Origin of the sequence: Bradyrhizobium sp. JYMT SZCCT0180 (assembly GCF_018130165.1) — a bacterium.
In the GTDB taxonomy this organism is placed as follows: domain Bacteria; phylum Pseudomonadota; class Alphaproteobacteria; order Rhizobiales; family Xanthobacteraceae; genus Bradyrhizobium.
Genome location: NZ_JAFCLZ010000013.1, coordinates 113714 through 170647, shown reverse-complemented (window position 1 = coordinate 170647; position 56934 = coordinate 113714). Strand labels below are relative to the sequence as shown.

The window sequence follows — 56934 nt, the reverse complement described above, 5'->3', positions numbered from 1 at the left end:
ATTTGTCGATCTTCTCGTCGAGCATCACCATGGCTTCCAGCATGTAGGGCGTCAGCGCACGGTTGACGAGGAAGCCCGGCGAAGACTTGACCGGCAGCGGCAGACGGTCGATGGCGCCGACGAACGCCAGCGCCTCCTTCAGGAGTTGCGCGTCGGTGCCGTCGTGACTGACCACTTCGACGAGCTGCAGCCGCGACACCGGGTTGAAGAAATGCAGGCCGAGCAGCCGCTCCGGCTTTTGCAGACTGGTGCGCAAATCCTGCAGCGGAATGCTCGACGTGTTGGTGGCGAGTATCGCGCCGGGCTTCATGATGGGCTCAAGCCCGGCATAGACCTTCTGCTTCAGAGCAAGCTTTTCCGGCACCGCCTCGATGATAAGATCGGCGCTGCGGACACCCTCGCCGCCCATGTCGGGTATCAATCGATCCAGCGCATCGCGCACGCTAGTGCGCTTGCGCAGGATCTTGCCGAACAAGTCAGACGCGCGCTTGATCGCGCCGGCGATCGGCTCGGGCTTCATGTCGGCCAGAGTCACCCGCATGTCCTGACCTGCACACCAGGCCGCGATATCGCCGCCCATCGCGCCGGCGCCGATGACGTGAACGTGGTTGATCTTGTTGCCGCTGCCGGCGAGCTTCTTCATCTGCTCGCGCAGGAAGAATACCCGGATCAGGTTCTGCGCCGTCGGCGTCACCATCAATTTGGCGAACGAGGCTTGTTCGGCGCGCAGCATGCCGTACCTGTCACCGCCGTAGCTTTCCCAGAGATCGATCAGCGCATAGGGCGCGGGGTAATGTTCCTGCGGCGCCGCCTTGGCCGCCTCGCTGCGCATCCGCGAGGCGAGGAGTTTGCGCGCCGGCTCCCAGTTCAGGACCGAGGTGAGCAGGCCGGGTGCAGCGCGCTTCAGCCGTCCGAACACGGCATCCTTCACCGCGCTGCGAACGTGCCGCTCCTGCGTCACCGCGTCGACCAGACCCAGCGATTTGGCCTTGCGGGCATCGATGGTCTTGCCGGTCAGCATCAACGGCATCGACTGCATCGGATTGACCAGCTGCGTGAAACGCACGGTGCCGCCGAGACCGGGATGCAGACCGAGCATCACCTCGGGAAAGCCAAAGCGCGCATCATCGATCGCGATCCGCATCTGGCAGGCCAGCGCAACCTCCAAGCCACCACCGAGACAGAAGCCGTGGATCACGGCGACCGTGGGGATCCGCAGCGCTTCGAGCCGGTCGATCACCTTATGCGCGCGGCCGATTTCGGTCTCGACTTCAAGCACATCGCTCGCGCCGCGAAACGCGTTGACATCGGCGCCGGCGATGAAGCCGGATTCCTTCGCGGAACGGATCACGAGGCCGCCGGGCCGCGCGCTTTCCAGCTCAGCAATCACCTTGTTGAGTTCTTCGATCAGATCCGCCGACAGCGTATTGGCGCTGGCGCCTTCGCGGTCGAACAGCAGCCAGGCGATCCCGTCGGAATCGCGGGTCAGTTTGAAATTCCTGTACGGCCCGCTTGCGTCGGGCTTCGGCCCGAGTTCGAGCACGCGATCGCCGAGAACGTCCATGATCCTTGATTCCATGATCACACCGTCTCTATCAGCATCGCGCCGCCCTGCCCGCCGCCGATACATTCGGTGGCGATGCCGCGCCGCGTGCCGAGCCGCTTCATGGCGTTGACGAGATGCAGCACGATGCGGTTGCCACTGCAGCCGACGGGATGGCCGAGGCTGATCGCGCCGCCATCGACATTCATTTTGGTCTGGTCGATGGCGCCGGCCGCACCGTCGAGGCCCAGAATCTCCTTGCAGAACTCTTCGTCGTTCCAGGCTGCGAGACAGCCCAGCACCTGCGTCGCAAAGGCTTCGTTCAATTCCCAGGTCTCGATATCGCCGAGCGTCAACTCGTTGCGCTTCAACAGTTCAGTTGCCGACAGCACCGGCCCGAGGCCCATGATCGAGGGATCGAGCGCCGACCATTGGCTGTCGAGGATGACGGCCTTCGGCGTCAGGCCATGCCTGGCAACGGCTTTCTCGGAAGCGAGGATCACCCAGGACGCACCGTCGGTGATCTGCGAGGAATTGCCGGCGGTGACCTTGCCCCAGGGCCGTTCGAACACCGGCTTCAGTTTTGCCAGTGTCTCGGCCGTGGAATCCGGCCGCACGCCGTCGTCATGGTCATAGAATTTGCCGTCGCGGGCAAAAGCGGTTTCGACCTCGCCCTTCAGCCAGCCCTGGCTCTGGGCATTGGCGAGCCGCTTGTGGCTCTCGGCGGCATAGGCATCGGACTGCGCGCGGGTGATGCCGAAGAGATGCCCGACCACCTCGGCGGTCTGGCCCATGTTGAGGTCGGTGATGGGATCCGTCAGCCCGCGTTCGAGGCCGATGATCGGCTTGAAATAAGACGGCCGCACCTTGAGCGCGGCCATGATCTTGGCGCCGATACCCCGGGCACCGGCAAGGCCGGCGAACCAGCGCACGCCCTGCTGCGGCCACACCAGCGGCGCGTGGCTCAGCGCCTCGGCGCCGCCGGCCAGGATCAGGTCGGAGACGCCTTCGCGGATGTAGCGGTAGCCCGTGTCGATCGACTGCATGCCAGAGCCGCAATTGATCTGCACGGTGAAGGCGACCATTTTTTCGCCCATGCCGAGCCGCAGCGCTGCGACCCGCGCCGGGTTCATCTCGTCGGCAATGACGTTGACGCAGCCCAAGATCACCTGATCGAAGGCGGTGGGCGCAAAGGGCTGCTGGGCCAATAGCGGCCGGCCGCATTGCACGGCGAGATCGACCGGGGTGAAGGGTCCGGGACCGGAACGCGTTTTCAGGAACGGCGTCCGGCTGCCGTCGACAATAAAAACCGGTCGCGCCATCAGCTCGCCGCCCTTTGCTCACCCAATTCCTGGAAGAATTGATGCACGTCGGCGGCTTTCCTGTAAATCGGCGACAGCGCCTCCGGCGCAAAATCGTCGACCTCGATCACTTTTGCGACAGCTTCATGCGCCGCGGCGAGCCTTTCGCCCTCGGACTGGGTGATGACGCCCTTCTGCACCGCCTCTTTCCAGTCATGCAATCGCGCGGCGTGCAGTTGCTTCGCGGGGCCCTCTGCGGCGGTCACCAGCAGGAACGCCTTTTCCAGCCGGGCGACGCCGCGATCGTCATCGACGTGTGACAAATCCGCCGTCAGCCGGTCACGCGCCGCCGACGGCGACAGCACCAGCTGCGCGCAGAGATGGACGACCCGGTCGGACGGACCGACCACCCGCGCCCCGAACGGCTGGATCAGGAATTTCAGGATGATTGCGACGAAGCGATTGGGCAGATTGCCGAGGATTTCGGCAAAGCGGTTCTCGATGGTTTTGAAGCCGCTCGCCATGCACCATTCCAGTGCGGCGAAATCGGCTTGCTGGCGGCCTTCGTCCTGCCAGCGCTTCAGCGCGGCCGAAAGCAGATAGAGTTCGGAGAGGATATCGCCGAACCGGGCCGAGAGCATTTCCTTGCGCTTGAGCGCACCGCCCAGGGTCAGCAGTGCCATGTCGGCGCAGAGCGCGAACGCCGAGGAATAGCGCGAGAGCTGGCGATAGAATTTGGTCGCATCCCCCGCATCCGGCGCCGGCGCGAACATGCCGAAGCTCCAGCTACGGCCCCAGGCACGGAACATGGTCTTGAAGCTGTGGCCGACATGGCTCCAGAACGCCTTGTCGAAGGCATGCAGCCCCTTGATGCGGTCTTGCTCGCCAAGTGCGTTCATCTCGTCGAGCAGATAGGGATGGGCGCGGATCGCGCCCTGCCCGAACACGATCAGATTGCGGGTCAGAATGTTGGCGCCTTCGACGGTGATGCCGACCGGCACCGAACGGTAGAGATGGCCCAAATAATTCTGCGGGCCGTCGATGACCGCCTTGCCGCCATGGATGTCCATGGCGTCGTCGATCGCGATCCGCATCCGCTCGGTGGCGTGCAGCTTCATGATGCCGGAAATGACCGCGGGATGATGGCCCTGGTTGAGTGCCGCACAGGTCAGCCGCCGCGCGGCGTCGAGCAAATAGGCCGTGCCGGCAATGCGCGCCAGCGGCTCCTCGATGCCTTCGAATTTCGAGATCGAGATGCCGAACTGTTCGCGGATGCGGGCATAGGCGCCAGAGGTGCGCGCGGCATAGGCCGCACCGGCGGCCGACAATGACGGCAGCGAGATGCCGCGGCCGGCGGCGAGCGCCGTCATCAGCATCTTCCAGCCCTGACCGAGGCGCTCCTGGCCACCGATGATGTAATCCATCGGGATAAAGACATCGTGGCCCCAGTTCGGGCCGTTCTGGAACACCTGCATCGCCGGCAGATGGCGCTTGCCGATTTCGACGCCCGGAAGATGCGTCGGGATCAGCGCCACGGTGATGCCGAGCTCTTCCTGCGAGCCCACCAGATGATCGGGGTCGTAGGCCTTGAAGGCGAGGCCGAGCAACGTCGCGACCGGGCCGAGCGTGATGTAGCGCTTGTGCCAGTTGAGGCGCAGCCCCAAGACTTCGCGGCCTTCAAATGTACCCTTGCAGATGATGCCGGTGTCGATCATCGAGGCGGCGTCGGAGCCTGCTTCCGGACTGGTCAGCCCGAAGCAGGGAATGTCGCGGCCGTCGGCCAGCCGCGGCAGCCATTGCTGCTGCTGTTCCTTGGTGCCGAAGCGCATCAGGAGTTCGCCGGGCCCGAGCGAGTTCGGCACCATCACCGTGACGGCGGCGGTGAGCGAACGCGACGACAGTTTTCGCACCACCTCGGAATGCGCGTAAGGCGAGAAGCCGAGGCCGCCATACTCTTTGGGAATGATCATGCCGAAGAATTTGTGGCGCTTGATGAAGGCCCACGCCTCCGGCGGCAGGTCGCGCCACTCCCAATTGATCTTCCAGTCGTCGAGCATCGCGCAGAGTTCATCGACCGGGCCATGCAGGAAGGCTTCTTCTTCCGCCGTCAGCGTCGCCGGCGCGTAGCCAAGCAATTTCGACCAGTCGGGATTGCCGGTGAAGAGATCGGCGTCCCACCAGACGTCGCCCGCCTCCAGCGCCTCGCGCTCGGTGTCGGACATCGACGGCAACACGCCGCGGGCCCAGGAGAAGATCGGTTTGGTGATGAAATCGCGGCGGAAGCTCATGGCGGTCCTCATGGATCGGCGGCGCGGAAGGCTATTTTAGCTGATGATGCGGGGTTTGGGTGAACACTTCGCCTTGAAAATAGGGCGAAATTGACGCGGCCGGGCGGCGGGAGATAACCGCCGTGAGGCGTGTCGGTTCCGGCTATGCGATGGCGCTGCCCACCCATCGCTGTCGTCCTCCGCGAAAGCGGGGGACCCAGTACGCCGCGGCCTATCGACTCAATCACTGCTGTCTCTGGGATACTGGGTCACCCGCCCCCCGTGCGCAATTGCGCACTCGGGCGGGTGACGACACCTGAAAATGCCGCCGCATTCTCGCGACGCATTGCGCCCGAAGTTTTGCAAATCGTTTCGCCCTTCAATTCAGAGGGCGCAGGGAATGCCGGATGCGCGCTGCACCCGCGGTCTCGTGTGCGAATAGTGCAAACAAAGCTGCACACGAGCATACAGGGCAGCGGAGAGCATCCGACATTCCCTGCGCAATGGCTTTACGACTTATAGCGCGCTCTCCCCGGTGAGACGGCCTCTATTGCCACCGTCGCCCCTCGGAAGCGTTAGCTCCCGAAAGACTTGACGCCGTTACGGGCGCCAGGACCACACGCTTTCGCCGTACGCCTCAGCCGCGACCGTCAATCGCAACTGTTGCGTCCACCGCGACCCGCCCCTCGTTGTGACGATGGCCAACGCCCCTCTGAGTGGGACGGGATGGCGTTAGATGCGCACTGATTTGGGCCGGACGACAACAGAAATATTTTTGATTTACGGAAATTTTCTACTTGACATTATTTCGCTAAATCGGAAGTGCTTTGCCCCGGCTTCGCCAAGGCTACGCCGGGCGCAGCCGTCGGGTCAATTTGTCGCGGGAAAGCGCAAGACCATGCGGACCGCCGATGAAGCAGCGACGAGGCGCGCAAGTGGTCAATCATAAACCTAAGTATCATCGTCCCAAACGAATGTAAGGCACTGATGAACGTCCGTGCAATGGCCCGATCCGTCCCTCTGCGAGAGGTTGTCGTTCGACGGCGTTACGCCGTTCGAACTGAGCGCTGGGCGGAGTAACGACCACAAAACTTGCAAGCCGGAAGGGAAACACTGTCATGGACGTCATCATCGAGAAGATCAACGGCTTGTGGCACCTCATCGTCGGGTCGTGTCAGATCCGGACTCCGTTCCTCGAGACGCAGCACCGCTCGCTGGTCGTTGCCTACGCCCGCCAGGTCTACCCCGGCGCCAAGATCCTCGAACGCGACTGAGCACCCACGCAGATCAAGTGCGCTGCGCCGGCGCTCGGACCCGCTGATCTGCTAGCTGAAACCTGCATCCAGAGCGTTGCCGTTGTGCTCGGCCAATGTCTCAGTTGGGTCATTCGCGTCGATGCTGGCGTGCCCGTCGATGTCCGCTCACCGGGGCAACTCGAACATGCCGGGCGGATCGCACCATGGCCGACGAGTGCCATGAGCGGAAGTTAGCGCCACTCTGCGACGAAGTCCGGCGTGTCGCGGACCTTGAATTTCGGATCATCGCCCTGGCGTTCGACCGGATCGTCGGCAGCCAGCGCGCCACGCGCGGCCTCGTACATCATCGTGAGGCTTTCGTTCGTGAACGCCTGATAGTCCACCGGATTACCTCACGAAAAAGCCGCCGCTGGGTTCGCTGAGCGACGGCCTTAACTCAAGCGTGACCACCAGAAGGTCACGAGGATCGTGATGGATCTTGGTTAACAAAACAGCAAGGCTGCTGTCCTAAGATGTAACTACTCGCTTATGGGGGCCGGAATGACCGAATACGTCATCACGGAAGTTGGCCATCATCAATGGCTCGTGTTTGCGAATAGGCAGAGCATTGCTTTTTGCGCCGACGAAAACGAGGCGGTGAAAGCAATGACCGAACATAGCGCACGCAGCCGTCAATCACGTGGGTCTGCGCAAACTTCGCCAGAACAAAGCCCGCCGTCGTGAACCAGCGGGCCTGATTCACCCGACTCTTAGATTTTCCGCGGACGTTTTGCCCCGGTTGCTCATTTCTTCATAGCTCACCTTGGCACCCTCATTGAGGCTGCTCAGGCCGGCTTTCTCAACAGCTGAAATGTGGACGAAAACATCCTTGCCGCCGCCGTCGGGTTGGATAAACCCGTACCCTTTGGTTGCATTAAACCACTTCACTGTCCCTATCGCCACTTCAGTATCTCCCGCTAATGAAAAGGTGGGATTCAAACACGCGCGATTCGTTGGCCAAGCTGGTGGCACGTTGGTGGCAAAAAGCGGGCGCTATGACGATTTTGCGACGGCCTTGCCCTAGGCGTTACGAGATCATTACCGTCTGAGCCTTCGCGCGTGCGAGGCCAGCCGCCGCCGGTTGCGCTTCCTGATCGATCGGCGCCGGCGCTTCATGACGGCTGCCTCTCGTCGTGCCAGCGCTTGTAGTAGAGGACCTTGAAGTCCCGCAGCATCTTGGCCTGCTGCGTGACGGCAAAGGTGGAGAGTTCCAGCGCGCGAAAGCCAGCCCGAGCTTACAGGCGTGCTCAAACATCTGGCCGATCACGTCCATTGTGGTGCCATACAAATGGGCAGCTTGAGATTAGCCAACGCTAATCTACCCTAGAAATTGGAGCACCCGGTGGCGCGTGTGCTGGCTTACGGCCAGCCTAAGGGTAGGCATGGAAAATGGCCTTAGACCCGGAAGAGCTTGTTGCCCTGGCCAATCACGGCATCATGAAACTTCGTTCCGCAGTGGCGCGAGGGATGATGTTGCCCCCCGAAGAGCGCGATGCGGCGGCGATAATCGTCCGAAAAGGCGCCTCCCTGGCACAGTCGACCCTCGATTTCGAGCAGATCAAGCAGCTTGCGGCGCGGTGGAAGCAGGAGGAGCAGCCCGCACCTTCCAGCCAGACCACCCCGTGCCATCGATGAAGAAGGATTATGTCCGAAAGCTTTTGGCCGTCTTGCTGATCAGCGGATTGGACCAGTCATAGTCGGTGTCGCGGGTCGTGGAGATAAACGGGCCACTTTAGAGCGTGCTATGGAGCGTTACCTCCTAAGAAGGGGCGTTTTAGCCGGGACTTGGATGGTGTGGGACCGGCTGAAGCGCGGTCCCGCGACTAGGGATGATCGTGAGCTCATTCGGCTGTCGCGAGAAGAAGCTGACGCTGAGTTTGCGAGATTGATTGGGCGGGGTGACCGCGATGCCCCCGAGCCATCGGCTACACCTAAGCCATCGGCTAAGTGGGTAATAAGCTATGGCGGGCTGACGATTGAATGCCGTGACGAGCACGATGCTAAGAAGGTGGCGGGCGATCTCTACAGGAAGGGGCATCGCGTTTCTGCCAGGAGATGCAAACCCGAGCGGTCTATCGAGCCAAGTCAAATGCGCGGTTGGCTCTCGGAAAAGCTCCCGACAAAGGTTAAGCATAAGCTCCACTAGCCTAACCCCTGGACATTTTCCAAAATCCGCCGAAAATCGGGGCCCGGGGCACGGCACATGTGTCGCAGATTAGATGCCACCCACTCCGCTATTTGACATGGGTCAAGATCAATCTGAGAGTGATCATCGTCAGGCTCGACTTCGCCTAAGGTGTTGCGAGGTCCGGTATGGGTCAATCGCGTCGGTCTGACGGTCGGCCAGCGACTTCCGGTCTACCCCCCGTTAACGGACATCGCCACCACCGCAGCCATTGTGTTCCTACTCAATCACCTCGTCGGCGCGGGCAAACAGCGTTGGCGGAATGGCGAGGCCGAGTGCTTTGGCAGTCTTGAGGTTGATGGCCAGTTCGAACGTCGTCGGCTGCTGAACTGGAAGATCGACAGGCTTGAGACCTTTGAGAATTTTGTCGACGTAACTGGCGGCGCGCCGACTCAAATCACGCAGGTTTGCCCCATAGGAAATGAGGGCACCGGCTTTCACATCTTCGATAATTCCGTGAAGCGACGGCAATCGCTCAGTAACCGCAAAGTCTGCAATGCGCTTTCGATAAGTAAAGGTGAGAGGGTCTTCGACAGTAATCAACGCGTCGGGACGGTGCTGTCTTGCCGCCGCGAATGCGCCATCGAAGTCGTCCGGCCCCCGCACGTCTAAGGATCGAACGTCTATTCCCAGAGCCCGTCCTGCGGCCTGTGTCTCTTTGAAGACGATGGCGGGATACGGATTAGCCGCATTCCAAAGCACAGCCACGTTAGAGACTCGAGGAAGCAGCTCTCTGAGCAATTCCAGGCGCTTCCCACCGAGGTCCGGCGCCATGAGGCTCATGCCCGTTACGTTGCCGCCCGGTTGCGCCAGACTGGCGACGAGCCCGCTCCCCAACGGGTCGCCGGCGGCTGTCATGACGATTGGAATCGTCGAGGTGGCCCGCTTGGCCGCTAACGGCCCAGGTGTTCCGGTCGCCACGATGACGTCAACGTTGAGGCGAACCAGCTCTGCTGCGAACTCAGCCAGCCGTTCAAGCCGATTCTCCGCGAAACGGCGTTCGAAGACCACGTTTTTTCCTTTGAGCCATCCCAAATCTCGCAAATCATCCTGGAGCCAATTTCCTAAGCGCGCTGACTCATCAGAACCTGGGCTGAGCACGCCGATGCGCCGCATACGCTCGGGCTGCTGCGCACTTCCCGCGAGCGGCCACGTAGCCGCCGCACCGCCAAATATCGTGATGAAGTCGCGTCGCTTCATATCTGCCCCAAGTCGCAGCAGAGAGCATCCTAACGGCTCAAACAAGCACTTTGAAAGAGGCTGACCCTGCATTCAAGCCATTGCCGCAGTGCACAGCCAACGTCTCAGTTGGGTCATTCGCGTCGATGCTGAAGGACCCGTCGATGTCCACTCACCGGGGCAACTCGGACATGCCGGGTGGATCGCACCATGTCCGACAAGTGCCATGAGCGGACAATAAGTCGCCCGTCACTGATGTTTGCTAGACGGGGTAGCGCCACCGCAGAGCGCGGCGGACGACAACCAGCCAGTACATTTGCAGGGAGGCTAAACCAAAGGATGGCCGGGACCGATAACGCGATGGATGCGTGGATCAGGTAAATGACCTGCCCGATCAGGCCCGCAAGCAGCCCGACTCTGGTCCAGCCCAATAGTGTTCGCGGTATCCAATCATCGGACTCGCCGACCAGGTATGCTGCGATCCATGCCGACAAGGACTCCATGGCCTGCTGTAACACCTGCTCCTTCACGGGCACTTAACAACTCGCACTGCCGGGCAGCGACGAAGCTTACCCGTGTCTTCGCACGTAGAGCGCGATAAACCGGTCGATCATCGGGTTGATCTGCTCCGGCACTTCCAGCGACAGGAAATGCCCGGAGCCGACGGCCTTGGCCGTGACCAGTTGCGGGCACAGCTCCGCAAAACGATCCAGATCCGCGAGCCGATGGGCCGCTTCGATGTAGAGCACCGGGGCCTGGCACGCCTGGGCGCACTCACGCGCCCGATGCACATCCCAGGGGAACAGACTTGTAAACGTGGACACCAGCACGTGCTGTGGCGTCGCCAGAAAGGTCTGTTCAACATGAGCGCGGCATCTGTCGGTCGGCAGACAGGAGTCCGCCACAATTTTCCGCACTTCGCTCGCAAAATCGGCGCCCCTTAAGCCCTCCAGATATCCGGCGAACACCGTCCCTGCCGAGGCAGGGAAGAGAACCCCTGAATCGAGCAACACCAGGCCTGCAGGAAAGTCCGGATAGCGGGCGGCGATTTCGAGCGCCATGTTGCCACCCATGCTTTGACCCACGATGACCGGATTTGAGATCTGCTGCTGGTTGCACAGCCAGACGAGATCATCGGCGAAGCCTTCGATCGAATACGCCTGTTGTGGCTTGTCGCTCTCACCATGCCCCCGCAGTTCGGCATTCAACGCCCGACCTTGACGGGCGAAATACTCCACCTGCGGTGCAAAATGCGTGCGATCCCCGCCCAAGCCATGGACGAACAGGAATTGAAGCGGTCCCGCCCCGGCGATGTCAAAGGACAGCTGCACGCCATCATGCGCGAGTTTCATGGGGCATCTCCAAATCACTATCCCGTCGAACAGTACCTTGCCAATGTCCACTGCTAGCCGCAGCAGCGGATACCCAGGACGAGGAGTAGCAGAACCAGCATTAGACGTATCTTATCTTCTTCGACATGAGAGGCCATAGCATTCGCACCGAGCGCCATGGATCGAACAAAAGGCCATGGTGACAACTGGACACCTTCGGCGCTTCCGCACTTTCTCAACGGGGCGTCCGCTCTACCATTAAAGACGGACGTCGCCGATCCGGTTGCCATGTCGGCTAAGGGTCATCCGCGTCGATGCTGGCGTGCCCATCGATGTCCGCCCACCGGGGCAGTTCGGACCAGGCCGGGCGGATCGCACCATGGCCGACAAGTGCAGCAGCGGATTCATGCACTCCAACAAGCTCACTCAATCACTTCGTCGGCGCGGCCAAGCAGCGAAGTTGGTACACCAAGGCCCAGCGCCTTTGCTGTCTTCATGTTGATGACGAGTTCGAATTTTGTGACTTGCTGGACCGGCAGGTTTTCCGGATTTTCGCCGTTCAGAACCCGGCCAAGATAAGCGCCCACCTGTCGGCGGGCCTCGGCGTAGTTTGGTCCGTAACTTACCAATCCGCCATCAGCAGCGAATTCACGAATTGGATAGAGTGCCGGTATGCGGTGTTGAGCTGTCAGACCAACAAGGCTTTCGCGGTTTCGAAGCATCAATGCGTCAGCCGAAATCAACAATGCATCCGGCCGCACGCCAGCCATCCTTGCGAAAGCCTCCTTGAAATCATCGGGGCCTCCTGTCTCGACACGGAGCAGCTTCACTCCCAAGGTATCAGCCGCCAGTTCCAATCTCCTCAGAGTGTCCTCGTACGCTGATACGAGGCTTGTTGGATTATAGAAGAACCCAATGGACTTCGCCGTCGGCACCAGTTCACAAAGCATCTGCAGCCGTTTGGCCATTACCTCTACATTGAGAACTGAAACCCCCGTCGCGTTGCCGCCCGGTCTGTTCAGGCTTACGACGAAACCGCTCGCGACAGGGTCAAAACCGGTCAGAAAAATGATCGGAATTGACGTGGTGGCGGCCTTGGCGGCCATGATTGACGGCCCAGCAAAAACAGCAATGGCATTTACTCGATGCCGAGCCAGATCACGGGCCAACTCACCCAGTCGGTCCTCGTGACTATCGGCGCAACGGTATTCAAGCGCGAGATTTCGGCCCTCGACATAGCCCATTTCGGCCAAGCGTTCCTGGACCGAACCAAAATTTCTCCGTGCCCCCTCGAGCGATCCAACGTCAAGGACGCCCAGAGTCCGCGAAGCCGCCTGTTGTCCCAGAGCAGGAAGCGACCACGCGGCCGCGCTCCCAATTGCAGCGATGAACTCGCGCCGCCTCATCGATTTTTCCTCGGCCCACGACCGGCATTGTAGTCACTCCGACCGGCCATCTGGAAGTAGGCAGATTGAAGTCCAACAACGTCGGCTAAGGGTCATTCGCGTCAATGCTGGCGTGCCCATCGATGTCCGCCCACCGGGGTAGTTCGGACCAGGCCGGGCGGATCGCGCCATGACCGACAAGTGCCAGCAGCGAAATCATGCACTGCAAAAAATTGCATCCCTATTCAAGCACCTCATCAGCGCGGGCTAGCAGCGCTGGAGGCATAATAATGCCAAGCGCTTTCGCGGTCCTCAAATTGATCACCAGCTCGAACCTGGTCGGTTGTTCGACCGGCAGGTCGGCAGGCTTTGCACCCTTGAAAATCTTGTCGACGAAGGCGGCGGATCGACGAAATCCATCTCGTAAGTCAATCCCGTACGTCAGAAGAAAATCCGTCTCAGCATATTCTCTTGCGGCAGCGATTGCCGGCAGCCGATCTCTGACGGCCATGACGCCAATCTGTCCACGAAAATTGAAGAGCACGCCATCGCTCAGTACGACGAGCGCCTGCGCGCGCTCCCTCACCATCGTCGCGAACGCTTGTTCGAGTGCGTCCAGCCCGCGTGCTTCGGCCGGGACAAGGGTCAAGCCGAGCGCCGGGGCAGCCTCCCGCATCGACGACAGCCGGGCGGGATTGGGCGCAAATTCCGGATTCCACAGAACGCCCACGCGCGAGACGTTCGGCAATGTGTCCTTCACCAACTCGAGCCGCTTGACATGTTGCTCACCGCCCGTGTCCTGAGCGATCCCGGTCACGTTCCCGCCGGGGCGCGCCAGACTGGCGACAAGCCCCGCACTAACTGGATCGGCACTGCTGGCCACGACGATCGGGATCGTCGTGGTCACCTTCATGGCGGCAACCGTATTTGTATTGTTCCCGGCAACGATGACGTCGACACCGAGCCGGACCAGGTCTGTGGCGAGCGCGGATAGCCGTCCCATCTCGCCATCGGCAAAGCGGTACTCGATAGCGACATTCTCGCCAACGCGGTAGCCGAGGCTCCGCAGGCCCTCTTCGAACGCCTTCATGAGATGGAGCGATCGTTCCCGCGAGCTGGTTGCGAGGTAACCCACCCGGTAGACCCGCCCTGCGGGCTGCTGCGCGCGCGCGGCCAGCGGCCAAGCTGCCGCCGCAGCTCCCAGCAACGTTATGAACTCGCGTCGCCGCATGCATCCCCCAAGAACACGTCTCTTCCCGGGCCTAAAGCCTAGCACTTTGCGAATGCGCTGCGGTGAGAAATGGCGCCCGAACGGCCTCAGATACTGGTCAGGCTCGGATGTCTCGGTTGGGTCATTTGCGGAAGTCATCGCCTGCATCGGCGGGGGCCGTTCGGCTCCCATAAACGGACGTGATCGGTTCGGTTGCGCAAGTCTGACAAGCGCCGCAACCCGTCCTTCTTCCTCCTTCGGATTCGCACGAAGTTGGTGTAGCTTGCCGCGAGATGCCAGCCAGGGCACGCCGAAGTCCCGTTGGTTCACTGGTGCCGATGGCGGCCGAAGAATTTTTGGTCAGTGGCAGGCGGCGAATGCCGCTGCCGTTCGCGTGTCGGCGTGCGCCCGCCACTGCGTTGCGATTTCGCAATCCTCATTTGGGAGGATAAAATGCGACGGCGCGATTTTGTTTTCGGTTCTTCGGGCGCGGCTCTTGCGATGCTGGACAGCGCGCGCGCCCAACCCGTTGGGCGGGTATGGCGCGTGGGCACTGTCGGGCCGGAGCCGCGTGACAGGGGGCAATATCTGTTCGACGCCTTCTCACAAAAATTGGCCGAGTACGGCTACCAGCAAGGGCGCAATGTTGATCTGACCGCACACTTCACTGAAGCTCGCATCGAAAAATTCGCGGAACTTCTTGGCCCCTTGGTGGCCAATCTCGACCTTTTGGTTGTTTGGACCACGATCGGCCTGATCGCCGCCAAGAAAGTTGTTCCTCCCGCTTTGCCAGCCATTTTTCTTGGTGTGGGCGATCCGGTGCGCATAGGCGCGGTTCAGAGCCTTTCGCACCCCGGAGGAAACATGACCGGGGTGACGTATGAGTCGGCGACCGAGACATGGGCAAAGCGAATTGAGCTCCTCAAGGAGATCGTGCCCCATCTCGACAGAGTCGGCGTTCTGAAAGCGGGAAATGATCCAAATTCAGTATACGCCATGGCTTCGCTGGAGCCGTGGCTGCCGGCACTCGGCGTCACATTGGTGCCGGTGGATTTTACGTCGACCGACGAGCTGGACGCTGCATTCTCTGAAATGATGCGAAACAACGTCAAAGGCGTGTTGGTGATTTCCGGAGCTCTTACGTTCGTCAACGGCAAGCGGATTTCGGAGCTCGCATTGGAGCATGGATTGCCGTCCGTTCACGGATTCAGGGAGACCGTTGCACTGGGAGGATTGGTGAGCCTCGGACCGGAGCTTGTCGCAATCGCCCGGCAGGGCGCGCGGCTCGCAGACAAGATCATGAAAGGGGAGAAACCGGCCAATATCCCCGTCGAAGAGCCTACTGTTTATGAAGTATGGCTCAATTTGCGCACCGCGCGCGTACTCAACATCACGATACCGGCGTCCGTTACCGCCCGCGCCGACCGTGTGATCGAATGAGCCACCAAGTACGTCGCCCCCATGCGGGCCCTCATCGTGCCGAACGGATGCTCGACTGGCGGTGCGTGCAAGCGCCCGCTGGACGGCCGGGTTTTGGCTATTAGTATAGGCGCTGGGAAAACGAGGGGAAGCCAATGCTTTTCAAGCGATTTCGTCGGGCCGTTGAGCCTAGTCCCAGCAAATGGAAGCGAATAGAGGAAACACCGATACCGTTGAGCCTCGGCCGGATTTGGCTCGTTGATCTTGATGGCAGTATCACGCGGGCGATGGCATTTACCTGGCCGATCCTCAAACGCCGCGAGCCGCGCAAATATCGGTTATGGATGTCTCGTGAGCCTCACGCACGAGAGCCTTCCGCTGAAGCTATTGCGGCTCTCAGAGTGCTCAAAGCCAAATAGACCGGCGCCGAGCCTCGGTCACGGAAAGCGCGAAGCCATTTCAATCGCCAACCGCGCGCTCTGCATCGCCAGACGTGACATTTTCTCAAGCAGGCTTCGCTGCTCGTTGGCGAGCTTGTAGAGACGAGCGGATTCGGGCCCCGCGGAGAACTCCGAAAAGCGCCGACAGCGGAGGCTCAGGTCTTTGGGAGCCACCACCCGAATATCGCAACAACGACGCACGCAGCCAGGGTGATCAAATTCCAGCCCATTGAGATCCAGTAACGGACCGGCGCTTCGTCTTTTTGAAAAATCCAGGTCTCGTAGTCCAGAATATCCTCACCGGTGACCTCGATTTTTCTTTCGACGAGGCCATTCCAGAACCTGCGGCTGCAATCGAAGCAAAAATAGATCGCGACGAGGCGAGCGACGATCTCACAAAGGAAAAACTGCATTCGACACCCGTCATCAAGCGCTGCTTCGATGACCAGGCCGCAATCGGCCGGGTCACGGCAGTCGTTGCATCCGCGCTACACGGCTTGGGTGTAGCCGGACGAGGTGTTGGTTCAATTGCAGGAACGATTTGTGGACCCCGCGAAGCGCCGGGCGTGAGGCGATCAATCCGGACGGATCATCTCGAACATGTTTTCCGGCTTGATCTCGAAATAATCGCCGCTGCGGCCGGCGCGGACGATCGGGCGGGCCAGCGCAGTCTGGTAGACGCCGTCCTTGATCATGGCCTTGTCGATGTGGACGGCGACGACTTCGCCGAGCGTCAGCCAGGCCTGCGCCTTGTCGCCGTTGGCGCCCTGCAGCTGGATGATCTGCGTCAGCCTGCACTCGAACGCCACCGGGCTTTCGGCGACGCGCGGCACGTTGACGAGCTTGCCGGGTACCGCCGTGAGGCCGGCGATATTGAACTCGCTGACGTCGCGGGCGACGTGGGCCGCGGTGGCGTTCATCTGCTGCGCCAGATCCTTGGTGGCGAGATTCCAGACGAACTCCTTGGTCTCCTGGATGTTGGCGGCGCTGTCCTTCCAGTTGGTGGAGGAGAAGCCGATGATCGGCGGCTTGTAGCAGAACGCGTTGAAGAAGCTGTAGGGCGCCAGGTTGACGTTGCCCTCGGTATCGCGCGACGAAATCCACCCGATCGGGCGCGGCGCGATGATGGCGTTGAAGGGGTCGTGCTTGAGGCCGTGGCCCTTGGCGGGTTCGTAAAAATGCAGGTCTTTGGGGCTCTTGGCGTCCATTTTCCGGTGTTTCCTTCAATCGCAGGGTCGGCAAAGCGTAGCCTTCCCGCCGACTTTATTGAAGTAACAATGGTGGGCACGGCGCATGCGCCTTTGCCCACCCTACGTCGGAAATCCGGCTATTTCGCCTGCCGCGGCTCCAGCGCGCGGAACAGGAAATCGATCATCTGGTCGATTGTGGCGGTAGGCTTGTTGACGGCCTGCGCGATCATCTGCGGGTGGAAAAAGCGGATCATGCCGGTGCAGGTGCAGAGCGCGGTCAGTGGCAGGTCAGGGGCCTCGAACTCGCCGGACGCCACGCCCTGCCCGATCACCTCGCCGATCATGCCGGTGACGCACTCGATATGGGCGACGCAGACGTCCCAGTCCTCCTCCATCGCGATCGCGACCATCTCATGCAGCTTGTTATCGCCGACATAGCGCTCCGAGTTCATGCGATTGATGGTCGTGAGCAGATCGCGCAGACGCTGCTTGGCCGGACCGGGTGCAGCCACAATCCGCCGCGCCTCGACCTCGACCTCGCCCATCAGGGTGCGCGCCACGCCTTCGTGGATCGACTTCTTCGAATCGAAGAAGCGATAGACGTTGGCCGGACTCATGCGCAGTTCTTTGGCGATGTCGGCGACCGTCGTCTTCTGGTAGCCGAGCTGTCTGAACAGACGCTCCGCCACGACGAGAATACGCTCCCGCGTGTCGGTTTCCACATTTTCAGCAATCAGCGTCATGTCAGAACCAATGTTCAATTATTCCGCCGCGTCGGCAAGCGGAAATGCGAGTGGAGACGTGCTCAGCTCCTTGGCGGCATGTTGCGGCGCAAGATCGGGCTGCTTGGCTTGGCCGCTTTCTTCCAGGCTCTTGCGGAACCAGAGCGCGTAGAGGCCCGGCAGGTACAGCAAGGTCAGGAAGGTTGCAACGAACAAACCGCCCATGATGGTGATCGCCATCGGGCCCCAGAAGGCCGAACGCGACAGCGGGATCATGGCCAGGATGGCGGCCAGCGCCGTCAGGATCACCGGCCGGGCACGCCGCACGGTGGCTTCGACGATGGCCTCCTTGCGCGTCATGCCATGGGAAACGTCGGTCTCGATCTGGTCGACCAGAATCACCGCGTTGCGCATGATCATGCCGGCCAGCGCGATCAGCCCGAGCAGCGCCACGAAGCCGAACGGCTGGCCCGCGATGTTGAGGCCGAGCGAGGCGCCGACGATGCCGAGCGGCGCCGTCAAGAACACCAGGATCAGGCGCGAGAAGCTCTGCAGCTGGATCATCAGCAGCGTCAGCATCACCAGCGCCATCAGGGGAAACAGCACGGCGATCGAGGCGTTGCCCTTGGCGGATTCCTCGAACGCGCCGCCCGGCTCGATCCGGTAGGCCGGCTCGAGGCTGTCGCGGATCTGCTGCAGTTTCGGCCAGATCTGGTTGGTGACATCGGGCGCCTGCACGCCGTCGGCGACGTCGGTACGCACGGTGATCGCCATGTCGCGGTTACGCCGCCACAGGATCGGCTCCTCATGGGCGTATTCGATTTTTGCAATTTGCTGCAGCGGCACGGCGACGCCATTGCGCGAGGTGACCGTGAGGTCGCCGACATGGCCGAGATCGAGCCGCTCGGACGGCACGGCGCGGGCGACCACGCCGACCTTCTCGATGCCGTCGCGGATGGTCGTCACCGGCGCACCCGAGATCAGCATGCTGAGCGCCTGCGAGACGTCCTGCGGGGTAAGACCCAGCGCGCGGGCACGGTCCTGATCGACCACGAGCTTGAGGTAGGGCGACTGCTCGTTCCAGTCGAGCTGCGGCTCGAGCGCATTGGGATTCTGCCGCATCACGTCACGCACCTGATAGGCGATGTCGCGGACCTTGTTGGGGTCGGGGCCGATCACGCGGAACTGGACCGGGAAGCCGACCGGCGGGCCGAAATTGAAGCGGTCGATGCGCACGCGCGCCTCGGAGAGGTCGCCGCCGGCGACCGCCTTCTCCAGCCGCGCCTTGATGCGCTCGCGGGCGTCGACGTCCTTCGACACGATCACGATTTCGGCGAAGGCCTCGTTCGGCAGTTGCGGGTTGAGGCCGAGCCAGAAACGCGGCGAACCCTGGCCGACATAGGAGGTGTAGGTCGCGATGTCCTTGTCGTCCTTGAGCAGCGCCTCGGCCTTCTTCACCGACTTCTCGGTGACGTTGAAGGCGGTGCCTTCGGGCAGGCGCAGCTGCAGGAACAGTTCGGGACGTTCCGACAGCGGGAAGAACTGCTGCTGGACGTTACCGAAGCCGACGATCGAGAGCGCGAACACGCCGACGGTTGCCACCACCACCTTGATGCGGTGGTCGACGCACCACTGCACCATGCTGCGCAGGATGCGGTAGACGCGGGTCTCATAGACCGCGTGCGGATCGTGGTTGTGGTGGACCTTGATGTTCGGCAGCAGCTTGACGCCGATATAGGGCGTGAAGATCACCGCGACGAACCAGGACGCCACCAGCGAAATCGCCACGATCCAGAAAATGCCGCCGGCATATTCGCCGACCGCGGAATTGGCAAAGCCGATGGGGAGGAAGCCAGCGGCCGTGACCAGCGTACCCGTGAGCATCGGAAACGCAGTAGATTCCCAGGCAAAGGACGCCGCGCGAACGCGGTCCCAGCCCTGCTCCATCTTCACCACCATCATCTCAACCGCGATGATGGCGTCATCGACGAGCAGGCCGAGCGCGATGATCAGCGCGCCCAATGTAATACGGTGCAGATCGATCGACATCGCGTTCATGACGATAAAGACGATCGCCAGCACCAGCGGCACCGACATGGCCACCACGATGCCGGTTCGCCAGCCGAGCGCCAAAAACGAGACGAACAGCACGATCGCCAGCGCCTCGAGGAAGGAGTGCACGAACTCGCCGACGGCGCGTTCGACCACCTTCGGCTGGTCGGCGATCTGCTCGACATTGATGCCCTGCGGCACCGCCTTCATGAAGTCATTGGTCGCGTTCTCGACTTCCTTGCCGAGCTCGAGGATGTTGGCGCCCTTGGCGGTAACCACGCCGATACCGAGCGCGGGCTTGCCTTCCTGGCGCGCCTTGAAGGTCGGCGGATCGACGAAGCCGTGGGTGACGGTGGCGATATCGCCGAGGCGGAAGATCCGGCCGTTGCTCTCGACCGGTGTCTCGGCAACCGCCTTGGCGCCGTCGAGCGCGCCGGTGACGCGCAGCGGCACGCGCTGCGAGGAGGTTTCGACCGTGCCGGCCGGCGTGACGTTGTTCTGCTTGGCCAGCGAATCGAACAGCGCCTGCGGCGTGATGCCAAGCGTCGCCAGCTTGGCGTGCGAGAATTCGACGAAGATGCGCTCGTCCTGGGTGCCGTAGAGGTTGACCTTGGTGACGCCATTCACCTTCAGCAGCCGCTGGCGCATGCCTTCGGCGGCCTTCTTCAGCTGCGCGTAATCGGCGCCCTCGCCGGTCATCATATAAAGGATGGAGTCGACGTCGCTGAACTCGTCGTTGACGACGGGACCGAGCAGGCCTGCTGGCAACTGGCCCTGCACGTCGACCAGCTTCTTGCGCAGCATGTAAAACAGATACGGCACGTCCTTGGGCGGCGTCGAATCCTTGAACGTGACCTGCATCGCGGTGAACGCGGGCTTGGAATAGGTCTGCACCTTCTCGAAGTAAGGCAGTTCCTGCAGCTTCTTCTCGATGGGATCGGCGACCTGGGTCTGCATCTCCTGCGCCGTGGCGCCCGGCCAGATCGCGGAGACGTTGACCACCTTCACGGTGAAGAACGGATCCTCGGCGCGGCCAAGCCGCTCGTAGGAGAAGTAGCCGGCCACACCCAGTGCGATCATCAGGAACAGGATCAGCGTCGGATGGCTTACCGCCCAGCCCGACAGATTGAAGCGCTTCATGTCACTCTCCAACGTATTCCGTTGTTACCGACCGCGGATCAGAACGACAGCGACGAGACGACCCGAACCTTCTGGGCCGGATCGAGCTTCTGCACACCGAGCGCGACAACCTTGGCGCCTTCAGGCACGCCGCCGGTGATGACGACGGAATTGCTCTCGTAGGATTTCACGACGACCGGCTTCAGCGTCACGGCGCCGGCATCGTCCACGATGTAGAGCGAGGGATTGCCGCCCTGGCTGTACAGCGCCGACAGCGGCAGCTTCGCGACGTTCTCGGTGGCGGGATCGGACAGCGTCAGCGTTGCGGTCATGCCGAGCGAAACGCTGTCGCCGGCGCCGGGCAGCGAGAACTTTGCCAAATAGGTGCGCGTTGCCGGATCCGCCGTCGGCGCGATCTCGCGCAGTTTTGCGACATACTTCTTGTTGGCGTCCGACCACAGCGTGACGGAGGCGGCACCATCCTTGGCGCGGCCCACCAGAGTTTCCGGGATCGCGACCACGGCCTCCTTTTCGGCAAAGCGCGCGACACGGACCGCGGTCTGGCCGGAGGCGACCACCTGGCCGGCATCGATCAGGGTCGCGGTGACGACGCCGCGGGTATCGGCGACCAGCGTCGCATAAGAGAGCGAGTTCTTGGTCAGTTCGACCGAACGTTCGGCACGATAGAAGCGCGCGCGGGCCTCATCGGCGGCCGCGCGGCTCTGATCCATTTGCGCGTCCGTGGTCCAGCCCTTGGCGCGCAGATCCTTGGCGCGCTGCTCGGATGCAGAGGCCTGCGCCAGCACGCCGGTCGCGGCGCGGTATTCCGCTTCGGACTGCTCGGCCTGTAGCTTCAGATCGACTTCATCGAGGGTGGCGAGCGGCTGGCCGACATCAACGGTCTGGCCGACTTCCACGAGGCGCTTTGCGACCTTGCCCGGGACCCGGAAACCCATGTCGGTCTCGATCCGGGGCCTGATGGTGCCAACAAAGCTGCGTTCCGGCGTTTCCGCCTCATAATGCACGGTGGCGACCAGAACCGGGCGCCCGGGAGCGGCCTTTTCGGCTGCCTTTTCATTGCAGCCGGTCAGCGAAAACACCGCCAACGCCAGCGCCGCTCCGGTCAAGAGCTTGTAATAGCTGGAAAAAATGGATCGGGCGAACATCGGTTTCTCCATCGGCTACATGCTGATGAAGATTATTGAATGTTCACTGACGAATGTCAATATTCGTCAGTGAACACCAATTCGTGAGTTAACGGGTGTTAAGGAACCCAACTTTCCCGTCGCCCCTGCGAACGCAGGGGCCCATAGCCACAAATGCCGATGAGGCGGAAGACCACTGGCCGCGTGCCCTTCCCCGGGGCCGCGGCGTATGGGCCCCTGCGTTCGCAGGGGCGACGGGTAAAGCTATTTCCCCTGCCCTGCTCCACCGAACTCGGTCTTGGTGTCGTGCCCGGCCAGAAACACCAGCAGCCCCGCCGCCAGCGGCAGCAGCGAGAGCACCAGCAAACCGGTCGACGTGCTCCCGGTGGCTTCCTTGACCCAGCCGACCAGATACGGCCCGCCAAAGCCCGCAAGGTTGCCGATCGAGTTGATCAGCGCGATCGCGCCCGCTGCGGCGGTACCCGACAGCCACGCGGTCGGCAATGTCCAGAACACCGCAAACGTGCAGAACACGCCGATCGCGGCGATCGTCAGCAGCACCATCGTCGTGACGGGATCGGAGATGTAGCTGGAGGCGCCGAGTGCTACGGCGGTGAGCAGCAGCGGCCCACCGACATGGGCGACGCGCTCGCGCGTGGCGTCGGAGTGCCGCGCCCACAGGATCATCGCGATGGTGCCGAACAGGAACGGGATCGCGGTGACGAAACCGGTCTGCGCATTGCTGAGGCCGAATGCTTTGACGATTTGCGGCAGCCAGAACTGCATGCCGTAGAGCGCGCCGACGAAGCCGAAATAAACGATGCTCAACATGAGCACCTTCGGCGATGACAGCGCCTGCCCGAGCGTCAGGTGCTTTGCCGCCTGCTTGGTCGCGATCTCCGCCTGCAGCTTTGCCGCCAGCCACGCCTTCTGTTCAGACGTCAGCCAGTCCGCCTTGTCAGGTCTGTCGGTGAGATAGAACCAGGTGACGATGCCGAGCAGCACCGAGGGAATGCCCTCGAGAATGAACAGCCACTGCCAGCCCTTCAGCCCCATCATGCCGTCGAGCCCGAGCAGCAGGCCCGAGATCGGCGCGCCGATCACGGTGGAGACGGGAACGGCGATCGCAAACGCGGCGAGGAACCGCGCGCGATATTCCGCCGGATACCAATAGGTCAGATAGAGAATGATGCCAGGAAAGAAGCCGGCTTCGGCGACGCCAAGCAGAAAGCGCAGCACGTAAAAACTCAGTTCGCCGCTCACCAGCGCCATCGCCGCCGAGATGATGCCCCAGGTCACCATGATGCGGGCGATCCAGCGGCTGGCGCCGAATTTTTCCAGCGCGAGGTTACTCGGCACCTCAAAGATGAAATAACCGATGAAGAAGATGCCGGCGCCCCAGGCGAAGATCAGCGGCGTGAAGTTCAGTTCCGCGTTCATGGTGAGCGCGGCGAAGCCGAGATTGACGCGGTCGAGATAGGAGAAGAAATAGGCCAGGATCAGGAATGGAATGAGCCGCCATGAGATCGTGCGGATGGTCGAGGTTTCGATGTCGCTGCTGGCGCCGCCGGCGGCGACTGACGTGGTGGCAAGACTCATAAGTTTGTTCCCGGGCCGTTTGTTGCTGTTGCCGGGGTTTTGAGCATTGGCAAAACGGTGTCAATCCGATTTGCGGGAGCAGCGCATCCGCAATCGGATGGGGGCAATGCGCGGGACGCAATGGCTGGGCTTCACTCCGCCAGCTGAAACCGCTCGAAGCGATGCAGCTCTTCCTCGATGCGGCGCTTGAGCTCCTTGCGCGGAGCCTTCGCGGCGCCCTTGCCGACCCAGTTCCATTTCTGCATCAGCAATTTCTTTTCCTTGCGGTCGGTCTTCAGATCGATCGCGGCAACGATGTCTTCGCCGACCAGCACCGGCAGCGCGAAATAACCGAACAGGCGCTTTTGCTTCGGCACATAGGCCTCGAAACGATGGCCGTAGTCGAAGAACAATTCGGTGCGCTTGCGCTGGATGATCAGGGGATCGAACGGCGAAAGGATGTGCACCAGGCCGCCATCGCCCTCGCCCGTGGGTTGCTCCAGCGTCTCTGCCCGCGCCCAATGTTCCTGCTTGCCCGCGCCTTCGAGGGCGATCGCCACCATCTCCTTGCGGCGGACGCGCGCCTCGATCAGGCGGCGGACGGCGGCCTTGCTCGGCGCATCGAGATGGCAGATCGAATCGAGGCTGACGAGCCCCTGCGCGCGCAAGGCACGATCGAGCAGATAGGTGGTCGTCTCGAGGTTCGATGCCGGCTTCGGCGGCTTGTCCCAGCCGAAATGCCGCGTCATCAGCTCATACGTCTTCAGCATGCCGGTGCGTTCGGAGATCGTGACCGCGCCGGTATAGAACGCCAGCTGCAGCGCGCGCTTGGACGGCTTGCGGCTCGCCCACAGGTGCTCCTTCTCGGTCAGCACGTCGTCCTCGATGTCGCGGATGGTCAGCGCGCCGTCCCGCTTGAGCAGCCGCATCACCTTGCGGGTGTCGGCGGGGCTGACGGACGCGAACCATCTATGGCCCTCGCGCTTGTGCAGCTTCATGCCCGGCACGAAGAAGCGAAAGTCTTTCGACGGCACATAGGACAGCGCATGGGTCCAGTATTCGAACACGCTCTTGTCGATGCTCTGGGCCTGCCGCAGGTCCGCGCGGCGATAGTTGGGGATGCGGCTGAAGAGAATGTGGTGGTGGCAGCGCTCGATCACGTTGATGGTGTCGATCTGCACATAGCCGAGATGCTCCACCGCGGCGGCAGTGGCTGCTGGCCCCTCGCCGAACGGGTCAGGCGTATCGAGCCGCTGGGCACGCAGCCAGATTCGCCGGGCCTCGGTCTTGGTCAGGGGGTGGGGTTTTGTCGCGCGGGGCATTGTCCCGCAATGTAATCGGATTCGCTGATTGGAGAAGTCCCGGAATCGGGATGGGGAACGGACTCTTTGTTTGACGCGTTTCTTAAACGCGAACCGGTACCCACCCCGGATCAAGTCCGGGGCAGGCGTCGCTCGAAAACGCTATCTCTTCGGCCGGTCCGGGACGCTGCCGGTTGCGATATCCGCCTCGCAGGACGCCTTGCCATGGTCCGGGGCGCGGCATTTGTAGACGCTGCCAGTCAGGCGATCGACCAGCCACGCGCTCTCTTCGCTCGGACCTTCGACGGCGGTATAGCGGGTGCCGAGCGCGTTGATGAACGTCGACAGCAGGATCGCCGCCGCGATCATCGCCGCGCCGATCAAGGTCGGCATCGAACTTGCCGAGCCCGTGAGCTCCGGTGGAACGTTACGATAATTTTGATACTCACGTTGACGCTTTACCGACTGAAACACCCGCCCGCCTGCTCTTGCTTGCCCAAACCTTTTCTTCTGATTTTCTTTTGGGATTCTCTTCGTGGAGAATCTTGCTAGGTGTCCATCATGCCGATTTGTTGTTCGCAGATCGGCGCTGACGCGACGGCTTTGCGACCAGCAAACAGCAACGAAGAGGCCGGGAAGCGGCACGGGTTCGCTGATACCTGCAACACGAGGCCATTGCGCTTTGGATCATTGCAGGCGGATCGCAAGCGTCCTTTACTGAAGCCGCAGGGAACGCAGTGATCTAGATCACACAGAGTAACGCAGCGACCCCATATCAAGGAAAACCGGCTGCTTCCAACGTGACCTAGATCACATTAGTCGGTTTGAACCTGTCTTATCGTCGCAGCATCAAACCGCCAACCAGCCAATCTGGCAGGCGTAACAATGAGGAAGACGACAATGACCCGCATTAAAGGATTTTCCATCCTGACATTCGGCGCCGTGCTGTCGATGACAGCGGGCGTTGCGTTTGCCGGCGAGACCGTCTCGGCAGACAAGATCATCCGCGCGTTGAAGCCGACATCGGCAACCCGCAGCCTCTCGATGACCCCGCAGGTAGACACCGCCAAGCAGGCAAAAGAAGCCAGCTTCGTTAATTCGCTGCGCAACCGGAAGACCCGGTCGCTCTCATTCGACGAGCGCCAGGAAATGGCCGAGCTCGCCGCGACCAAACCCAAGATCGATCTCGAAATCCGGTTCGATTACAACTCGGCCGCAATCAGCAAGAGTTCCGAGCAGGCGGTGGGAGAACTCGGCAAGGCGCTCTCGGACCCCGCCCTGAAGGGCTCGACCTTCATGGTCGCCGGTCATACCGATGCGGTCGGCGGCGAGGCCTACAACCAGGACCTCTCCGAGCGCCGCGCCGATACGATCAAGAGGGTGCTGACCGAGGAGTTCGGCATCAACGGCTCTGATCTCGTGACCGTCGGCTACGGCAAGACCAAGCCGAAGGATGCGAACGCGCCGCTGGACCCGGCCAACCGCCGCGTCCAGGTCGTCAACATGGATACCAAGACCGCCGCGAAGTAAGTTCGCGCGCTTCGATCCGCCTGCCGGAAACGGCAGGCGGATTTTGCGTTTATATCCAGTTCTGGAAAATCATCAGGCGGTTGAACGTCGCCATCGATGTTTCCACGAACGCGGCCGAGATCGGCAGCATCACGGCGAAGCCCGCCGCTCCGACAGCGACAAAGCCCCATAGCAGCCAGCCCGGCGTGTTGCCGCGGCGGAGCGCATAGACCAGCACGAAACTCGCGGTGGTCGCGGCCGGCAGATAGTAATAGATGAAGCCGAGCGTTCGCGGCAGCAACGCCCAGGCGAGATACGGGCCGAGAAAAAACGCCAGCACCAGAAACGCATCAGCTCGCCGCGTTACGATCCAGTCGCGCAGGCAAACCAATAGCGCAATCAGCGCCGGCCACAGGATCAGGGGATTGCCGAGAAAGACCACGGCCGAGATCCTGTCGTCTCCGACCTTGTCGAACAGATACCAGACCGGGCGCACCAGGAACGGCCAGGACGGCCACGAGCTCATATAGGTGTGGCCCGCGATCGCGGTCGTGGTGTTGTCGCTGAAAATCCGCCGTTGCGCCTCGATGATGTCAGGGACCGACAAGCCGTAGAGCGGGACGAAGGTCGAGAGATAGGCCAGCGCCGGGATCAGCAGGAAGCACGCCGCGAAATGCCAGGCCTTGAAACCGGGCCACAGGTCGGGCCGATACCAGTCGTCGGCATTGCCGTCGGCAAATTGCGTACGCCAGCTTTGCAACAGGCGGATCACCGCCACGATGACGACGCAGACCGCGAGCACGAACAGCCCGCTCCATTTGCAGCCGATCGCAAAACCGCAAAACAGCCCGGTCAGCGCGAACCACAGATGCGGCCGCTGCTGCCGGAAGCCGTGCATGAACGCGGCGATGGCGAACAGACTGAAAGTCAGCGCGAAAATATCCAGCATCGCGATCCGCGATTGCACGAACAGCATCTGGTTGAAAAAGGCGAGCAGGCTCGCGGCGATGGCCGGCCCCTGTGCCGCGAACAATGCGAGGCCGCACAGATACACCGCGACGATGGCGAGCGCGCCTGCCAGCACCGCAGGATAACGCCAGCCCAGCGGCACGTCGCCGAAGGTGTGGATCGACAGCGCGATGAATTGCTTGGCCAGCGGCGGGTGCATCGGGTTGAGCATCGGCTGCGGCATCACGGGCAGAAGCATCTGCCGCGCCGCCGGCACGTAATGCACCTCGTCGAAGTAGAACTTTTCGGGCGTGGTGATGCCGATCAGCATCGCGAAATGCGCGAAGAAAAACAGGGTACCCGCGATGATAGCGGTGCGCGCAATCGTCTGATTGGGAATAGAAGTTGGTGATTCTGGCACTGTCTTCACGAACTGAATGAAATTGCGGCAGAATTGAGTGTGGTCGGTACAGATTTTTATGTCCATCGCATTGAACGCAATTCGAATCCGACGGCACTAACCGACGGGCTAGTAAGGCGCCGCTTGTGATAATTCTGCCACATCGCTTGCGCGCGTGATCCGGTACGATGTCGGGATAATCGATCGGCTTTGAAATGAAATCGCGTAACTACTCTTTTTTTCTTTTTGTGCTTGGCGCAATCGCGGTGCTGGCGGCAAGTCCGCTCTCAGCGCAAACGCGCGTCGGTGAAGCCGCCGTCGTCAAGAATCAGGTTCTCCGAGTTGCCGGATCGGCAACCAGCCAGCTCAATGTCGGCGACGGATTGCTGCGCGACGAAATCGTGCGCACCGGCCTCGACAGCGCCGCGCGGCTGGTGATGTCCGACAGCACCAACCTTTCGCTCGGGCCGAGCGCGTCGCTCAAGCTCGACCGCACCGTGTTCGACGACGAGACCCATTATCGCGACGTTGCGATCCGCCTGACCTCCGGCGCGTTCCGATTCGTCACCGGTAATTCGGAAAAAGCCGCCTACAAGATCACGACGCCGCTTGCGACCATCGGCGTCCGCGGCACCACGCTCGACATCCTGTCGCAGCGCGGCCAGACCGTCGTCAACTTGCGGGAAGGCCAGGCCTCGGTCTGTACCGTCAGCTTCGAATGCGTCCAGCTCACCAATCCCGGCGATACCGCCGTCATCACCCTGAGCGGCGGCAAGACCACCATCAAGAAGACCAACAACCCGCCATGGACCTTCGCCAAGACCTGCAGCGCCGCGGCGGGGCTTTGCAGCGCGACGCAATATGCCAACGCCTCGCCGACGGTGACGCCGCCGGTCGATGACGGCGGCATGCTGTGCGGACGCTGATGATGTCAAACCGCATCAAGGGCTTCATTGTATCGGCCGCGCTGACCGCGGGGGTTTTGTTGACGCCGATGCTGATCGCGCCCGCGTCGGCGCAATCGCCGTCACCAACGTATTCGCCGTCACCAACACCAACCCCCACATATTCACCCACACCGACGCCCTCGCCGTCGCCGACCCCCATTGCGGCGCCAACGCCGACGCCAACGCCGAGTCCAGGCCCAACCGGCGCGGATTCCAGCGCGGGATCGATCAACGATCTGGCCAAGCAGCGCTTCAACCAGATGATCACCAACCGCGTGCTCGGCACCGTGCTGCTCGGCGTCAACGAGCAGGTCAATTGCGGCGATTGCGTCAGCGCGTTCGGTTCGGCGGGATCGTTCTCGGCCGGCATTCACGGCCGCAAGAACCTGACCGCCAATCTGTCGCTGCTGGCGGGCATCGCCTACACCCATTACAGCGAAGGCGGCTACAGCGTCACGGCAGCCCCGATCGGCGCGTTCGCACTGCGTTACGATTTCGCCGACTGGGGATCGTCACGGCCGTTCTTCGACATCGGCGCCATCCTGACGCCCTATGAGAAGATACGCTATCGCCGCACCTATGCGACGAGCCTGGGGGCGGTATCGCTGGACAGCCACACGACCGGCGACAATTACGGCGTCTATGGCCGCGCAGGCTGGATCAGCCGGCTGTCGCCGCGCGACGAGGTCGCCGCTTCCGTCGAGGTCTGGCAATTGTGGCAGCGCGTGAAGGGCTATACCGATCCCGCCGCCGCGTTCAATCCGTTCGACGCCTCGATATCAGGCGGCACCGACAAGACCAATCTGGTCAAGATCGGCGGACAGTGGACGCATCTGTTCAGCAACAATGTCGAGGCCAATATCAATGGCGGGTACGTGCAATCGTTCGGCACGCAATCCGGCATCGTCGCCACCGTGACCGGCAACGGCACCGTGGTGCCGACGATCGGCAACCAGGGCTGGTTCGAATATGGCGGCCGCCTCGGCTTCCGGATCAGCAAGGGCTGGGTCGCCGACCTCTTCGTCAACGGCACCGCCGGCCCGCAGCCGGTGGGCAACACGCTGCATGGCGGCCTCGGCTTGCGGATTACGTATTAGGCCGTGGACTCGTAAGCGCCTCGGGCAGGTCCCGCCATGGTGCGCCCGAACGCTTGGCCGCTCCGATGAAGCGAGCACTACAATCCCGGTGATCTCGCCGCCCAAGCCTTGGTGGCCTGGCAGCTTTCCATCGCTCGGGCGTAGGCAGGGCGTGCCGTCGTGCGGGCGAGATAGTCCCGCTCGGTAGAACCGGGGACGTAGTTGCCGGTTCGCAGGCCGAGCAGGAGGGCGTAGCTCACCGAGATATCGGCAGCAGTGAATCGGTCGCCGGCGAGATAGGGGCAAGCCGCGAGGCGGCGGATAACCAACCCCAGCCGGCTCTCGAAGGTCTCGAGTGCCCAGCAGGTAACCCGGGCATTTCGCTCGGCTTCGGGCGCCAGTTGGCGACCGACCAAGACGGCGTTCATCGGCCCGGCGAGCCCGGCTTCGCCTAAGTGGAGAAATTGCAGATAGGAAGCGAAGGTGGGATCGTCCGGGGCGACGGCAAGCGAAGCTGAGCCGTGGCGGGCGAGCAGGTACTCAAGAATCGCGATCGATTCGACCATGATCGTCTCGCCGTCCTGCAGTGCGGGAATGAAGCCGGCGGGGTTGATCGCGAGGAAATCGCGATCAACCTCGGCTGCCAGCAGATCGACCGGGCGCAGCCGATAAGCCAATCCTAATTCCTCAAGCAGCCAAACAACACGGAAGCCACGACCTTCGCCATAGACGGTGAGCATAGTTAAGCGTTCCTGGATTGGGCTAGATATACACCCGGGATAGATGGTGGGCACGGCGCGAAGCACGCCTTTGCCCACCCTGCGCCCCTCGCCTTACGCCGCCGCGATGACAGTGAGATCAGGCGCTGGCCGCAGCCGGTTGCGCCGCATTCGCGGCCGCGACGTCCATCCACATCACTTCCCAGATATGGCCGTCGGGATCCTCAAAGCTGCGGCCGTACATGAAGCCGTAATCCTGCTTCGGGCAGGGATCGACGCCGCCGCCCGCCCTCTCGGCCTTGCCGACGAGATCGTCGACTTCCGCCCGGCTGTCGGCCGAAACACAGATCAGCACCTCGCAGGATGTCTTCGTGTCCGCGATCTTCCTCGGCGAGAACTGCATGAACTTCTCGTGAGTCAGCAGCATCGCGTAAATGGTCTCGGAAAACACCATGCAGGACGCGGTGTCGTCGCAGAACTGGTCGTTCTTCACGGCGCCGATCGCCTGGTAGAACGCGGTGGCGCGGGCAAGGTCGCTGACCGGCAGGTTGACGAAGATCATTTTGGCCATGAATGGGCTCCTTTCGAGGGGTTCGGATCGAGGACGAACCAGCCGGGACCGATCCGACATCGGCTTTGGAGATTTTTCTCGGGCTGATTTTCCGTACCGCGACGGGGCTTTAGCAAGACTTCGGCAAACAACGAAAATGCCCGGCGCGAGGCCGGGCATGACAAATTTAACCGTCATCGCGAAGGGCGACGAGAAGCTACGATTTCTTCTCCGCGGGATCCCGGTGCACGGGATCGACCCACAGCACGGTCTCCGGCTTTTCGATCGGCTCGATGTCGAGGTTGATCGCGACCGCTTCGCCGTCGCTGCGCACCAGCACGCATTCCAGCACCTCGTCACGGCTGGCGTTGATCTCCTGGTGCGGCACATAGGGCGGCACAAAGATGAAATCGCCGGGACCGGCTTCGGCGGTGAACTGCAGCTGCTCGCCCCAGCGCATCCGCGCCTTGCCCTTCACGACATAGATGATGCTTTCGAGATGGCCGTGATGATGCGCGCCGGTCTTGGCGTCGGGGCGGATCGTCACGGTGCCCGCCCATAATTTCTGCGCGCCGACGCGGGCGAAATTGATCGCGGCCTTGCGGTCCATGCCCGCGGTCGACGGCACGTTGGGATCGAGCTGATTGCCGGGAATGACGCGGACGCCATCATGCTTCCAGCGATCGGCGTCGTGGCTGTGCGAGTGATCGCCATGAGAATGATCATGAGAATGATCGTGCGAGTGATCGTGTGTGTGGTCGTGAGGGCCTGACATCGCGCTGCTTTCCGTAAAATCGTTCGGTGGCCGAGCGTACATAAAAACGTGAACAGAAACCAGCGTTTAGAGGAACCGCCGGCGCATTGGTGCGTTGTCCTATCGAAGTACAGACATCAAAAGGAATGTTCCATGGGTAGCACGGCAGACAAGATCAAAGGCGCCACCAACGAAGCGATCGGCAAGGCCAAGCAGGGCATCGGCGAAGCCACCGGTTCTGAGCAACTGCAGGGCGAAGGCGTGATCCAGGAAGTCAAAGGCAAGGGCCAGAAGGCCATGGGCGACGCCAAGGAAGCCACCAAGGAGGCCCTCGACAAGGCCGCCAACGCGGCGAACAAGAACCTCTGATCGCGCTGATTGCGTGAAACTGAAAGACCGGTCCTTTGGGACCGGTCTTTTTTGTTTGCACCATAGGGGCGCAGCAAGCGAGAAGCGGCGGTTACTTCACCGCCAGCAATTCGACATCGAACATCAGCGTGGCGTTGGGCGGAATGACGCCGCCGGCGCCGCGCGCGCCATAGCCCAGCGCGGGCGGAATGATCAGCGTGCGCTTGCCGCCGACCTTCATCGAGGCGACGCCCTCGTCCCAACCCTTGATGACGCGGCCCTGGCCGATCGGAAAATCGAACGGCTCGTTGCGGTCGACCGAAGAGTCGAACTTCTTGCCCTTCTGGCCATTTTCATAGAGCCAGCCGGTGTAGTGCATGACGCAGGTCTGGCCGGGTTTCGGCGAAGCGCCGGTGCCGACCGTGCTGTCAATGATCTGCAAACCTGAAGCTGTGGTCATGGGTTTTCCTGCGGTCTGGGCCGATGCCGGGGCCGGAATAAGGGTTGAAGTAGCAGCCGCCGCCACGGCGGCAAAAGCGCTCTGAATGATCGTGCGTCTGGAAGATCGCATCTCGTTACCTTTCTCGATAAGCCGGAACGTGTCTAGCGCAACGGAGCTGACGTTGTCACCCCGTCGGCGCAGCCAAATACGCATGGAATCGGCGCGCATCCGGCGTGGTCAATCGACATCCTTATTCACTTCTTTATCCCGATGCCGCTCAATCTCTTCAGGCTCCTGCTCGTCGAGGTGAGTAAGCTCCGACCTCGCATCGCAATCCACGCGCAAAAGCTCATCCAGCTTGGCATGAAGTGCGAGATTATCGCGCCGGTTGGTGCGCTGGATGAACAGCGTCATCATAAAAACCGCCAGGGTGCCGACGGCCTCCCAACCGAAGGTATCCCCAGCAAAGGCGAACCACAGCGCACCGTAGGTGACGACCCCGAGGAAGGCGGCGGGGTGTCCCGCCGCTTGCCCGATGTGGGTTGTCCAGTGCTGCTCAGGTACCTTCGCCATCGCTGCTGCTATTTCATCTTGACGCTGGGCTCCCGGCCCCAAACCCGCAATTGACCGAGCTTGCCGACAAAGTCTGCCGCGTCCTTTGGCGATGCCAGCGAAATGAAGCCTTCGTCGATATCGGCCTCGGCGATCCCGGCCTTCGCAAACAGCGGTGTTGCCGCTTCCACGTGGCCGATGAACTTGCAATGGGCGAACGCGTCGGCGACGAAATCGCGCGCGGTGGATTCCTGCAGCAGATCGTCCATTGCCGCAGCCGCCGGCAGCAGCGCAACCGCGTCGTACAATACCGACGGAGCGCCGTCGATCATCTGATCGGCCTCGATCCAGGTGCCGTCGCCGGCCTTGGCTCCCCCGACCTTCGGGGCGATGATTTCGAAAGTGGCGCCTTCCTTGGTGAGCACCTTCTGCAAAGCTTTCAGCAGTGCCGCATCGGTACCGTCGGTGACGAGAATACCGAGCTTGCGGCCTTCGAAGCGTTCCGGCCCGTTTTCGACGATGCTCAGTTTTGGGGACGGATCGAGGTCCTGCCGCGTCGGCATGGCCGCAGCGGCCGGCTTGGGCATCGCTTTGAGCCCGAGCCCTGCTCCGACCTTGCCCGCCAGCGACTCGTCGATGTTGAGCAAATGCGACACCATCCGCTCGCGAATGACAGGGGTTTTCACCTTGCTGAGTTCGAAGGTCAGCGCCGCCGCGATATGATGCTGCTCGCCGCGGGTTTGGCTGATCAAGAACTGCCGCGCCTGGCTGTAGTGATCGGCAAAGCTCTCCGCGCGCAGGCGGCGTTTGGCGCCCTGCTCCACGTCCGCAAATGGCACGAAGCCGCGCTGCGGGGACTCGCGTGGGCCTTCGCCGAATGAATTCGGCTGATAGTTGACGCGCCCGACCGGGTTGCGCACCGCCATATGACCATCCTGCTGGAAATGAGCGAACGGACATTTCGGTGCGTTGATCGGAATATGGGTAAAGTTCGGGCCGCCCAGCCGCTTCAACTGGGTGTCGAGATAGGAAAAATTGCGTCCCTGCAGCAGCGGATCGTTGGAGAAGTCGATGCCGGGCGGCACGTTCTGGGTCATGAACGCGACCTGTTCGGTCTCGGCGAAGAAATTATCCGGCATCCGGTCCAGCACCAGACGGCCGACCGGGATCGGCGGCAGCATCTCTTCCGGAATGATCTTGGTGGGATCGAGGACATCAAACTCGAAACGGTCCGCGAAGGCCTGATCGAACAGCTGAAACTGCAGTTCCCATTCCGGAAAGTTTCCGGTCTGTATGGCCGTCCAGAGGTCGCGGCGATGGAAATCCGGATCGGCGCCGTTGATCTTCACGGCCTCGTTCCACAACACCGACTGCAGTCCGAGTTTGGGCTTCCAGTGGAATTTGACGAACGTCGACTCGTTCTTCGCATTGACGAGGCGGAATGTATGAACGCCGAACCCTTCCATGAAGCGGAACGAGCGCGGGATGGCACGGTCCGACATCACCCACATGATCATGTGCATGCTTTCGGGGGTCAGGCTGATGAAATCCCAGAAATTGTCGTGGGCGGATTGGGCCTGGGGAAACGCGCAGTCCGGCTCTTCCTTCACCGCATGAACGAGGTCCGGAAACTTGATCGCGTCCTGGATGAAGAACACCGGAATGTTGTTGCCGACGATGTCCCAGTTGCCTTCCTGCGTATAAAGCTTGACGGCAAACCCGCGCACATCGCGCGCCAGATCGGACGAGCCCTTGGCGCCCGCTACCGTCGAGAACCGCACAAAGGCCGGCGTTCGCTCGCCTGCGCGCTGAAACAGGTCGGCACGGGTGTATTTCGAAAGCGGCTTGTAGGTCTCGAAGAAGCCGTGTGCGCCGTAGCCGCGGGCGTGAACGACCCGCTCCGGAATGCGCTCGTGGTCGAAGTGGAAGATCTTTTCGCGGAAATGGAAATCTTCGAGCAGGGTTGGTCCGCGGGGGCCGATCCTCAGCGAGTTCTGATCGTCCGACACCGGACCGCCCTGGGCGGTGGTCAGCACCGGAACATCAGCCGTCGCAACCTGATGCAGTTCGCCACCCTCGCCGCGACCGAGTTTCTGATCGTGAATCGTTACTGATCGGGCGGATATTGCTTTGCCGTTGACGGCGGACTTGGAAGATTTGGCCATGAATTTTCCTGGTAGAAACAATGGCACCAAGCGTCGGTCCATCGGAATGACGGGAAGGCAAAAATCCCCCGCGACCGCGGGGGATTTTCAGCTCTGGTTTCAACTGCCTATCGCAGCAGCAGGATCAGGATGATCAGCGGAATCGGAATTCCGACGAGCCAAAGAAGAATGGGCATGGGACGTTCCTTTCATTTTGCAAAATTAGCGGTGAGCGGCGCGTCGCCATGTACCGTCGCGAAGGGCACCGCCTTCGGTCGCAGCAAGGCTTGCGCAGAACGCTCCGATCAGAAGTGACGCCACGAGCCAGAACGCGAGTTGCGCGGTGGCCTTGCGGGCCGCATCAGCATCGGCCTTGATCTGCGTGACGACATCATTGACGCGCTTTTCGGCATCGGCCTGGCTCAGGCCCGTTCGCGCAGCAATGACCTTGGCAACGTAAGTCTTGTCGGGCGCTTTCAGTTCACCGCCGTTGCGGAAGCTTGAAGTGAACAAGCGAGTCACTTCACCACGCGGATCCTGCGCATTGCCGGTGCTGGCCGGCGCCGGGGTGTCCGCACGCAGCAGCGTGTCGACGTAACCGTCCATCGGGCCGGACTGGCTGGCCGCTGATGTCGCCGCCTGGCTTACGCCGGACGCCGCGCCGCCAATCAAGCTGCTCGCCGGCGAGGCCAGAAGGATCGCGCCGAGCACGGAAGCGAACGCCCAGGCGATGAAGCCATGGGCGGTGTCACGAAAATAGACCTCATCGGTGTGAACGCCGGTCCATCGCGTCCGCAGGCGACCGGCGATATAGCCCCCGATCGAGGACGCGAGCATGGCAATGACGATGAGATAAAGGCCAGTTCCGATTTTGAAGGTCGTTGCCGACACGCCCGAGCCGCTCCAGGGCGACACGACGGAGAGACCAAGACCGATGCCGAACGCCAGCAATACCAGCGTGAGCGCACAACTGACGACGGCACCAGCGGTAACCGCGGGCCATGAAACGCCGGAGACGGACGGCTCGGCCGTATCGACTCCCGGTTGAATAACGACTGCATCCATAATAGCGCGCTCCCAGCTGACGGCAGATATTTCAAGTGCCGCATAATTGTTCAGATGCCGCACCAATGTGCCGAAAGATCATTGGTTCCAGAGCATTGCCTTCTTCTTGCCGGAAAGAGACGGAAGCACCGAGTGAGCACGAGAACGAGGACACCCTTGGTTTTTTCCGAGGGCGCGTGATCGATATTGTCTCTGTGTGACGATGGATCGGCCTAGTCTACCGCGCGATCCGCAGCCTCTTTGGCTTTCTTGCCTGTCTTCTTCACAGATTCTTCCCCGGCCTTTTCAGCTTCGGCGCGCCGTTCGCATCTGTCTCGGATTTCCTCGAGTTCGTCATCGGTGAGGTGTTCTATTCCGACAAAGGAATTCTGCGCGGTGCTGACGCGAATAAGTTCGTCCAGCTTGACCTGAATGGCCGCGCTGTCGCGGTTCTGGGAGTTCTGGATCAGAAACACCATCAGGAAGGTGACGATCGTCGTGCCGGTATTGATGACGAGTTGCCAGGTGTCAGAATATTGAAACAACGGGCCTGTAATCGCCCAGACCAAAACGACTCCCGCCGCGACCATGAACGCGGAGGCGCGGCCAGCCGCCAGCGACGTCTTGTTCGCGAGATCACCGAAGAAGCGACTGAACCCCCCGCGATGCTCTGCGGATCTGTTATCCTGCGGATAGGCGTTTTGGCCGGCCATCGACGAAATCTGCTCCTTTAATGCCTGACCGCCCAGCGCGACGCGCCGGGCGGCACGATAGGCGAGTTTCAGCTCGCGGCCTTGCGATTGACGCCCTTGCGGAGCGCTGCGGTATTAAGCTTGGCATTGGCGGCCTTTTCCTCGTTCAGGTTCGTCGTCAGGAACCGGACGATATCGTCGTGGCCAAGTTCTTCCGCCCAGGCGATTAGCGTGCCATAGCGGGCGATCTCGTAATGCTCGACCGCCTGCGCGTTCGCCACGATCGCGGCGTCCAGCACCGACTTGTCTTCGATCTCGCTTGCGGTTGCATTGGCTTCCTTGATCAGGCCGTCGATCGCCGGGCAATCGGTACCAGTCGGTTGTTTGCCCAGCTTCTTGAACACCTGATCAAGTCGCTCGATCTGCTTGTTGGTCTCTTCAAGGTGCAGTTTGAGCCCCTGTGCCAGATCACGGTTGGTCGCCTGATCGATCATCTTCGGCAGCGCCTTGGTAATCTGCTGCTCTGCGTAATAGATGTCCTGCAAGCCGTGCAGCAACAAATCGTCCATCGTCTTTATGTCTTTTGAGAACAGTCCCATATGCATCTCCTGAGCTAAAATCTGGATTGGATGCGCGTTAAACATTGCCGGATGCGCAATGTTCCTACCGATGTTCATTGAGATGGCGTCGAATTCTCGGGACTAGTTTCCGGCGCGCAGGTCGCGATACTTGAAGGCGAGGACGCTGGCCGAGAGTGCGGCTCCGACGCTGTTAGCAGCGACGATAACCCAGTCTGCTTTCAACAAGCCGTAACCGATCCAGCACACCAAACCTGACGTCAGAACGACGAGCATGGTCAGCGACAGATCGTCGGTCGATCCACGCGGCCACGCCTTCTGCACCTGCGGAATATAAGACAGGGAGGTAAGAGCGGCGGCGCAGGCTCCGATCCACGGAGCGAAGTCCTGGATCATTTCGACGGCGCCATAAGGTGGAAAAGGGGCATCCGGAACCTCACTGCGGAATTGTCCGTCGGGGGCTCCGGACGCTCAGTACCTAGCGATTCATGAATAGAGCAAGAAGCAAAATGATCGGAAGCGGAATTCCGATTAACCAGAGAAGCGCGCCTTTTCCGAAACCCATGTCAGCCTCCGTGTATTGATGACTGAATGGACAACGCGTGGCGCTGAGCCAAGTTCCAATAGCGCAACCGGTCAACCGATCGATCCGCCATCCCGGTCCAGCGCGAAATCGCGCAGCAAGGGCGAGGTCGCACCCGCGATCAGGTCGCCGATCAGGTGCGCGGCGAGATAGCTGAACGTGATCCCGTTGCCGCCATAGCCGTACGCCGCAAAGACGCCCTTGTGTCCCGGCACCGGGCCGATCAGCGGCAGGCCGTCGCGCGTGGTGTCGAACGTGCCGGACCAGCGGAATTCGATTTCGGTGTTCGCGATCGGCCACAGCGCCGCGAGCTCTTGTGCGAGAATCCTGGACTTCTCGGGGATCAGGCGGTCGCGCGCCTCCGGCTCGATCACATCCTCGCTGTCCTCGCCGCCGATGATGATCCGCCCTGCCCGCGTCGTGCGCGCATAATGATAATCCTTACTGTTCTCCCAGATCAGCACGGCATCTTTCCAGATGTTCTGCGGCTGCGGCGTGGTCGCAATCGCCCAGCTCGACGACACCGCATGCACCGTCGAATGCACGATGTCGGGCATCGTATAACCGGTCGCGAGTATCACCGAACGCGCCTCGATCTCGCGGCCATTGGCCATGGCGACGCCAACCGAGCGGCCGGCGGCATCGAACGCCACGGCCTCGCCGTCGAACAAACGCGCGCCACGCGCAACGCACGCGTTGAGGAGCCCGCGCGCCAGTTGCATCGGATCGGAATCGGCGGCGCCCTTTGATACGATCGCACCGGCCCGCGCAATTCCATAAATTTCCAGCAATCTGGCGTGGTCGAGATAATCGCCCGGCAGACCGGCGCGTTGGCGCAGGCGATTCTCTTCGATCAACTCGCCGCCGGTGTCACCGGCCGCCAGATAAAGCGAATCCCTGTCATGCATGTCGCAGGCGATGCCGAGCTGTGCTACCAGCGATTTCAGGCCGGTGACCGCGTTCAGGCTGGCGCGATAGGCGCGCGAGGCGCGCTCGAAACCATAGGCCTCCGTCAGCTCCGTCAGCGAGCGGTCGATTTCCCACAGCAGCATCGAGGTGCTCGCCGCGGTGCTGCCGCGGCCGGGTAATTCGCGATCGACAATGACGACGTCGAGGCCCTGGCGCGTCAGGCGCTCGCCGACCAGCGATCCCGTGATCCCCGCGCCGACGATCAGCGCATCGCATTTGAGACTCTCGCTGACCTCACGGCGCGCCGGATGTCCGGCCGCCGCGAACCACGGCGATTGCCCGCCGTGCAGATCGGCCTGTTCGGTGTCGTCGGTATCGAGAACGCTGATGGCGGACCTCAGGGGGCTGACGCAGGAGAAAATCCGGCGCACGCCTGCGCCCATCGCTTAACGAAAGCGATGGGAACTGGTTCCGATATCTGGGGTTGGCAACCCGCTCGATCGTCTTAGTAGCCGAGCGCGCAGCCGTCCTTGCGGGGATCGGAACCGCCGGCCAGCGTGCCCTTGTCCCAGTCGATCCAGATCGCCTGGCCGCCGCCGAGCGGGCCGACCACACTGGTGGTCTTGTGCCCGATCTTCTTCAGGCCCTCGACGATGTCAGCCGGCACGCTGTCCTCGAGCTGGTAGAAGCCCTCGTAATGCAGGCCGCGCGGCATATCGATCGCTTCCTGCACGTCGCAGCCATAGTCGAGCATGTTGGTCAGCACATGGCTCTGGCCCACCGGCTGATACTGCCCGCCCATCACGCCGAACGGCATCAGCGCGCGGCCGTTTTTGGTCACGAGGCTCGGGATGATCGTATGCAGCGGCCGCTTGCCCGGCGCGATGCAATTGGGATGGCCGGGCTGGATCCGGAAACCGCCGGCGCGGTTCTGCAGCAACACGCCTGTCTTGTTGGAAACGATCGCCGATCCGAACGAGTGCGCGATCGAGTTGATGAACGAGCAGACGTTGCGGTCCTTGTCGACCACGGTGATGTACACGGTGGACGGGTTCATCGGCGGCGCGACGTTGGGCAGGTCGAGCAGTCCGTCCATCCGGATCTTGCTGATGTGCTCTTCGGCGAACTCCTTGGCGAGGATGCCGGCGACATCGACATGAACCTGGGCGGGATCGCCGATACATTGCTCGCGCATCATGTAGGCGATGCGCGCGGCCTCGGCCTCGAGATGAAAACGTTCGACGCTGAGCGCGGGATATTTCGTCAGGTCGAAGCGCGAGAGGATGTTGAGCATGACCAGCATGGTGATGCCCGGGCCGTTCGGCGGGCACTGCCAGACGTCGTGGCCCTTATAGATCGTGCCGATCGGCGAGGTCGTCTCGGTAGAGTGGGCTGCGAAATCCTCCAGCGTGTGCAGACCGCCGATGCCGCGCAGGGTATCGACCATGTCGGCGGCGATCTCGCCGGTATAGAACGCGTCGCGGCCATTCTTGGCGATCGCGCGCAGCGTCTTGCCCAACTCAGGCTGATGAATCACATCGCCAGCGGCGGCCGGCTTGCCGTGCGGCAGCAAATAGCGCTCGGTGTTGGTGCCGTTCTTGAGTTTCTCGAAACCGTTCTTCCAGTCGAATGCGATGCGCGGGGCGACGATATAGCCTTCTTCGGCGGCCTTGATCGCCGGCTGCAGCAGGGTATCGAGGCCCATCTTGCCGTGATCGCGCAGGATCGTATCCCAGGCGTCGATGCTGCCTGGAATGCTGACCGCGTGCGCCGAGGTCAGCGGCACCGAGTTGATCTTGCGCTCGAGATACCACTCGGCGTTTGCCGCCATCGGCGCGCGGCCGGAGCCGTTATAGGCTGTTATCTTGCCCTCGCCCTTGGGCTGGATCAGCGCAAAACAATCGCCGCCGATGCCGGTCGATTGCGGCTCGATGACCCCAAGCAGCGCGCAGGCCGCCACCGCGGCATCCGCGGCGGTGCCGCCAGCGCGCATCACGTCGACCGCCACCAGCGCCGCGGCGGGATGCGAGGTCGCCACCATCGCGTTCTGGGCATGGACCGTCGAGCGGCCGGCGAAATGGAAATTCCTCATCAGGAAAGCTTTCTTTTCAGCGTTTTCTTTGGCCACGCCGGGGTCAGGCGCGGGCTAAGTGTGGGTTCTTTGCATATTCATCCCGGGCAGGGCAATGGCTGGTATGCCAGAGATCTGGCCACGACAGCAGGCCGGCAAACGCAGGGGCTGGCGGCTGATTTTGCAGGGTTTCCCCCTCCCAGCCCGCCTGATAAACGGTCGCCATGCCCCTCAAGGTCGCCGCCTTCTACCAATTCGCCGCGCTGCCGGATTTCCGTGAGCTGCGCGAGCCCCTGCGCGCGATCTGCGCGGGGCTCGGGCTGAAAGGCAGCGTGCTGCTGGCGCATGAGGGCATCAACGGCACCTTGGCCGGAGACGCCATCGCGATCGACGCCCTGGCCGAAGAGTTGCAGACCGGCGCCCTGTTCGGCGGTCGGCTCGACGACCTCGAACTGAAATTCTCGCAGGCCGCCGCGATGCCGTTTGCGCGGCTGAAGATCCGGCTCAAGAAGGAAATCGTCACGCTGGGCGACGCGATTGCCGATCCGACGCGGCGGGTCGGCACCTATGTGGAGCCGGCCGACTGGAACGCGCTGATATCAGCGCCCGATACCCTCGTGATCGACACCCGCAACGCCTTCGAGGTCGCGATGGGGACGTTCGAAGGCGCGCTCGATCCCGGCATCAGGAGTTTTGGGCAGTTCAAGGATTTTGCCGCGCGGCAGCTTGATCCGGCCAAGCACCGCAAGATCGCGATGTTCTGCACCGGCGGGATTCGCTGCGAGAAGGCCAGCGCCTATTTGCTGGCGCATGGATTTAACGAAGTCTATCACCTCAAGGGCGGTATCCTGCGTTATCTGGAAGGCGTGCCGAAAGAACAAAGCCGCTGGCGCGGCGAATGCTTCGTGTTCGACGAGCGCGTGGCGCTGGGGCATGGCTTGCAGGAACGGCAGATCAGCGAGGGCTCTCATGAGTGATGCCAACGCACTTGGCGAGCGCATCGACGCGCTGGAGATGCGGCTGACGTTTCAAGACGTCACCATCGAGACGCTGAACCAGACCATCACCGAGCAATGGAAGCAGATCGACGCCCTGACGCGCCAGCTCGCGGAGCTGAAGGAGCGGCTGCAGGACGCCGAAAGCAACATCACCGGTCCGGTCAACGAGCGGCCGCCGCATTATTGAGACAACAAAGGGAAACGGCCCCCGCCAGGGAGGCCGTTTCGTCAAACTCAACGCGGGGTGATAAAAACCTACGCTGGTTAGTACCGCTCGCGCTCGATGATGACCCTGCGGTCGGGATCGTAATCGCGCTTGCGCTTGATCACCACGGTCTCGTCGCGATCACGGTACTCACGCTCACGGATCACCTCACGGTCGCGATAGCGGTCACGGTCGACGCGGCCAACGGTGACACCAGCGCCGCCCGGTCCTACGCCTACGCCGACGCCGACATCCTGCGCACTCACCGGCTGAACGAAGGAAATTCCGGCTACCGCGACGGCAGCCATTACAAGATGCTTGATCATCGCATGTTCCTCTCTCTTGAATTTATCTCTTTGAGTTATCCGGGAGCAATTCGCGGTGATATGAATCGTTCCGGCGCAATCAGCGCGCTGCAATGGCACTACGCGCGCATGCCAAACCAGATCGCGAGCGCGATCATGGCAGCCACGATCGCGGCCCCGACCACCGGCGTGACTTTCTTCGAACTGCCGCTACGCGGCGAGTTGTTGGCGGCATGGTTGAATTCAGTCTTCATCACATCATGCGCCAATGAGTGCTAACGGAAAACCGCGAGTACCTTGTCCCACAGCGTTTCGTTGGCGCGATCGCCGTCATGTTTCGACGGCGCCGGTTGCGCGGCGCTGGCGGGGTCGGAGGCTGGAAAACTGCCCTCCAGCCCGGCATCGAGCTTTTCGTGCATTTCCCGATCGGCCAACAGCGCCTCACCGGGGTCATCGGCGTGCTTGTCATGCGCCGCGGGATTGAATTTCTCAGCCATGTGGTTCCTCCATGGGAAGACAACCATGCCAATCGAGCGGAGTTCCGCCCGTTCACTCCCAAAACTATTTCAAACAAGCGGAACTTCCGCCGGTTTCCACTGTATGCTGGAGCCGCGATTGCGAGACGGGGAAACTCTGAGAGACTTCGCTGATGTCCACACCTGAAGAGCCGACTCCCCGCCCCTTATGTCCCAAATGCAAGATGAGAATGATGCCGGGTTCCGCCCGGCAGACTCCGCGAATGCTGGAGTGTCTGCGCTGCGGCCACAAAGAACCCGTTTCAGAAAATCACTAGAGCTTCGGTTCTGATTGAATCAGAACCGAAGCTCCAGACTCTTGTCTTGACGCGTTTTCTACCGCAGATAAGTCTACGCAATCTGCGTAAACTTGATTGCTATGCGAACCGGTATCCACCCCGGATCAAGTCCGGGGCAGGCTTCGCTCGAAAACGCTCTAGCCTTCGGCCTGGTCGCCGCTTCCTGCGACGCCACCGAAAAACAGCGCGGATAGCTGCTTCATGACGACCCGGGCATGGTCGTTGTCCAGCTCCAGCTTCGCGCAAAGCAACCCTTTGATGGGAGGCAGCGGAGGCAAATAATATTCCTTTGCGTAAACCAGGTCTGGCGGAATCATGCGTCTGGGAATTGCGGTAATGCCGATGCCCGCCCTTAGCGCCGCCAGCTTCGCATGAAAATCGGGGCTATTGAAAACGATCCTGTAGGAAAGCCCCTGCTTCACCATCGTCCTAATCATCCAATCGTCACCGGGCCATGTCAGCAGCGGGATCGGAGCACCGGGACTAAGCACAAAGTCTTTCGAACGTACCCAAAGCATCGGATCTTCGAATTCATTGATGACCAGCTCTTCGACCTCGGCCTTGATCGCCTCATTCTCATAAATGCAGGCCATGTCGATATAGCCGTCGGTCAATCCCTTCCCGATCGCCGTCGAATGATCGGTGTGGATCAAGATGTTTGCCATCGATTGCTGCGTTTGATGCTTGACGAACTCCGGGACGAACAGAGTACTTAGTCCGAGCCGCAGTGGTTTCGGACCGATAGCGTTACCGCCGAGCCGCAACATCTGATCGTTCGCTTCGAGAATCCGCCGCGCATGGTGCAAAGCAAGCTTGCCAAGCTCGGTGGTCGTCGTCCCATTCGCCGTCTTCACGAACAACGAGCCGCCGATCATGCTTTGCAGGCGTTTCACCTGCGAGCTTATCGCCGGCTGGCTTAATCCCAGCCGCTCACCTGCTTTGGACAGGCTTCCGGTCTCTGATATGGCGACTACGGTACGAATGATCTCGATTGGAATATGCATGTGAAAATTTTGCCGGTGCGTCAAAACGCTCCTCCACAACCGCACTAAAATGCCCCGCCCCCGGGATCAATAAGAATCAATATTGGTATTGCAGGCGGTTGTACGCCAATAACTTCACTATCCAACAGGAAAACACATTCCCTGTGACCGCTAGGGTGCATATCCCGTATTTCCCCGGGCGCGTCCTTTCGATCGGGCGCATCCGCCGCTGCATTGCGCGCATTGATGGACCCATAAAAAGCTGAGGTCTCACAGCAATGGATCGACCGCTCCAATTCTCAAAAGAAGTTTTATAGCGCGTGTTCACCCGTCCCTGAGATGCTGAACGAAAATCAGCGTCGTGAGGTACAGGTGATGCGTAAACTGGTTCGTTGCTGCCGTGGAGTATCCGCGATCGAGTTTGCGATACTGGCGCCGGTGTTTCTGCTGCTGGTATTCGGGATAGTCGTCTTTGGCGCCTATCTGGCCATGGTCCACGGTGTGCAGCAGCTGGCCGCCGAAGCCGCCCGTTCGTCCATTGCGGGGATGAATGATAGCGAGCGAAGGAATCTCGCCACGAGTTATGTCATCGCCAATGTATCGACCTATCCACTGCTTACGGCGAATGCGCTCTCCGTCAATGCCGCTGCATCGGCCGGCGACGCCAACGTATACGTCGTCACGGTAAATTATGACGCGTCGCGAAGCTTCATCTATCAATTGCCGTTCGTTCCTGCCCCGCCATCCACGATCGTCCGCTCGGCGGCGATCCCAAATGGAGGGTTCTGACTTGATAACGAAGCCGATATTCCGGCGGTTTCGCGCCGACGAGCGGGGCAACATAGCCATCATGGGTGCCGGCCTGATGGTCCTGGTGATCGGATGCACCGCGCTTGCGGTTGATCTTGGAACGATCTTCGCTGACCGGCGCAAGACCCAGAGCACCGCTGACCTCGCTGCCATCGTTGCTGCCAGCAATCTTTCCAACGCGGTGAACGCTGCGACGGCGACGGTCGTGAAAAACAACTATCCCGCCAGCTCAATGGTAAAGCTCGAACTCGGAACATATACTGCCAACAGCGCCGTTTCGCCACAAACCCGCTTCGTGACACCGGGGATCGGCACCGCGAATGCAGCACGCGTAACCTTGAATACCCAGACGCCGCTGTATTTTGCGCGCGTATTCACTGGCACCGATCAGTTCACGATAAAGACGTCAGCCACCGCGTCGTCGACCGCCATCGCGTCGTTTGCCATCGGCTCGAGACTCCTATCGGTGAACAACGGATTGATCAACGCCATGCTCGGCGCGACCCTCGGAACCAATCTGTCGCTGTCGGTGATGGACTATGAAGCCCTCGTCAGCGCTCGCATCGACGCGCTGGATTTCCTCACCGCGTTGGCGACACGTATCAACCTGACGGGCGCCACCTATGACAGCGTGCTCACCAGCAACGTTAAAGTCGCCGACATCATCGCGGCGGCATTGACCACCCAGCAGACCGCCAATGGAGCGAACGCCGCAACGGCTGCGTTATCGACGATCTCGCAAGCCGTCTCAAGCAGCACGACAAAAATCAAGCCGGGATCACTGATCGACGTCGGTCCGTATGCCAATCTCCCTACCGGACAGAAAGCCAAGGTTGGCGTCGGCGTGTCGGCGCTTGATCTGGTGTCCGCAACGGGCCAGGTCGCAAATGGCACAAACCAGATCGCAACTTCCGTCAACCTCGGTTTGCCGGGCATCGCCAGCGCCTCCCTCACTGCGACCATCGGCGAGCGGCCGGTCGGCTCCGGATGGATTACGCTCGGTACCAAAGGCGCCAGCGTGCACACCGCGCAGACCCGCATTCTGCTGTCGGTACAGTTGGTCGGCAGCGGCGCTGTTCCCGTGGTCAATTTGCCGCTGTATGTCGAAATAGCGTCCGGCACGGCCACACTCAACGCCCTGAACTGCGGGCGCCCGAGTATCAACACATCGACCGTCACGCTCGGCGTAACGCCCGGAATCGTCGATGCATGGATCGGCAACGTGACGACAGCCGAGCTGAAGAACTTCACAAGCAAGCCGAACCCGCCCGCGGCCACGCTGGTCAATCTGGGTGCAGTGACAGTCACCGGTCGCGCCCACGCCGGGATGGGCAACACGACCGCCAAGAACGTCGACTTCAGCTACGCGGACATCCAATCGCAGGTCAAACGTACGGTGACGACCACCAACTTTACCCAGTCTCTCACATCGAGCCTGCTTGGGGATCTGTCGCTGTCGGTGAATGTGGGCCCGTTAGGACTTCCCGTTCCCGGGCTCGGTTCGACAGTCAGCGGCATCCTTGGCGGTGCGACCGGTTCGATCGATCAATTGCTAGCCTCGGTGCTTGCGACGCTCGGTGTCGGAATCGGACAGGCCGACGTGTGGGTGGTTGGAATCCGCTGCGACGGGGCCGTGCTGGTAAACTAGCAATCCTCTCTGAAGGTTGAACCGGATTGGGGAATCCGGCGCCTGACGATAACCATCGATTGAATAGCGATAGCCATCAAACGCTTGGCCAAGCCTTAACTGGCGTGTATCAGGAACGGCAATGTCTCCTGATACATGGCTGGAACCAGAGTTTGACCTCCTCTCCTGCAATCAAGCCGTTTCTCGACGTATTAGCCGGCCACCGTCAGCCGGTGCCCCCGGTCTGGATGATGCGGCAGGCCGGGCGTTATCTGCCCGAGTATCGCGAACTGCGCGCCAAGGCCGGCGGCTTTCTCGATCTGTGCTTCACGCCGGAATACGCCGCCGAAGTGACGCTGCAGCCGATCCGCCGTTTCAACTTCGATGCCGCGATCATCTTTTCCGACATTCTCGTCATCCCCTACGCGCTCGGCCGTTCCGTGCGCTTCGAGGCCGGCGAAGGCCCACGGCTCGACCCCCTGGATACGCCGGAGCAGGTGGCGGGCCTGGCCACGCAGGCCGACTTCAGCAAACTCGAACCGGTGTATGAGGCGCTGAGAAGAGTGCGCCGCGAGCTCGATCCCAACATCGCGCTGATCGGCTTCTGCGGCGCGCCGTGGACGGTGGCGACCTACATGGTCGCAGGCCAGGGCACGCCGGATCAGGCGCCGGCCCGGATGATGGCCTATCGCCATCCCGAGGCGTTCTCGAAAATCATCGACGTGCTGGTCGAGAATTCGATCCAGTATCTGCTCGGCCAGCTCAAGGCCGGCGCCGACGTGCTGCAGATCTTCGATACCTGGGCCGGCGTGCTGCCGCCGCGCGAATTCCAGCGCTGGTCGATCGAGCCCGCCAAACGCATCGTCGCGGGCGTGCGCGCGCAAGCGCCCGATGCCAGGATCATCGGCTTTCCGCGCGGCGCAGGTGCAATGCTGCCTGCTTACGTCGAGGCGACCGCCGTCAATGCGGTCAGCATCGACTGGGCGGCCGAGCCGTCATTGATCCGTGAGCGCGTGCAAAACCGCGTCGCCGTGCAGGGCAATCTCGACCCGCTGGCGCTGATCGCCGGCGGCGCGGCGCTCGATCGCGCGGTCGACGACGTGCTGGCGAATTACGCCAGTGGCCGCCTGATCTTCAATCTCGGCCACGGCATCCAGCCGGAAACTCCGATCGCGCATGTCGAGCAGATGCTGAAGCGGGTGCGGGCGTATAAGGGCTGAGCCAAGCGCGAGACTGTCATACCCGCGAAGGCGGGTATCCAGTACGCAGCAGCTTATCGGTTCAATCACGGACGCCTCTGGAATACTGGATCATCCGCCTTCGCGGATGATGACAGCGAAATTCCTACCGCGCGTCCTCTAAAATCATATCCGAGGCTTTTTCGGCGATCATGATAGTCGGCGCGTTGGTATTCCCGGACATCAGATCCGGCATGATCGAGGCATCGACCACGCGCAGGCCCTCGATGCCACGCACTTTCAGACGCTGATCGACCACCGCCAGCGGATCGTTGCCCATCCGGCAGGTCGAGGTCGGATGATAGACCGTGCTGCCGGTGCGGCGGCAGAAATCCAGCAACTCGTCGTCGCTCGCGACCTTCGGTCCGGGATCGACCTCGCCGACCGCAAACGGCTTTAGCGCGGGCGCCGCGAGAATCTTGCGCAATATCCTGATGCCGTCGATGAAGGCGCGGCGGTCGGTTTCGGTCGCGAGATAATTGATACGGATTTCCGGCGCCACGCTGGGGTCCGCGCTCTTGATGCGCAGCGAGCCGCGGCTTTCCGGGCGCAGCTGGCAGACCGAGGCCGTGAAGCCCGATTGCGCATGCAGCTTCTCGCCCATCTTGTCGGTCGAGAACGGCAGGAAGTGAATCTGGATGTCGGGCGAAGCCAAACGGGGACTGGTCTTGAAGAACGCGCCCGAGGTGCCGGCCGCGATCGTCAGCGCGCCCTTGCGGAACGCCGCATATTGCAGACCGGCGATCACCCGCCGCACCGGGTTGTTGACGATGTCGTTCAGCGTGATGGATTGGGCGCAACGCGTCACCAGCCGAACCTGCAAATGATCCTGCAGGTCGTTGCCGACGCCCTGCGCGTCGAGCACAACCTCGATACCGTGGCTCTTCAGGAGGTCGGCAGGGCCGACGCCGGAGAGCTGCAGCAATTGCGGGGAATTGTATGCGCCGCTGGAGACCAGAATTTCCTTGCGCGCCCGTGCAACGCGCACGCGGCCTTCCTGCTTGTACTCGACCGCGCTGGCGCGGCGGCCTTCGAACAGGATGCGCTGCGCCAATGCCGAGGTTTCGATGTGCAGATTGCTGCGGTTCCTGGCAGGACGAAGATAGGAGAACGCCGAACTGGCGCGGCGGCCGCGCTGCGTCGTGGTCTGGAAAAACCCGGCGCCTTCCTGGGTCGCACCGTTGAAATCGGGATTGGTGGGAATGCCGACCTCGGCGGCCGCGACGACGAACGCTTCCGACAGCGGGTCGTGATGCCGCCAATCCGATACCGGCAGCGGGCCACCTGCGCCGTGATACTTGCCGCCGCCGCGTTGTTGATTTTCGGCCTTCTTGAAATAGGGCAGCACATCGTCAAAGCCCCAGCCGGCATTGCCGCGCTGGCGCCAGCGATCGTAATCCTCGTGCTGGCCGCGCACATAGAGCAGGCCGTTGATCGAACTCGAGCCGCCCAGCACTTTGCCGCGCGGCTGAAACACCTGCCGGCCGTTCAAGCCCGGCTCGGGCTCGGTCTGGTACATCCAGTTGACGGATTTTTCCTTGAACAGCTTGCCGTAGCCGAGCGGCACGTGGATCCAGAGATTGCTGTCCTTTGGTCCGGCCTCCAGCAGCAACACCGAATGCTTGCCGTCCGCGCTCAGCCGGTTGGCGAGCACGCAGCCGGCCGAGCCGGCGCCGACGATGACGTAATCGAACTCGGAAGCGTCATTATTATTGTTCATTGCTTTTCCCCGCCAGCACTTCGCCAGCGGGGAAAAGAGGTAGCGGGGGCGTCCGATAGGGTCAAGTTGCCGCAAGCTTCGAGAAATCCGGCGGGCGGCGCTCGGCGAATGCCGTGAAGGCTTCGCGCGCCTCCATCGTCTTCAACCGTTCCGCGAACCGTTCACTCTCTGCCAGTATCTGCGCCATCAACATCTCGGGATTGCGCATCAGCCGCTTGGTCGTGCTGACGGCACCGGCCGGTTGCCTGGCGAGACGTCCTGCAAGCGCCTTTGCCTCGGCATCGAGCCGGTCGAGCGGCACGACGCGGTTGGCAATGCCCCACGCAAGCGCGGAGGCAGCATTCACGGGTTCGCCGAGCGCAAACATCTCAAAGGCGCGCGCATAACCGATCCGAAGCGGCATCAGCAGGCTGGATGCGGCTTCCGGCACCAGTGCCAGATTGACGAACGGCGTTGAAAGCAGCGCGTTTTCGGCCAGCACCACGAGATCGCAATGCAGCAGCATCGTGGTCCCGACGCCGACGGCGCGGCCCTGGACCGCGGCGACCAGCGGGCGGCTGGATTGTGCGAGTGATTTCAGGAAGCGGCTGACGTGGCGCTCGCCCTGCATCTGGCCAGTGGCAATCGCCGCGAACTCGCCGACGTCGTTGCCGGCGGTGAACATGTCGCCCTCGCCCCGGATCAGGACCACGCGGACGGCGGGATCGGTCTCCGCACCCTGGATTGCGTCGGCCAGCGCGCCATACATCGCGTTTGTCAGCGCGTTTTTCTTGTCGGGCCGCGCCATCGTCAGAATCAGGATGCCGCCATCGTTTTCGACTTTGATGTGTTCGGTCATTGCACTTCTCCTCTTGGAAACCTGGTTTGAAAACTGGTGAGCCAGCGCGCGACGATTTCGATTTCGGCGTCGGTGAATCCCTCGGCGAGGCGCGCGTTGATTTCGGCAAGCCCGGCCTTCGACTGCGCCAGTGCCACGCGCCCGACCGGCGTCAGCCAAAGCCGCCACGCGCGGCCGTCATCCGGATCGGCGCGCCGCTCGATCAGGCGAGCCGCCGTCATCCGGTCCACCAGGCCGCTGATGCCGGGCGGACCGAGGTCCAGCGCCGCACCCGCCTCGCCCATCAACGCCCCGTCGTGTTGACCGAGGATAAAGAGCAGGCCGGACTGCGCGGCCGTCACCCCGTTCCTCTCTGTCTTCGTGGCGACCCATCGCTGCAGCCGGCGCTGCGCGACGTTGAGCAGGAAGACCAGCCGGCGGTCCGGGCGCGAGGTCACTTGCGGACGCGCTTTTGGAATTTAGTTCGCATGCGAAATATATACCCGAAGGCCGGGAGCTTGTCACTACTGAATGTAGTGTCGCACCCTCGGCACCGAGCGAGGTTCCGCGGCCTGCGCTAGTCGATCGCAAGCTCTGCTGCTTTGGATTCGCCATCGGCGCCCGGCTGGAGCGGAGGCGACGCTGCATGAAGCGGCGGCAGCAGATCCGCAATGCCGCCCGGCGGCAGCGGCTTGCTGAACAGGTAACCCTGCATCTCGTCGCAGCCGTGCCGGCGCAGGAACGCTTGCTGCTCGATGGTCTCCACGCCCTCGGCCACGACGGTCATCCCGAGCGCCTTGCCCATGCTGATGATGGCCTGCGCGATCGCCTGGTCCTCCATGTCATCCGCGAGGTCGCGAACGAAGGACCGGTCGATCTTGATGGTGTCGATCGGGAATTGCTTCATCAGCGACATCGAGGAGTGACCGGTGCCAAAATCGTCGATGGCGATATGAATGCCCCGCCCCTCGATCCCGTCCAGCACACGCACGGCACGCGCGACGTTCTGCATCACCATGCTTTCGGTGACCTCGAGCTGGAGCAGGTCCGGCGGCATGCCGCTGATCGCCAGCGCCGCATCGATGTCCTGCAACAGGCGTTCGTCGACAAACTGGCGCGGGGAAAGGTTGACCGCCATCGAGACCGGCCGCATCCCCTGGCGTTGCCACATCATGTTCTGCGCGCAGGCTTCCCTGAGCACCCAACGGCCGATCGGAACGATCAGGCCGGTTTCTTCGGCAAGCGGAATGAACTCGCATGGCGGCAGCATGGCTCCGTCCGGAGCGCGCCAGCGCAACAGCGCCTCGACGCCGGTGATCTCGCCGGTGTTCAGATCGATCTTGGGCTGATAATGCAGCAGCAGCTCGTTGCGCTCCAGCGCATGCCGGAGGTTGGTTTCCATCGTGAGCCGCTCGATGGGCTGGGTCCTGGTGTCGCGGGTAAAAAACCTGAATCCGTCCTTCCCGTCGCCCTTGACGAGATACATCGCCGTGTCGGCATTCGCGGTCAGGGTCTGAATGTCGGTGCCATCAGCCGGATAGATCGCCACGCCAATCGAGGCGGTGACGTTACATTCGTGGCCGCTGAGCTGGATCGGCTCACTCAAAATCCTCAGCAGGTCTCGCGCGACGCCCTCGACGTCCTCCCGCCCGGAAACATCCTCCAGAATGAGGACGAACTCGTCACCGCCAAGCCGGGCGACGACGTCGCAAGCCCGAACGCTGCGCCGCAGCCGGGCGCCGATCTCGGTCAGCAGCCGGTCGCCGGCGTCATGGCCGAGCGAATCGTTGATGACCTTGAAGCGGTCGAGATCGATGAACAACACGGCCAGCTGGCGATCCTGGCGCCGCGCCGACTCGATTGCAAAGTGCAGCAGCTGGTTGAACGATTCGCGGTTCGGTAGATCAGTGAGGCTGTCGTGGGAGGCGAGATATTCGATGCGCTGATCCGCGATCGTTTTCGCGTCGGCGCGCTCGAAATTCTCCAATGCGAACGCGACATTGTCGGCAAGACGCTGCAGCAGCTCGGTCAATTCGGGCGTGAATGCGTTGCGCTCCCTCGACAAAAACAACAGCGCGCCAAGCGCCTCTCCGCCACGCATCAGCGGCAATGCCGCGCCCGACATGGTCGCACGGTCCCTGGCGCGATTGTAGAAATGGCTGTTCACCGGAAAGTCGGCGAGATAGTCATTGCTGATGCACGCCTTGCGCGTACGCATCGCGATGCCGGTAACGCCCTGTCCTTCCGGATGATGCGCGTGCGCGGACAAGCGGAGATCGATCACCTGGTCCCGTCTGGGCCCCGCTGCCGCGACCACCTTCAGAAACTCGTTGTCGGGGTGCGCCAGCGCAATGACCGTGGAGCTGAAATCACCGCCCAGCACCGCCGCTTCGCATACCCGCCGGAACAACTCCTCGCGCGTGGTTGCCCGCATGATCGCTTCGTTGGTGGCGCCCAGGGCGGCCAGCAGGCGCGCAATCCGCTCCTTCTGCCGTTCGGCGGCGCTGCGCTCGGCCTCCTGCGTCAGCCCATCCAGCCCGAACGAGACGTTTTCGACGATCCGCCCCATCAGGGCGGTCATCTCGTCATCGAGCCGGTCGCCACCGCCGAAGAAGAAGTACATGACGCCTACGGTCCTGGCGCCGGCGAACAGCGGGAACACCGCGCACGCCGCCAGCCCTGCTTTTTCCACCAGCGGCAACCACGGGCGCGAGCGCGGATCGTTGGGCACGTCGTTGCTAAGGCAAGGCTTGCCTGTCCGGAATGCCGTCCCGCCCATGCCCTGTCCTTGCGGGATCGAAGGATCGCAGGAGAAACGCAGGCTCGCGGTGATTTCGGGATAGACGCTCGCCTGCGCGGCCAGCCTGAACCAGGTGGTGTCAGGCTCGGGCAGGAAGATGGCGGCGCCGAGCAGTTTTCCCTGATCGACGGCGGCCTCACAAACGCGCGTGAACATCTCGTCTTCCGAACGCGCCCGCATGATCGCTTCGTTGGTCGCGGTGAGCGCGGCAAACATCCGGGTGATGCGCGCCGTGGCATTGTCGCGGTCAAAATTGTCGAGTGCAAAGGAGGCGTTTTCGGCCATGCGCTCGAGCAGACCGACCGTTTCATCGTTCAACGCATCGGGTTGTTCCAGATAAAACAGCAGCACGCCGATCGGTTTCCCGTGCCGCTTGATCGGCACGGCGGCGGCCGACCGGGCTCCGATCTGACGCGCCTGGGTATGCCAGCGTTTTGTTCGCTCATCATTGATGTAATCGTTGGAGACGAACGAGCGGCCGGCGCGATATGCGGACGGTGCCAGGCCCGTGCCATCGTCCGAATCCGCGTGAACCGAACTGGCATTGTCCGCGTTCTTCAGCGTGTCGACGCCAAGGCCGGCGCCGGCAACACAACGCAAACGGCCGTTGCCGTCGGCGAGCAGCATGCCCGTGCCGAGGAACTTGCCGCCAAACACCGCAGCGTCGCAAACCCTCTGAAAAAGCTCATCCTCCGACTTGGCCCGCAGGATGGCTTCATTGGTGGCGCTGAGCGCTCCGAACATGCGCGCCAGGTTGGTACGCAACATCATCGATCCCCCATGTCGCGCGACAAGCTGACGTTTCGCCGCCAAACCGGGGTTATAGAAAGCGGTAAACAAGGAATGAATCGGCCTTAAGAATAATGGGCGGCTAAGATTTCCGGATTAGTCATACGTAGTTCCCCGGACCACCTCTCGACCGGACGCCAGCCTTTGGAAACCGGCGGCCCCGGATGCGAGCAACCGCGCGATCCCCAAGGCCGCGGCCCGGCCCGAGAGAGCGGTCCAGGAGAGCAGCCAAGTCATCGGTTGCCCTTTGGTCCCGGCGGGAGGATGCTGTCGGCATGGGCAAAGGGAGCGCGACATGAGCAAGACAGGTCTCGACAATCGCCACCGCAACCACGATGGCGAAATCAGCCACAAGCACGGCGCCACGCTGGTTGGCACGTTTCGCAAGATTTACGGACAGGGATTCGCCGCCGGTTATCCGGCAACCGAGAAGCTGAGCGACGTCTTGCCTCAGCTCAACGAGACCTCGCTGAGCCAGCTTCGCCGGGATTACGACACCGGCCATCTCGAACACAAAATCGCGAAATCCGCGAAGTAAGGCGCCCGCACAGGTAAAGAACTGCATGGCGAAGATCCTGCTTTCGATGCAAGACTTGCAAGCGCATGCGTTGGCAGAGCTCCGCAATCAACCCGGCTGCTCGAACGTTCGCAGGATCGCCATCAATCGCGCCATGGACGAGCGGGCTGAAAACAATTGGTCGATGTGCGTGTTGTCCGCGGGCGACGCCGACGCCAACACGGCGGCACGCGCCGCGCTCGATATCCAGAAGGCTTTGCGCCATGACTACAATCTGGCGGCGGAGTGACCGCGAGGGGCTCTCAGCCGAGGATTGATCGGTACAGGCCCAGATATCTATCTGCCATGCGGTCTACCGTGAAACGCGCCGATACCGCGGCACGGCAAGCAGCGCGATCAATCTCGTCGATGCGAGCTATCGCATCTACCGCCGCATCGAGGCTGTCGACCAGAAATCCGGTCACGCCATCATCTATGAGCTCGGGCATCGATCCGCGGTTGCGGGCGATGACCGGCGTTCCGCAGGCGAGCGCTTCTACCACCGACAGACCGAACGGCTCGTCGAAATTGATGAGGTGGAGCAGCGCGCGCGCGGAGCCCAGAGTCTTCGCGCGTACCGTTCCGCCAACCGGGCCAAGATAGACCACGGATTCGTCGTCGAGTGCGGGCGCTACCTGCTCGTCGTAGTAATTCTGGTCCTGGACGATGCCGGCCATGATCAATTTCCGGCCGGATCGATCTGCCGCAGCGATCGCTTCAGCCGCCCCCTTGTCCGGGTGAATGCGGCCGAAGAAGAGCAGGTCTTCGCTGCCGTGCGGGTCGAAGGGGAAATCCTCCAGCGGGATGCCATGGTGGATTGTTGCGGCATAGCGCAGGTCCGGATGGCGATCGGCGTCGCTGATGGCAACATAGTGGACGCGTTCTTCGTATTCCTTGTAGGCGGGTAGGATGCGCGCGGAAGAGAAACCGTGGATCGTCGTTACGACAGGGGTTCCGACCAGCCGCGAGAAGGCGAGGGCGACGAAATCGGCCTGATTGTGAATCAAGTCGAACTGACCAGCCTGCTCAAAGACGTGGGCGACATGGAGCATCTCCCACACCTTTGCGTCGATTGCTGGATCCTCGGAATAGGGCGCAGGGCAGATGGCATCGAGCTTGCCTGCCGTCCTGCTGTCCTTGGTGGCGAACAGGGTGACGTCGACGCCGCGCGCGACCAAGGCCTCGGTCAAGAGACTCGTCACCTGCTCCCAGGGGCCGTAATGGCGCGGCGGTGTACGCCAGGAGATCGGCGCCAGCATGGCAATGCGCAAGTGATCATCCTTCTCTGCTGTGGGCTATCCGGCCTCGAGCACGACAGCTTCATTCGACCCTAGCAGGAGGCTGCCGTCTTCGACCAGCCCCGCCTCCTCAATCGTGGACAGGAGCACCCGCCTCCCGCGCCCCCAATCCGGCAACGGCAGTCGATGCGACTGTGCGCCGAGGTTGAGCGCCACAATCAGCCGCTCCGAATCGTGCCGGCGTTCGTAAACCAGCATCTCGTCTTCCACATTCAACAGAGCGAAGTCGCCGATCGACAAAGCGCGGCGATTGCGTCTGAGCGCAAGCAACCGACGATAAAGTGTCAGGATTGAGTGAGGACCTTCCGACATCCGCGCCACGTTGCGCGTCGGACAATCGGCATTGAGCGGCAGCCACGGATTCACTGTGGTGAAACCGGCATTTTCGCTGTCATTCCATGGCATCGGCGTGCGCACGGGATCCCGGCCCAACGCCAGACCGCGCTCACGCAACTCGCGCGGATCCCGTACTTGCGATGCTTCGATCATGACATCGCTCAAACCAAGTTCGTCGCCGTAGTAGAGCGTGGGCGTGCCTCGGAGTGTCAGCAACAACACCGCCGCGACGCGGGCCTGGGCCTGCCCACGCTTGGCCGCAACGCGCGGCCGATCATGGTTGCCGAGCACCCAGTTTGGCCAACCACCCGGCGGTAGTGCTGCTTCATAGCTGGTGATGACAGCCGCCAGCGAGCGCGCCTGCCACGGCGTATCGATGAGCTGGAAATTGAAGGGCAAGTGCACCTCCGGGCGCTCACCGCCGTAATAGTGCATCAGACGATCGACCGGCAGGTAGATCTCACCGATCAGCACCCGTTCGCCTTGTCCCCTGGCGCCATAGCCGTCGGCGATGTCACGCATTTCGGCGGCAATCCGGTGCACCTCGGGCTGGTCTGTGGAATGGAGTTGAAGCAAGCGGTGCATTTCACCCATTTCGGGCCGATAGGCCGGGTTGGGCGGATTGTTCGGGAAGTCTGCGGCCTTCACCATGTGCCAGAGCACGTCGATGCGGAAGCCGTCGACGCCGCGATCGAACCAGAAACGCATCA

55 protein-coding genes (2 of these 55 only partly in view) are annotated in these 56934 nt (G+C 61.8%); 16 read left to right on the top strand and 39 right to left on the bottom strand.

Going from position 1 to position 56934, the window contains the following annotated elements:
- The 3 genes in view from JQ641_RS20305 to JQ641_RS20295 are tightly spaced (at most 2 nt apart) and all read right to left on the bottom strand, a layout consistent with a single transcriptional unit that may run on beyond the window.
- Positions 1-1579: the 5' portion of a 3-hydroxyacyl-CoA dehydrogenase NAD-binding domain-containing protein gene (locus tag JQ641_RS20305; RefSeq protein ID WP_211997744.1), read on the bottom strand. It extends 518 nt beyond the left edge of the window; the window shows 1579 of its 2097 coding nt (coding positions 1-1579); its start codon is at positions 1577-1579; its stop codon lies beyond the left edge, outside the window.
- Between the two features lie 2 nt (positions 1580-1581).
- On the bottom strand, positions 1582-2865 hold the full coding sequence (locus JQ641_RS20300; protein ID WP_211997743.1) for an acetyl-CoA C-acetyltransferase: 1284 nt from the start codon (positions 2863-2865) through the stop codon (positions 1582-1584).
- The gene (locus tag JQ641_RS20295; RefSeq protein WP_211997742.1) at positions 2865-5132 is read right to left on the bottom strand and encodes an acyl-CoA dehydrogenase; all 2268 of its coding nucleotides are present in this window, start codon (positions 5130-5132) and stop codon (positions 2865-2867) included. Before JQ641_RS20295 ends, JQ641_RS20300 begins: the two co-directional genes overlap by 1 nt.
- A 1097-nt stretch (positions 5133-6229) precedes the next feature.
- Here JQ641_RS20295 and JQ641_RS20290 point away from each other — a divergent pair.
- Positions 6230-6385, top strand: a complete 156-nt coding sequence (locus tag JQ641_RS20290; RefSeq protein WP_211997741.1) for a hypothetical protein — start codon at positions 6230-6232, stop codon at positions 6383-6385.
- 212 nt (positions 6386-6597) lie between these two features.
- On the opposite strand, the gene JQ641_RS20285 is transcribed toward JQ641_RS20290, so the two are convergent.
- On the bottom strand, positions 6598-6750 hold the full coding sequence (locus JQ641_RS20285) for a hypothetical protein (RefSeq protein WP_211997740.1): 153 nt from the start codon (positions 6748-6750) through the stop codon (positions 6598-6600).
- A 157-nt stretch (positions 6751-6907) separates the two neighbouring features.
- Between JQ641_RS20285 and JQ641_RS20280 the strand changes: the two genes are divergently transcribed.
- Positions 6908-7090: a hypothetical protein gene (locus tag JQ641_RS20280; RefSeq protein WP_211997739.1), complete on the top strand. Its 183-nt coding sequence runs from the start codon at positions 6908-6910 to the stop codon at positions 7088-7090.
- Between the two features lie 15 nt (positions 7091-7105).
- Here JQ641_RS20280 and JQ641_RS20275 read toward each other — a convergent pair whose 3' ends face one another.
- Entirely contained in the window at positions 7106-7309 is a 204-nt protein-coding gene (locus JQ641_RS20275) for a cold-shock protein (protein ID WP_192738421.1), read from the bottom strand.
- A gap of 486 nt (positions 7310-7795) precedes the next feature.
- Here JQ641_RS20275 and JQ641_RS20270 point away from each other — a divergent pair, with 486 nt between their 5' ends.
- Complete coding sequence (locus JQ641_RS20270; RefSeq protein WP_211997738.1) at positions 7796-8041, top strand: hypothetical protein; 246 nt, start codon at positions 7796-7798, stop codon at positions 8039-8041.
- 769 nt (positions 8042-8810) lie between these two features.
- Here JQ641_RS20270 and JQ641_RS20265 read toward each other — a convergent pair.
- The 4 genes from JQ641_RS20265 to JQ641_RS20250 all read right to left on the bottom strand — a co-directional run bounded on the left by JQ641_RS20265 (position 8811) and on the right by JQ641_RS20250 (position 13717).
- A complete protein-coding gene (locus JQ641_RS20265) occupies positions 8811-9791 on the bottom strand; it encodes an ABC transporter substrate-binding protein (protein WP_211997737.1) in 981 nt (326 codons plus the stop codon).
- Between the two features lie 548 nt (positions 9792-10339).
- Positions 10340-11122: an alpha/beta fold hydrolase gene (locus tag JQ641_RS20260; protein WP_211997736.1), complete on the bottom strand. Its 783-nt coding sequence runs from the start codon at positions 11120-11122 to the stop codon at positions 10340-10342.
- 401 nt (positions 11123-11523) lie between these two features.
- Positions 11524-12507 carry an ABC transporter substrate-binding protein gene (locus JQ641_RS20255; RefSeq protein ID WP_211997735.1) on the bottom strand — a complete coding sequence of 328 codons (984 nt, stop codon included), beginning with the start codon at positions 12505-12507 and terminating at the stop codon, positions 11524-11526.
- Positions 12508-12727: 220 nt separating this feature from the next.
- Positions 12728-13717: an ABC transporter substrate-binding protein gene (locus tag JQ641_RS20250; RefSeq protein WP_211997734.1), complete on the bottom strand. Its 990-nt coding sequence runs from the start codon at positions 13715-13717 to the stop codon at positions 12728-12730.
- Between the two features lie 432 nt (positions 13718-14149).
- Between JQ641_RS20250 and JQ641_RS20245 the strand changes: the two genes are divergently transcribed.
- Positions 14150-15136 (top strand): ABC transporter substrate-binding protein, encoded by a 987-nt coding sequence (locus tag JQ641_RS20245; protein WP_211997733.1) that lies wholly within the window; start codon positions 14150-14152, stop codon positions 15134-15136.
- Between the two features lie 574 nt (positions 15137-15710).
- Here the strand turns inward: JQ641_RS20245 and JQ641_RS20240 are convergent.
- The 8 genes from JQ641_RS20240 to JQ641_RS20205 all read right to left on the bottom strand — a co-directional run bounded on the left by JQ641_RS20240 (position 15711) and on the right by JQ641_RS20205 (position 25055).
- Entirely contained in the window at positions 15711-15968 is a 258-nt protein-coding gene (locus tag JQ641_RS20240; protein WP_211997732.1) for a hypothetical protein, read from the bottom strand.
- Between the two features lie 162 nt (positions 15969-16130).
- Complete coding sequence (locus JQ641_RS20235; RefSeq protein ID WP_211997731.1) at positions 16131-16763, bottom strand: flavin reductase family protein; 633 nt, start codon at positions 16761-16763, stop codon at positions 16131-16133.
- A 119-nt stretch (positions 16764-16882) separates the two neighbouring features.
- On the bottom strand, positions 16883-17488 hold the full coding sequence (locus JQ641_RS20230; RefSeq protein ID WP_211997809.1) for a TetR/AcrR family transcriptional regulator: 606 nt from the start codon (positions 17486-17488) through the stop codon (positions 16883-16885).
- A gap of 18 nt (positions 17489-17506) precedes the next feature.
- Complete coding sequence (locus tag JQ641_RS20225) at positions 17507-20659, bottom strand: efflux RND transporter permease subunit (protein ID WP_211997730.1); 3153 nt, start codon at positions 20657-20659, stop codon at positions 17507-17509.
- A gap of 38 nt (positions 20660-20697) precedes the next feature.
- Positions 20698-21804, bottom strand: coding sequence for an efflux RND transporter periplasmic adaptor subunit (locus tag JQ641_RS20220; RefSeq protein ID WP_211997729.1), 1107 nt, complete (start codon positions 21802-21804; stop codon positions 20698-20700).
- 243 nt (positions 21805-22047) lie between these two features.
- The gene (locus JQ641_RS20215) at positions 22048-23382 is read right to left on the bottom strand and encodes an MFS transporter (RefSeq protein WP_211997728.1); all 1335 of its coding nucleotides are present in this window, start codon (positions 23380-23382) and stop codon (positions 22048-22050) included.
- 131 nt (positions 23383-23513) lie between these two features.
- On the bottom strand, positions 23514-24683 hold the full coding sequence (locus JQ641_RS20210) for a winged helix-turn-helix domain-containing protein (protein WP_211997727.1): 1170 nt from the start codon (positions 24681-24683) through the stop codon (positions 23514-23516).
- A gap of 141 nt (positions 24684-24824) precedes the next feature.
- A complete protein-coding gene (locus tag JQ641_RS20205; protein WP_211997726.1) occupies positions 24825-25055 on the bottom strand; it encodes a hypothetical protein in 231 nt (76 codons plus the stop codon).
- 507 nt (positions 25056-25562) lie between these two features.
- On the opposite strand from JQ641_RS20205, the gene JQ641_RS20200 reads away from it, so the two are divergent.
- The gene (locus JQ641_RS20200; RefSeq protein WP_211997725.1) at positions 25563-26192 is read left to right on the top strand and encodes an OmpA family protein; all 630 of its coding nucleotides are present in this window, start codon (positions 25563-25565) and stop codon (positions 26190-26192) included.
- 49 nt (positions 26193-26241) lie between these two features.
- Here the strand turns inward: JQ641_RS20200 and JQ641_RS20195 are convergent, their stop codons facing one another.
- Positions 26242-27450 (bottom strand): phospholipid carrier-dependent glycosyltransferase, encoded by a 1209-nt coding sequence (locus JQ641_RS20195; protein WP_502754977.1) that lies wholly within the window; start codon positions 27448-27450, stop codon positions 26242-26244.
- Between the two features lie 284 nt (positions 27451-27734).
- Between JQ641_RS20195 and JQ641_RS20190 the strand changes: the two genes are divergently transcribed.
- Together JQ641_RS20190 and JQ641_RS20185 are read left to right on the top strand one after the other, a co-directional pair.
- Complete coding sequence (locus JQ641_RS20190) at positions 27735-28445, top strand: FecR family protein (RefSeq protein ID WP_211997723.1); 711 nt, start codon at positions 27735-27737, stop codon at positions 28443-28445.
- On the top strand, positions 28445-29563 hold the full coding sequence (locus JQ641_RS20185) for a hypothetical protein (RefSeq protein WP_502754974.1): 1119 nt from the start codon (positions 28445-28447) through the stop codon (positions 29561-29563). The genes JQ641_RS20190 and JQ641_RS20185 overlap by 1 nt, the downstream gene beginning before the upstream one ends.
- Positions 29564-29640: 77 nt before the next feature.
- Here JQ641_RS20185 and JQ641_RS20180 read toward each other — a convergent pair whose 3' ends face one another.
- The 3 genes from JQ641_RS20180 to JQ641_RS20170 all read right to left on the bottom strand — a co-directional run bounded on the left by JQ641_RS20180 (position 29641) and on the right by JQ641_RS20170 (position 31586).
- Entirely contained in the window at positions 29641-30282 is a 642-nt protein-coding gene (locus JQ641_RS20180) for a glutathione S-transferase family protein (RefSeq protein ID WP_211997721.1), read from the bottom strand.
- 118 nt (positions 30283-30400) lie between these two features.
- Entirely contained in the window at positions 30401-30832 is a 432-nt protein-coding gene (locus JQ641_RS20175; RefSeq protein ID WP_211997720.1) for a VOC family protein, read from the bottom strand.
- A 196-nt stretch (positions 30833-31028) separates the two neighbouring features.
- Entirely contained in the window at positions 31029-31586 is a 558-nt protein-coding gene (locus tag JQ641_RS20170) for a cupin domain-containing protein (RefSeq protein ID WP_211997719.1), read from the bottom strand.
- Between the two features lie 132 nt (positions 31587-31718).
- Between JQ641_RS20170 and JQ641_RS20165 the strand changes: the two genes are divergently transcribed.
- Positions 31719-31934, top strand: coding sequence for a CsbD family protein (locus JQ641_RS20165; protein WP_192738400.1), 216 nt, complete (start codon positions 31719-31721; stop codon positions 31932-31934).
- 91 nt (positions 31935-32025) lie between these two features.
- On the opposite strand, the gene JQ641_RS20160 is transcribed toward JQ641_RS20165, so the two are convergent.
- The 9 genes from JQ641_RS20160 to ggt form a co-directional block, all read right to left on the bottom strand.
- The gene (locus tag JQ641_RS20160; protein WP_211997718.1) at positions 32026-32484 is read right to left on the bottom strand and encodes an FKBP-type peptidyl-prolyl cis-trans isomerase; all 459 of its coding nucleotides are present in this window, start codon (positions 32482-32484) and stop codon (positions 32026-32028) included.
- A 108-nt stretch (positions 32485-32592) separates the two neighbouring features.
- Positions 32593-32928, bottom strand: a complete 336-nt coding sequence (locus tag JQ641_RS20155) for a low affinity iron permease family protein (RefSeq protein WP_211997717.1) — start codon at positions 32926-32928, stop codon at positions 32593-32595.
- Positions 32929-32936: 8 nt separating this feature from the next.
- Complete coding sequence (gene katE / locus JQ641_RS20150; RefSeq protein WP_211997716.1) at positions 32937-35072, bottom strand: catalase; 2136 nt, start codon at positions 35070-35072, stop codon at positions 32937-32939.
- A 201-nt stretch (positions 35073-35273) separates the two neighbouring features.
- Positions 35274-36116, bottom strand: coding sequence for a hypothetical protein (locus JQ641_RS20145; RefSeq protein WP_211997715.1), 843 nt, complete (start codon positions 36114-36116; stop codon positions 35274-35276).
- A 212-nt stretch (positions 36117-36328) separates the two neighbouring features.
- Positions 36329-36808: a low affinity iron permease family protein gene (locus JQ641_RS20140; RefSeq protein WP_211997714.1), complete on the bottom strand. Its 480-nt coding sequence runs from the start codon at positions 36806-36808 to the stop codon at positions 36329-36331.
- 68 nt (positions 36809-36876) lie between these two features.
- Entirely contained in the window at positions 36877-37386 is a 510-nt protein-coding gene (locus JQ641_RS20135) for a YciE/YciF ferroxidase family protein (RefSeq protein ID WP_211997713.1), read from the bottom strand.
- Positions 37387-37488: 102 nt separating this feature from the next.
- Positions 37489-37761, bottom strand: a complete 273-nt coding sequence (locus JQ641_RS20130; protein ID WP_211997712.1) for a SemiSWEET family sugar transporter — start codon at positions 37759-37761, stop codon at positions 37489-37491.
- Between the two features lie 240 nt (positions 37762-38001).
- Positions 38002-39279, bottom strand: coding sequence for an NAD(P)/FAD-dependent oxidoreductase (locus JQ641_RS20125; RefSeq protein ID WP_502754976.1), 1278 nt, complete (start codon positions 39277-39279; stop codon positions 38002-38004).
- Positions 39280-39362: 83 nt separating this feature from the next.
- Positions 39363-40949: a gamma-glutamyltransferase gene (gene ggt / locus JQ641_RS20120; RefSeq protein ID WP_211997710.1), complete on the bottom strand. Its 1587-nt coding sequence runs from the start codon at positions 40947-40949 to the stop codon at positions 39363-39365.
- A gap of 203 nt (positions 40950-41152) precedes the next feature.
- Here ggt and trhO point away from each other — a divergent pair, with 203 nt between their 5' ends.
- Positions 41153-41905 carry an oxygen-dependent tRNA uridine(34) hydroxylase TrhO gene (trhO, locus tag JQ641_RS20115; RefSeq protein WP_211997709.1) on the top strand — a complete coding sequence of 251 codons (753 nt, stop codon included), beginning with the start codon at positions 41153-41155 and terminating at the stop codon, positions 41903-41905.
- Positions 41898-42113, top strand: coding sequence for a SlyX family protein (locus JQ641_RS20110; protein WP_211997708.1), 216 nt, complete (start codon positions 41898-41900; stop codon positions 42111-42113). The genes trhO and JQ641_RS20110 overlap by 8 nt, the downstream gene beginning before the upstream one ends.
- A 77-nt stretch (positions 42114-42190) precedes the next feature.
- Here the strand turns inward: JQ641_RS20110 and JQ641_RS20105 are convergent, their stop codons facing one another.
- Positions 42191-42457, bottom strand: a complete 267-nt coding sequence (locus JQ641_RS20105; protein ID WP_211997707.1) for a hypothetical protein — start codon at positions 42455-42457, stop codon at positions 42191-42193.
- A 3-nt stretch (positions 42458-42460) separates the two neighbouring features.
- Here JQ641_RS20105 and JQ641_RS20100 point away from each other — a divergent pair, with 3 nt between their 5' ends.
- The gene (locus JQ641_RS20100; protein ID WP_211997706.1) at positions 42461-42715 is read left to right on the top strand and encodes a hypothetical protein; all 255 of its coding nucleotides are present in this window, start codon (positions 42461-42463) and stop codon (positions 42713-42715) included.
- Here JQ641_RS20100 and JQ641_RS20095 read toward each other — a convergent pair.
- Positions 42712-42933, bottom strand: a complete 222-nt coding sequence (locus tag JQ641_RS20095) for a hypothetical protein (RefSeq protein WP_211997705.1) — start codon at positions 42931-42933, stop codon at positions 42712-42714. The genes JQ641_RS20100 and JQ641_RS20095 overlap by 4 nt on opposite strands.
- A gap of 454 nt (positions 42934-43387) precedes the next feature.
- On the bottom strand, positions 43388-44254 hold the full coding sequence (locus JQ641_RS20090; protein ID WP_211997704.1) for a LysR family transcriptional regulator: 867 nt from the start codon (positions 44252-44254) through the stop codon (positions 43388-43390).
- A gap of 354 nt (positions 44255-44608) precedes the next feature.
- Here JQ641_RS20090 and JQ641_RS20085 point away from each other — a divergent pair, with 354 nt between their 5' ends.
- From JQ641_RS20085 to hemE, 3 genes are all read left to right on the top strand, one after another.
- A complete protein-coding gene (locus JQ641_RS20085) occupies positions 44609-45022 on the top strand; it encodes a TadE/TadG family type IV pilus assembly protein (protein ID WP_211997807.1) in 414 nt (137 codons plus the stop codon).
- A complete protein-coding gene (locus tag JQ641_RS20080) occupies positions 45009-46691 on the top strand; it encodes a pilus assembly protein TadG-related protein (protein ID WP_211997808.1) in 1683 nt (560 codons plus the stop codon). Before JQ641_RS20085 ends, JQ641_RS20080 begins: the two co-directional genes overlap by 14 nt.
- Before the next feature lie 152 nt (positions 46692-46843).
- The gene (gene hemE / locus JQ641_RS20075) at positions 46844-47890 is read left to right on the top strand and encodes a uroporphyrinogen decarboxylase (protein ID WP_211997703.1); all 1047 of its coding nucleotides are present in this window, start codon (positions 46844-46846) and stop codon (positions 47888-47890) included.
- A gap of 124 nt (positions 47891-48014) precedes the next feature.
- Here hemE and JQ641_RS20070 read toward each other — a convergent pair whose 3' ends face one another.
- The 4 genes from JQ641_RS20070 to JQ641_RS20055 all read right to left on the bottom strand — a co-directional run bounded on the left by JQ641_RS20070 (position 48015) and on the right by JQ641_RS20055 (position 54013).
- Positions 48015-49628, bottom strand: coding sequence for a GMC family oxidoreductase (locus JQ641_RS20070; protein ID WP_211997701.1), 1614 nt, complete (start codon positions 49626-49628; stop codon positions 48015-48017).
- Between the two features lie 61 nt (positions 49629-49689).
- Positions 49690-50466 (bottom strand): enoyl-CoA hydratase, encoded by a 777-nt coding sequence (locus JQ641_RS20065; protein ID WP_211997700.1) that lies wholly within the window; start codon positions 50464-50466, stop codon positions 49690-49692.
- Complete coding sequence (locus JQ641_RS20060; RefSeq protein ID WP_192740615.1) at positions 50463-50903, bottom strand: MarR family winged helix-turn-helix transcriptional regulator; 441 nt, start codon at positions 50901-50903, stop codon at positions 50463-50465. The genes JQ641_RS20065 and JQ641_RS20060 overlap by 4 nt, the downstream gene beginning before the upstream one ends.
- A gap of 119 nt (positions 50904-51022) precedes the next feature.
- Complete coding sequence (locus JQ641_RS20055; protein WP_211997699.1) at positions 51023-54013, bottom strand: bifunctional diguanylate cyclase/phosphodiesterase; 2991 nt, start codon at positions 54011-54013, stop codon at positions 51023-51025.
- A 316-nt stretch (positions 54014-54329) separates the two neighbouring features.
- On the opposite strand from JQ641_RS20055, the gene JQ641_RS20050 reads away from it, so the two are divergent.
- Together JQ641_RS20050 and JQ641_RS20045 are read left to right on the top strand one after the other, a co-directional pair.
- A complete protein-coding gene (locus JQ641_RS20050; RefSeq protein ID WP_211997698.1) occupies positions 54330-54572 on the top strand; it encodes a hypothetical protein in 243 nt (80 codons plus the stop codon).
- A 25-nt stretch (positions 54573-54597) separates the two neighbouring features.
- Positions 54598-54840 carry a hypothetical protein gene (locus tag JQ641_RS20045; protein ID WP_211997697.1) on the top strand — a complete coding sequence of 81 codons (243 nt, stop codon included), beginning with the start codon at positions 54598-54600 and terminating at the stop codon, positions 54838-54840.
- Between the two features lie 13 nt (positions 54841-54853).
- Here JQ641_RS20045 and JQ641_RS20040 read toward each other — a convergent pair whose 3' ends face one another.
- Both JQ641_RS20040 and JQ641_RS20035 read right to left on the bottom strand, forming a co-directional pair.
- Positions 54854-55861, bottom strand: coding sequence for a glycosyltransferase family 4 protein (locus JQ641_RS20040; RefSeq protein ID WP_211997696.1), 1008 nt, complete (start codon positions 55859-55861; stop codon positions 54854-54856).
- Between the two features lie 24 nt (positions 55862-55885).
- Positions 55886-56934, bottom strand: partial view of an alpha-amylase family glycosyl hydrolase gene (locus tag JQ641_RS20035; protein ID WP_211997695.1) — the 3' portion only. It continues 553 nt past the right edge of the window; only the last 1049 of its 1602 coding nucleotides appear in the window; its start codon lies off the right edge, out of view; its stop codon occupies positions 55886-55888.

Coding starts and splice junctions, on each gene's coding strand:
- JQ641_RS20300 (WP_211997743.1), bottom strand. CDS start 2,865: ATGGCGCGACCGGTTTTTATTGTCGACGGCAGCCGGACGCCGTTCCTG.
- JQ641_RS20295 (WP_211997742.1), bottom strand. CDS start 5,132: ATGAGCTTCCGCCGCGATTTCATCACCAAACCGATCTTCTCCTGGGCC.
- JQ641_RS20290 (WP_211997741.1), top strand. CDS start 6,230: ATGGACGTCATCATCGAGAAGATCAACGGCTTGTGGCACCTCATCGTC.
- JQ641_RS20280 (WP_211997739.1), top strand. CDS start 6,908: ATGACCGAATACGTCATCACGGAAGTTGGCCATCATCAATGGCTCGTG.
- JQ641_RS20270 (WP_211997738.1), top strand. CDS start 7,796: ATGGCCTTAGACCCGGAAGAGCTTGTTGCCCTGGCCAATCACGGCATC.
- JQ641_RS20265 (WP_211997737.1), bottom strand. CDS start 9,791: ATGAAGCGACGCGACTTCATCACGATATTTGGCGGTGCGGCGGCTACG.
- JQ641_RS20260 (WP_211997736.1), bottom strand. CDS start 11,122: ATGAAACTCGCGCATGATGGCGTGCAGCTGTCCTTTGACATCGCCGGG.
- JQ641_RS20255 (WP_211997735.1), bottom strand. CDS start 12,507: ATGAGGCGGCGCGAGTTCATCGCTGCAATTGGGAGCGCGGCCGCGTGG.
- JQ641_RS20250 (WP_211997734.1), bottom strand. CDS start 13,717: ATGCGGCGACGCGAGTTCATAACGTTGCTGGGAGCTGCGGCGGCAGCT.
- JQ641_RS20245 (WP_211997733.1), top strand. CDS start 14,150: ATGCGACGGCGCGATTTTGTTTTCGGTTCTTCGGGCGCGGCTCTTGCG.
- JQ641_RS20240 (WP_211997732.1), bottom strand. CDS start 15,968: ATGCAGTTTTTCCTTTGTGAGATCGTCGCTCGCCTCGTCGCGATCTAT.
- JQ641_RS20235 (WP_211997731.1), bottom strand. CDS start 16,763: ATGGACGCCAAGAGCCCCAAAGACCTGCATTTTTACGAACCCGCCAAG.
- JQ641_RS20230 (WP_211997809.1), bottom strand. CDS start 17,488: ATGACGCTGATTGCTGAAAATGTGGAAACCGACACGCGGGAGCGTATT.
- JQ641_RS20225 (WP_211997730.1), bottom strand. CDS start 20,659: ATGAAGCGCTTCAATCTGTCGGGCTGGGCGGTAAGCCATCCGACGCTG.
- JQ641_RS20220 (WP_211997729.1), bottom strand. CDS start 21,804: ATGTTCGCCCGATCCATTTTTTCCAGCTATTACAAGCTCTTGACCGGA.
- JQ641_RS20215 (WP_211997728.1), bottom strand. CDS start 23,382: ATGAGTCTTGCCACCACGTCAGTCGCCGCCGGCGGCGCCAGCAGCGAC.
- JQ641_RS20210 (WP_211997727.1), bottom strand. CDS start 24,683: ATGCCCCGCGCGACAAAACCCCACCCCCTGACCAAGACCGAGGCCCGG.
- JQ641_RS20205 (WP_211997726.1), bottom strand. CDS start 25,055: ATGCCGACCTTGATCGGCGCGGCGATGATCGCGGCGGCGATCCTGCTG.
- JQ641_RS20200 (WP_211997725.1), top strand. CDS start 25,563: ATGACCCGCATTAAAGGATTTTCCATCCTGACATTCGGCGCCGTGCTG.
- JQ641_RS20195 (WP_502754977.1), bottom strand. CDS start 27,450: ATGCTGATCGGCATCACCACGCCCGAAAAGTTCTACTTCGACGAGGTG.
- JQ641_RS20190 (WP_211997723.1), top strand. CDS start 27,735: ATGAAATCGCGTAACTACTCTTTTTTTCTTTTTGTGCTTGGCGCAATC.
- JQ641_RS20185 (WP_502754974.1), top strand. CDS start 28,445: ATGATGTCAAACCGCATCAAGGGCTTCATTGTATCGGCCGCGCTGACC.
- JQ641_RS20180 (WP_211997721.1), bottom strand. CDS start 30,282: ATGCTCACCGTCTATGGCGAAGGTCGTGGCTTCCGTGTTGTTTGGCTG.
- JQ641_RS20175 (WP_211997720.1), bottom strand. CDS start 30,832: ATGGCCAAAATGATCTTCGTCAACCTGCCGGTCAGCGACCTTGCCCGC.
- JQ641_RS20170 (WP_211997719.1), bottom strand. CDS start 31,586: ATGTCAGGCCCTCACGACCACACACACGATCACTCGCACGATCATTCT.
- JQ641_RS20165 (WP_192738400.1), top strand. CDS start 31,719: ATGGGTAGCACGGCAGACAAGATCAAAGGCGCCACCAACGAAGCGATC.
- JQ641_RS20160 (WP_211997718.1), bottom strand. CDS start 32,484: ATGCGATCTTCCAGACGCACGATCATTCAGAGCGCTTTTGCCGCCGTG.
- JQ641_RS20155 (WP_211997717.1), bottom strand. CDS start 32,928: ATGGCGAAGGTACCTGAGCAGCACTGGACAACCCACATCGGGCAAGCG.
- katE (WP_211997716.1), bottom strand. CDS start 35,072: ATGGCCAAATCTTCCAAGTCCGCCGTCAACGGCAAAGCAATATCCGCC.
- JQ641_RS20145 (WP_211997715.1), bottom strand. CDS start 36,116: ATGGATGCAGTCGTTATTCAACCGGGAGTCGATACGGCCGAGCCGTCC.
- JQ641_RS20140 (WP_211997714.1), bottom strand. CDS start 36,808: ATGGCCGGCCAAAACGCCTATCCGCAGGATAACAGATCCGCAGAGCAT.
- JQ641_RS20135 (WP_211997713.1), bottom strand. CDS start 37,386: ATGGGACTGTTCTCAAAAGACATAAAGACGATGGACGATTTGTTGCTG.
- JQ641_RS20130 (WP_211997712.1), bottom strand. CDS start 37,761: ATGATCCAGGACTTCGCTCCGTGGATCGGAGCCTGCGCCGCCGCTCTT.
- ggt (WP_211997710.1), bottom strand. CDS start 40,949: ATGAGGAATTTCCATTTCGCCGGCCGCTCGACGGTCCATGCCCAGAAC.
- trhO (WP_211997709.1), top strand. CDS start 41,153: ATGCCCCTCAAGGTCGCCGCCTTCTACCAATTCGCCGCGCTGCCGGAT.
- JQ641_RS20110 (WP_211997708.1), top strand. CDS start 41,898: ATGAGTGATGCCAACGCACTTGGCGAGCGCATCGACGCGCTGGAGATG.
- JQ641_RS20105 (WP_211997707.1), bottom strand. CDS start 42,457: ATGATCAAGCATCTTGTAATGGCTGCCGTCGCGGTAGCCGGAATTTCC.
- JQ641_RS20100 (WP_211997706.1), top strand. CDS start 42,461: ATGTTCCTCTCTCTTGAATTTATCTCTTTGAGTTATCCGGGAGCAATT.
- JQ641_RS20095 (WP_211997705.1), bottom strand. CDS start 42,933: ATGGCTGAGAAATTCAATCCCGCGGCGCATGACAAGCACGCCGATGAC.
- JQ641_RS20090 (WP_211997704.1), bottom strand. CDS start 44,254: ATGCATATTCCAATCGAGATCATTCGTACCGTAGTCGCCATATCAGAG.
- JQ641_RS20085 (WP_211997807.1), top strand. CDS start 44,609: ATGCGTAAACTGGTTCGTTGCTGCCGTGGAGTATCCGCGATCGAGTTT.
- JQ641_RS20080 (WP_211997808.1), top strand. CDS start 45,009: ATGGAGGGTTCTGACTTGATAACGAAGCCGATATTCCGGCGGTTTCGC.
- JQ641_RS20070 (WP_211997701.1), bottom strand. CDS start 49,628: ATGAACAATAATAATGACGCTTCCGAGTTCGATTACGTCATCGTCGGC.
- JQ641_RS20065 (WP_211997700.1), bottom strand. CDS start 50,466: ATGACCGAACACATCAAAGTCGAAAACGATGGCGGCATCCTGATTCTG.
- JQ641_RS20055 (WP_211997699.1), bottom strand. CDS start 54,013: ATGTTGCGTACCAACCTGGCGCGCATGTTCGGAGCGCTCAGCGCCACC.
- JQ641_RS20050 (WP_211997698.1), top strand. CDS start 54,330: ATGAGCAAGACAGGTCTCGACAATCGCCACCGCAACCACGATGGCGAA.
- JQ641_RS20045 (WP_211997697.1), top strand. CDS start 54,598: ATGGCGAAGATCCTGCTTTCGATGCAAGACTTGCAAGCGCATGCGTTG.